General features: G+C 51.1%; 61 protein-coding genes, 1 tRNA gene and 1 pseudogene (2 of these 63 running past the window's edge). 26 read left to right on the top strand and 37 right to left on the bottom strand.

The window, feature by feature from the left end; all coding sequences use genetic code 11:
* From ectB to NHAL_RS13095, 7 genes are all read left to right on the top strand, one after another.
* Positions 1–452, top strand: partial view of a diaminobutyrate--2-oxoglutarate transaminase gene (ectB, locus tag NHAL_RS13125; protein ID WP_013033642.1) — the 3' end only. 883 nt of this gene lie to the left of the window's left edge; 452 of the gene's 1,335 nt are visible here — the last part of the coding sequence; the start codon falls outside the window, past its left edge; the stop codon is at positions 450–452.
* Positions 453–614: 162 nt separating this feature from the next.
* Positions 615–1,523, top strand: coding sequence for an ectoine hydroxylase (gene thpD, locus NHAL_RS13120; RefSeq protein ID WP_013033641.1), 909 nt, complete (start codon positions 615–617; stop codon positions 1,521–1,523).
* 28 nt (positions 1,524–1,551) lie between these two features.
* Positions 1,552–2,466, top strand: a complete 915-nt coding sequence (gene ehuB / locus NHAL_RS13115; RefSeq protein ID WP_013033640.1) for an ectoine/hydroxyectoine ABC transporter substrate-binding protein EhuB — start codon at positions 1,552–1,554, stop codon at positions 2,464–2,466.
* 38 nt (positions 2,467–2,504) lie between these two features.
* Positions 2,505–3,149: an ectoine/hydroxyectoine ABC transporter permease subunit EhuC gene (gene ehuC, locus NHAL_RS13110; RefSeq protein WP_013033639.1), complete on the top strand. Its 645-nt coding sequence runs from the start codon at positions 2,505–2,507 to the stop codon at positions 3,147–3,149.
* A gap of 3 nt (positions 3,150–3,152) precedes the next feature.
* On the top strand, positions 3,153–3,806 hold the full coding sequence (gene ehuD / locus NHAL_RS13105) for an ectoine/hydroxyectoine ABC transporter permease subunit EhuD (RefSeq protein WP_013033638.1): 654 nt from the start codon (positions 3,153–3,155) through the stop codon (positions 3,804–3,806).
* The gene (gene ehuA, locus NHAL_RS13100; RefSeq protein ID WP_041354959.1) at positions 3,793–4,590 is read left to right on the top strand and encodes an ectoine/hydroxyectoine ABC transporter ATP-binding protein EhuA; all 798 of its coding nucleotides are present in this window, start codon (positions 3,793–3,795) and stop codon (positions 4,588–4,590) included. The genes ehuD and ehuA overlap by 14 nt, the downstream gene beginning before the upstream one ends.
* 14 nt (positions 4,591–4,604) lie before the next feature.
* Complete coding sequence (locus NHAL_RS13095; protein WP_013033636.1) at positions 4,605–5,348, top strand: class I SAM-dependent methyltransferase; 744 nt, start codon at positions 4,605–4,607, stop codon at positions 5,346–5,348.
* Between the two features lie 60 nt (positions 5,349–5,408).
* Here the strand turns inward: NHAL_RS13095 and NHAL_RS13090 are convergent, their stop codons facing one another.
* Both NHAL_RS13090 and NHAL_RS13085 read right to left on the bottom strand, forming a co-directional pair.
* Positions 5,409–6,569: a pyridoxal phosphate-dependent aminotransferase gene (locus NHAL_RS13090; RefSeq protein ID WP_013033635.1), complete on the bottom strand. Its 1,161-nt coding sequence runs from the start codon at positions 6,567–6,569 to the stop codon at positions 5,409–5,411.
* Positions 6,566–7,336, bottom strand: a complete 771-nt coding sequence (locus tag NHAL_RS13085; protein WP_013033634.1) for an HAD family hydrolase — start codon at positions 7,334–7,336, stop codon at positions 6,566–6,568. The genes NHAL_RS13090 and NHAL_RS13085 overlap by 4 nt, the downstream gene beginning before the upstream one ends.
* A 377-nt stretch (positions 7,337–7,713) precedes the next feature.
* On the opposite strand from NHAL_RS13085, the gene dksA reads away from it, so the two are divergent.
* Positions 7,714–8,151 carry an RNA polymerase-binding protein DksA gene (gene dksA / locus NHAL_RS13080; protein ID WP_013033633.1) on the top strand — a complete coding sequence of 146 codons (438 nt, stop codon included), beginning with the start codon at positions 7,714–7,716 and terminating at the stop codon, positions 8,149–8,151.
* A 427-nt stretch (positions 8,152–8,578) separates the two neighbouring features.
* On the opposite strand, the gene NHAL_RS13075 is transcribed toward dksA, so the two are convergent.
* Positions 8,579–9,178, bottom strand: a complete 600-nt coding sequence (locus tag NHAL_RS13075) for a peroxiredoxin (RefSeq protein ID WP_013033631.1) — start codon at positions 9,176–9,178, stop codon at positions 8,579–8,581.
* 563 nt (positions 9,179–9,741) lie between these two features.
* On the opposite strand from NHAL_RS13075, the gene acs reads away from it, so the two are divergent.
* The 4 genes from acs to NHAL_RS13055 all read left to right on the top strand — a co-directional run bounded on the left by acs (position 9,742) and on the right by NHAL_RS13055 (position 13,670).
* Entirely contained in the window at positions 9,742–11,709 is a 1,968-nt protein-coding gene (gene acs / locus NHAL_RS13070; protein ID WP_013033630.1) for an acetate--CoA ligase, read from the top strand.
* Between the two features lie 7 nt (positions 11,710–11,716).
* Positions 11,717–12,715: a hydrolase gene (locus NHAL_RS13065; protein WP_013033629.1), complete on the top strand. Its 999-nt coding sequence runs from the start codon at positions 11,717–11,719 to the stop codon at positions 12,713–12,715.
* An 87-nt stretch (positions 12,716–12,802) separates the two neighbouring features.
* A complete protein-coding gene (locus NHAL_RS13060) occupies positions 12,803–13,198 on the top strand; it encodes an RNA-binding S4 domain-containing protein (RefSeq protein ID WP_013033628.1) in 396 nt (131 codons plus the stop codon).
* A gap of 139 nt (positions 13,199–13,337) precedes the next feature.
* Positions 13,338–13,670: a DUF3135 domain-containing protein gene (locus tag NHAL_RS13055; RefSeq protein ID WP_013033627.1), complete on the top strand. Its 333-nt coding sequence runs from the start codon at positions 13,338–13,340 to the stop codon at positions 13,668–13,670.
* Here NHAL_RS13055 and hspQ read toward each other — a convergent pair.
* Positions 13,663–13,980: a heat shock protein HspQ gene (gene hspQ / locus NHAL_RS13050; RefSeq protein WP_013033626.1), complete on the bottom strand. Its 318-nt coding sequence runs from the start codon at positions 13,978–13,980 to the stop codon at positions 13,663–13,665. The two genes, NHAL_RS13055 and hspQ, sit on opposite strands and share 8 nt — an antisense overlap.
* A 63-nt stretch (positions 13,981–14,043) precedes the next feature.
* Between hspQ and NHAL_RS13045 the strand changes: the two genes are divergently transcribed.
* A complete protein-coding gene (locus tag NHAL_RS13045; RefSeq protein WP_013033625.1) occupies positions 14,044–14,595 on the top strand; it encodes a cob(I)yrinic acid a,c-diamide adenosyltransferase in 552 nt (183 codons plus the stop codon).
* Positions 14,596–14,762: 167 nt separating this feature from the next.
* On the opposite strand, the pseudogene NHAL_RS13040 reads toward NHAL_RS13045, so the two are convergent.
* Both NHAL_RS13040 and ampD read right to left on the bottom strand, forming a co-directional pair.
* Positions 14,763–15,143, bottom strand: a pseudogene (locus tag NHAL_RS13040) (RNA-guided endonuclease InsQ/TnpB family protein); the annotation flags it as partial.
* An 8-nt stretch (positions 15,144–15,151) separates the two neighbouring features.
* A complete protein-coding gene (gene ampD, locus NHAL_RS13035; RefSeq protein ID WP_013033623.1) occupies positions 15,152–15,724 on the bottom strand; it encodes a 1,6-anhydro-N-acetylmuramyl-L-alanine amidase AmpD in 573 nt (190 codons plus the stop codon).
* A 96-nt stretch (positions 15,725–15,820) separates the two neighbouring features.
* Here ampD and nadC point away from each other — a divergent pair, with 96 nt between their 5' ends.
* On the top strand, positions 15,821–16,654 hold the full coding sequence (gene nadC, locus NHAL_RS13030) for a carboxylating nicotinate-nucleotide diphosphorylase (RefSeq protein WP_013033622.1): 834 nt from the start codon (positions 15,821–15,823) through the stop codon (positions 16,652–16,654).
* Here the strand turns inward: nadC and cysG are convergent.
* Complete coding sequence (gene cysG / locus NHAL_RS13025) at positions 16,638–18,023, bottom strand: siroheme synthase CysG (RefSeq protein WP_013033621.1); 1,386 nt, start codon at positions 18,021–18,023, stop codon at positions 16,638–16,640. The two genes, nadC and cysG, sit on opposite strands and share 17 nt — an antisense overlap.
* 108 nt (positions 18,024–18,131) lie before the next feature.
* Here cysG and NHAL_RS13020 point away from each other — a divergent pair, with 108 nt between their 5' ends.
* Positions 18,132–19,844, top strand: a complete 1,713-nt coding sequence (locus NHAL_RS13020; RefSeq protein WP_041354950.1) for a putative bifunctional diguanylate cyclase/phosphodiesterase — start codon at positions 18,132–18,134, stop codon at positions 19,842–19,844.
* Positions 19,845–19,854: 10 nt separating this feature from the next.
* Here the strand turns inward: NHAL_RS13020 and truD are convergent, their stop codons facing one another.
* From truD to NHAL_RS12960, 12 genes are all read right to left on the bottom strand, one after another.
* Positions 19,855–20,907: a tRNA pseudouridine(13) synthase TruD gene (gene truD / locus NHAL_RS13015; protein ID WP_013033619.1), complete on the bottom strand. Its 1,053-nt coding sequence runs from the start codon at positions 20,905–20,907 to the stop codon at positions 19,855–19,857.
* 9 nt (positions 20,908–20,916) lie between these two features.
* Positions 20,917–21,390 carry a 2-C-methyl-D-erythritol 2,4-cyclodiphosphate synthase gene (gene ispF / locus NHAL_RS13010; RefSeq protein WP_013033618.1) on the bottom strand — a complete coding sequence of 158 codons (474 nt, stop codon included), beginning with the start codon at positions 21,388–21,390 and terminating at the stop codon, positions 20,917–20,919.
* Positions 21,387–22,091 (bottom strand): 2-C-methyl-D-erythritol 4-phosphate cytidylyltransferase, encoded by a 705-nt coding sequence (ispD, locus tag NHAL_RS13005; protein WP_013033617.1) that lies wholly within the window; start codon positions 22,089–22,091, stop codon positions 21,387–21,389. Before ispD ends, ispF begins: the two co-directional genes overlap by 4 nt.
* Positions 22,088–22,363 (bottom strand): cell division protein FtsB, encoded by a 276-nt coding sequence (ftsB, locus tag NHAL_RS13000; protein WP_013033616.1) that lies wholly within the window; start codon positions 22,361–22,363, stop codon positions 22,088–22,090. Before ftsB ends, ispD begins: the two co-directional genes overlap by 4 nt.
* A 20-nt stretch (positions 22,364–22,383) precedes the next feature.
* Positions 22,384–23,664 carry a phosphopyruvate hydratase gene (eno, locus tag NHAL_RS12995; RefSeq protein ID WP_013033615.1) on the bottom strand — a complete coding sequence of 427 codons (1,281 nt, stop codon included), beginning with the start codon at positions 23,662–23,664 and terminating at the stop codon, positions 22,384–22,386.
* A gap of 28 nt (positions 23,665–23,692) precedes the next feature.
* Complete coding sequence (gene kdsA / locus NHAL_RS12990) at positions 23,693–24,529, bottom strand: 3-deoxy-8-phosphooctulonate synthase (protein WP_013033614.1); 837 nt, start codon at positions 24,527–24,529, stop codon at positions 23,693–23,695.
* A gap of 5 nt (positions 24,530–24,534) precedes the next feature.
* Positions 24,535–26,181, bottom strand: a complete 1,647-nt coding sequence (locus tag NHAL_RS12985) for a CTP synthase (RefSeq protein ID WP_013033613.1) — start codon at positions 26,179–26,181, stop codon at positions 24,535–24,537.
* 91 nt (positions 26,182–26,272) lie between these two features.
* Entirely contained in the window at positions 26,273–27,601 is a 1,329-nt protein-coding gene (gene tilS / locus NHAL_RS12980) for a tRNA lysidine(34) synthetase TilS (protein ID WP_013033612.1), read from the bottom strand.
* A gap of 9 nt (positions 27,602–27,610) precedes the next feature.
* Positions 27,611–28,567, bottom strand: coding sequence for an acetyl-CoA carboxylase carboxyltransferase subunit alpha (locus NHAL_RS12975; RefSeq protein WP_013033611.1), 957 nt, complete (start codon positions 28,565–28,567; stop codon positions 27,611–27,613).
* An 84-nt stretch (positions 28,568–28,651) separates the two neighbouring features.
* Positions 28,652–29,635, bottom strand: coding sequence for a diguanylate cyclase domain-containing protein (locus tag NHAL_RS12970; RefSeq protein WP_013033610.1), 984 nt, complete (start codon positions 29,633–29,635; stop codon positions 28,652–28,654).
* 104 nt (positions 29,636–29,739) lie between these two features.
* Positions 29,740–33,216: a DNA polymerase III subunit alpha gene (gene dnaE, locus NHAL_RS12965; RefSeq protein ID WP_013033609.1), complete on the bottom strand. Its 3,477-nt coding sequence runs from the start codon at positions 33,214–33,216 to the stop codon at positions 29,740–29,742.
* Positions 33,217–33,598: 382 nt separating this feature from the next.
* Positions 33,599–34,120 (bottom strand): hypothetical protein, encoded by a 522-nt coding sequence (locus NHAL_RS12960; protein WP_013033608.1) that lies wholly within the window; start codon positions 34,118–34,120, stop codon positions 33,599–33,601.
* A 431-nt stretch (positions 34,121–34,551) separates the two neighbouring features.
* On the opposite strand from NHAL_RS12960, the gene glcE reads away from it, so the two are divergent.
* Together glcE and sohB are read left to right on the top strand one after the other, a co-directional pair.
* A complete protein-coding gene (glcE, locus tag NHAL_RS12955) occupies positions 34,552–35,622 on the top strand; it encodes a glycolate oxidase subunit GlcE (protein ID WP_013033606.1) in 1,071 nt (356 codons plus the stop codon).
* A gap of 45 nt (positions 35,623–35,667) precedes the next feature.
* Entirely contained in the window at positions 35,668–36,645 is a 978-nt protein-coding gene (gene sohB / locus NHAL_RS12950; RefSeq protein WP_013033605.1) for a protease SohB, read from the top strand.
* A gap of 37 nt (positions 36,646–36,682) precedes the next feature.
* Here sohB and NHAL_RS12945 read toward each other — a convergent pair whose 3' ends face one another.
* A complete protein-coding gene (locus NHAL_RS12945; protein ID WP_013033604.1) occupies positions 36,683–37,879 on the bottom strand; it encodes a trans-sulfuration enzyme family protein in 1,197 nt (398 codons plus the stop codon).
* Between the two features lie 115 nt (positions 37,880–37,994).
* On the opposite strand from NHAL_RS12945, the gene glcF reads away from it, so the two are divergent.
* The 6 genes from glcF (at position 37,995) to NHAL_RS12915 (ending at position 43,178) form a co-directional block, all read left to right on the top strand.
* Positions 37,995–39,212 carry a glycolate oxidase subunit GlcF gene (glcF, locus tag NHAL_RS12940; protein WP_013033603.1) on the top strand — a complete coding sequence of 406 codons (1,218 nt, stop codon included), beginning with the start codon at positions 37,995–37,997 and terminating at the stop codon, positions 39,210–39,212.
* Between the two features lie 15 nt (positions 39,213–39,227).
* Positions 39,228–40,148 carry an ABC transporter substrate-binding protein gene (locus tag NHAL_RS12935; protein ID WP_013033602.1) on the top strand — a complete coding sequence of 307 codons (921 nt, stop codon included), beginning with the start codon at positions 39,228–39,230 and terminating at the stop codon, positions 40,146–40,148.
* Positions 40,145–40,924, top strand: coding sequence for an ABC transporter ATP-binding protein (locus tag NHAL_RS12930; protein WP_013033601.1), 780 nt, complete (start codon positions 40,145–40,147; stop codon positions 40,922–40,924). Before NHAL_RS12935 ends, NHAL_RS12930 begins: the two co-directional genes overlap by 4 nt.
* 3 nt (positions 40,925–40,927) lie before the next feature.
* On the top strand, positions 40,928–41,923 hold the full coding sequence (locus NHAL_RS12925; RefSeq protein ID WP_013033600.1) for a FecCD family ABC transporter permease: 996 nt from the start codon (positions 40,928–40,930) through the stop codon (positions 41,921–41,923).
* 32 nt (positions 41,924–41,955) lie between these two features.
* A complete protein-coding gene (locus NHAL_RS12920) occupies positions 41,956–42,237 on the top strand; it encodes a DUF427 domain-containing protein (protein WP_013033599.1) in 282 nt (93 codons plus the stop codon).
* Between the two features lie 149 nt (positions 42,238–42,386).
* Positions 42,387–43,178 (top strand): ferredoxin--NADP reductase, encoded by a 792-nt coding sequence (locus tag NHAL_RS12915; RefSeq protein ID WP_013033598.1) that lies wholly within the window; start codon positions 42,387–42,389, stop codon positions 43,176–43,178.
* A 90-nt stretch (positions 43,179–43,268) separates the two neighbouring features.
* On the opposite strand, the gene NHAL_RS12910 is transcribed toward NHAL_RS12915, so the two are convergent.
* Positions 43,269–43,460 (bottom strand): hypothetical protein, encoded by a 192-nt coding sequence (locus tag NHAL_RS12910; RefSeq protein WP_013033597.1) that lies wholly within the window; start codon positions 43,458–43,460, stop codon positions 43,269–43,271.
* Between the two features lie 45 nt (positions 43,461–43,505).
* A complete protein-coding gene (locus NHAL_RS12905) occupies positions 43,506–43,742 on the bottom strand; it encodes a CDGSH iron-sulfur domain-containing protein (RefSeq protein WP_013033596.1) in 237 nt (78 codons plus the stop codon).
* 110 nt (positions 43,743–43,852) lie between these two features.
* Between NHAL_RS12905 and NHAL_RS12900 the strand changes: the two genes are divergently transcribed.
* Entirely contained in the window at positions 43,853–44,953 is a 1,101-nt protein-coding gene (locus tag NHAL_RS12900) for a WD40/YVTN/BNR-like repeat-containing protein (RefSeq protein ID WP_013033595.1), read from the top strand.
* Positions 44,950–45,720, top strand: coding sequence for a selenium cofactor biosynthesis protein YqeC (gene yqeC, locus NHAL_RS12895; protein WP_013033594.1), 771 nt, complete (start codon positions 44,950–44,952; stop codon positions 45,718–45,720). Before NHAL_RS12900 ends, yqeC begins: the two co-directional genes overlap by 4 nt.
* A gap of 1 nt (position 45,721) precedes the next feature.
* On the opposite strand, the gene NHAL_RS12890 is transcribed toward yqeC, so the two are convergent.
* From NHAL_RS12890 to NHAL_RS12880, 3 genes are all read right to left on the bottom strand, one after another.
* On the bottom strand, positions 45,722–46,570 hold the full coding sequence (locus NHAL_RS12890) for a flagellar motor protein MotB (protein WP_013033593.1): 849 nt from the start codon (positions 46,568–46,570) through the stop codon (positions 45,722–45,724).
* A 16-nt stretch (positions 46,571–46,586) separates the two neighbouring features.
* Entirely contained in the window at positions 46,587–47,351 is a 765-nt protein-coding gene (gene pomA / locus NHAL_RS12885; protein ID WP_013033592.1) for a flagellar motor protein PomA, read from the bottom strand.
* A gap of 256 nt (positions 47,352–47,607) precedes the next feature.
* The gene (locus NHAL_RS12880) at positions 47,608–47,946 is read right to left on the bottom strand and encodes a hypothetical protein (protein ID WP_238985354.1); all 339 of its coding nucleotides are present in this window, start codon (positions 47,944–47,946) and stop codon (positions 47,608–47,610) included.
* Between the two features lie 249 nt (positions 47,947–48,195).
* Between NHAL_RS12880 and NHAL_RS12875 the strand changes: the two genes are divergently transcribed.
* Complete coding sequence (locus tag NHAL_RS12875; protein WP_013033590.1) at positions 48,196–48,939, top strand: PP2C family protein-serine/threonine phosphatase; 744 nt, start codon at positions 48,196–48,198, stop codon at positions 48,937–48,939.
* A 60-nt stretch (positions 48,940–48,999) separates the two neighbouring features.
* Here NHAL_RS12875 and NHAL_RS22500 read toward each other — a convergent pair whose 3' ends face one another.
* The 12 genes from NHAL_RS22500 to lapB form a co-directional block, all read right to left on the bottom strand.
* Positions 49,000–49,191: a DUF6969 family protein gene (locus NHAL_RS22500; RefSeq protein ID WP_013033589.1), complete on the bottom strand. Its 192-nt coding sequence runs from the start codon at positions 49,189–49,191 to the stop codon at positions 49,000–49,002.
* 12 nt (positions 49,192–49,203) lie between these two features.
* The gene (locus NHAL_RS12865) at positions 49,204–49,449 is read right to left on the bottom strand and encodes a DUF1244 domain-containing protein (protein ID WP_013033588.1); all 246 of its coding nucleotides are present in this window, start codon (positions 49,447–49,449) and stop codon (positions 49,204–49,206) included.
* Positions 49,450–49,501: 52 nt separating this feature from the next.
* Positions 49,502–49,915, bottom strand: coding sequence for an NUDIX domain-containing protein (locus NHAL_RS12860; RefSeq protein ID WP_013033587.1), 414 nt, complete (start codon positions 49,913–49,915; stop codon positions 49,502–49,504).
* Positions 49,916–50,021: 106 nt separating this feature from the next.
* On the bottom strand, positions 50,022–50,834 hold the full coding sequence (gene cpdA, locus NHAL_RS12855) for a 3',5'-cyclic-AMP phosphodiesterase (RefSeq protein ID WP_013033586.1): 813 nt from the start codon (positions 50,832–50,834) through the stop codon (positions 50,022–50,024).
* Positions 50,835–50,842: 8 nt separating this feature from the next.
* Positions 50,843–51,655 (bottom strand): sulfurtransferase, encoded by an 813-nt coding sequence (locus tag NHAL_RS12850; protein ID WP_013033585.1) that lies wholly within the window; start codon positions 51,653–51,655, stop codon positions 50,843–50,845.
* 132 nt (positions 51,656–51,787) lie between these two features.
* Entirely contained in the window at positions 51,788–52,900 is a 1,113-nt protein-coding gene (locus NHAL_RS12845) for an AI-2E family transporter (protein WP_013033584.1), read from the bottom strand.
* Positions 52,901–52,947: 47 nt separating this feature from the next.
* Positions 52,948–53,019, bottom strand: a tRNA-Thr gene (locus NHAL_RS12840).
* A 66-nt stretch (positions 53,020–53,085) separates the two neighbouring features.
* Positions 53,086–53,886: a type III pantothenate kinase gene (locus tag NHAL_RS12835; RefSeq protein WP_013033583.1), complete on the bottom strand. Its 801-nt coding sequence runs from the start codon at positions 53,884–53,886 to the stop codon at positions 53,086–53,088.
* Positions 53,883–54,692 (bottom strand): biotin--[acetyl-CoA-carboxylase] ligase, encoded by an 810-nt coding sequence (locus NHAL_RS12830; RefSeq protein WP_041355720.1) that lies wholly within the window; start codon positions 54,690–54,692, stop codon positions 53,883–53,885. The genes NHAL_RS12835 and NHAL_RS12830 overlap by 4 nt, the downstream gene beginning before the upstream one ends.
* A gap of 87 nt (positions 54,693–54,779) precedes the next feature.
* On the bottom strand, positions 54,780–55,376 hold the full coding sequence (wrbA, locus tag NHAL_RS12825; RefSeq protein WP_013033581.1) for an NAD(P)H:quinone oxidoreductase: 597 nt from the start codon (positions 55,374–55,376) through the stop codon (positions 54,780–54,782).
* Between the two features lie 13 nt (positions 55,377–55,389).
* The gene (arsC, locus tag NHAL_RS12820; protein ID WP_420804795.1) at positions 55,390–55,743 is read right to left on the bottom strand and encodes an arsenate reductase (glutaredoxin); all 354 of its coding nucleotides are present in this window, start codon (positions 55,741–55,743) and stop codon (positions 55,390–55,392) included.
* A gap of 121 nt (positions 55,744–55,864) precedes the next feature.
* A protein-coding gene (gene lapB, locus NHAL_RS12815) for a lipopolysaccharide assembly protein LapB (RefSeq protein ID WP_013033579.1) crosses the window boundary here: on the bottom strand, positions 55,865–56,316 show its 3' end. The gene runs 712 nt beyond the window's last position; 452 of the gene's 1,164 nt are visible here — the last part of the coding sequence; its start codon lies beyond the right edge, outside the window; its stop codon occupies positions 55,865–55,867.

Here is a 56,316-nt window from a genome sequence, read left to right as displayed (position 1 = left end):
GTAATAATTTGGCGTTTGTTGCCGCCGCCGAATCTCTTGCTTATTGGGATAACGATGATCTGGCCGAAGCAGTAAAGTATAAGGGCGAGATCATGGAAACAGAGCTAAACTCAATTGCTGAAAAATACCCTGAACTTAATGCGAAGGTGCGCGGTGTAGGCATGATCTGGGGTTTAGAATTGCCTCGTAATGGATTTTCCAGTGAGGTTTCAAAAAAAGCTTTTGAAAACGGACTAGTCATTGAACTTGCTGGCGCCGAAGATCAAGTAGTGAAATTTTTGCCTTCGCTGACTATTGACGAAAAGATGTTACGTCAAGGACTAGCCATTATCGATAAATCAATAGGAGATCTTCTTGCTCACAAGCGGGAGATGCGCACTGGAGATACCCAGGGAAGTACGCAGGGAGGTGCACAGGATAATGAAACTTTGGTTCGCTTTAAATCAGCATAACCATCTCTCCCTTCTCACCAAGGCCAAGATGAATTTCATCTGGAGTTTAATTCTGGACTAACTAATAGGCGAAGAAATTCATGATGACAAAGGATGTCCCCTATTACAGAGTTTAAAAATTTTAAGACGCGTTGAACTGATAAAGCATAAGGAGGTTATTGCGTGGGCCACAATCAAGCTTTAAGTGATTCCCATGAGGATCTTTATCCGTCCCGCGTCAGTGATACGCCGCGTCTCATTGAACGCTGCGATCCTGTATTCTACGGACAACATTCAGATTCGGGTCCTCTGAATCAAGAACAAATAAATTTTTATGAAGAAAATGGGTACCTCTTCTTTGAGAGCTTATTTTCTCAAGAACAAGTACAGCGCTACCGCCGTGAGTTGGATGCGCTTTCCAGTGCGCCTCTTGTCAAAGAGGCGCCGCAAACCATCTTAGAACCCGAAAGCCAGGAGGTACGATCGATATTCGATATTCATCGCACCAATGAGTTATTCAAACAGCTCTCCCAGGATGAGCGTATTGTTAGTATGATCACTCAGTTACTGAATAGTCGGGTTTACATTCACCAATCCCGGATTAATTACAAACCCGGCTTCCAGGGTAAAGAATTTTACTGGCACTCTGATTTCGAAACTTGGCACGAGGAAGACGGAATGCCTCGTATGCGTGCGATCAGCTGTTCTATAACCTTGACTGAGAACAACATTTATAATGGTCCTTTGATGCTGATCCCTAAATCACACAAGTATTTCCTCTGTTGTGCAGGAAAGACGCCCAAGGATCACTATAAATCTTCGCTGAAAAAACAAGAATATGGAGTGCCTGATAATAAAAATCTTGAGAGACTCGTTGAAATGGGTGGAATAGTGGCCCCCCATGGCCCCGCAGGCTCAGTCATATTTTTTGAATGTAACCTGATGCACGGTTCCAACTCAAATATTTCACCTTGGCCGCGGAGCAATATATTTTTTGTCTATAACAGCGTAGAAAATACCCTAGTACAGCCCTATTGTGGACTATCACCGCGTCCAACATATATTGCAAATCGCGAGTTCATACCTATTTAAATTACGAACTTTAGTGTAAAAAGGGTCGATGAAAAAAAATAAACCTCAGTGTATTTTAGTACAGCTGTTTAGCGCCCTAGCAATGTTTGCCGGGATTATTCTTATCATGGGGTGTGAGGGCACTCAAGATACTTCCGGGGCAGATAAACCCCGGTCTACTTTAGAACGCATCCACCAAGAGAAAGTGGTTCGTCTCGGCTATGCTAACGAAGCCCCCTATGCCTATATGGATAATGAAACAGGCCAATTGACCGGCGAGTCCCCAGAAATTGCGAAAAAGATACTCAAACAAATGGGGATCAAGCACATTGAAGGCGTTCTCACAGAATTTGGATCGTTAATTCCAGGCCTTAAGGCAAAGCGATTCGATATCATCGCTGCGGGCATGTACATTACCCCTCAGCGCTGCCGGGAAATTGCATTTTCAAAACCCACCTATGGGATTGGAGAAGCTTTTATTGTCCAAGCAGGTAATCCACTCAATTTACATAGCTACGAGGATGTGGCAAGCCATCCCTCAGCACGTATAGGGGTTACGGCCGGCGCAGTGGAGCTTCAATATGCCCGCTCAACGGGGATACCTAATGACCGGATTGTTATTCTCCCCGATCCACCTAGCGCCGTAGCCGCTGTTCAGGCAAAACGAGTAGATGCCTTTGCAGCCACTAGCCTAACCGTCCATAACTTGCTTGCAAAAACCGACACCCGCATTGAGCGGGCTCGACCTTTTCACGATCCCGTTATCAACGGGAAAACAGTGGTAGGCTATGGGGCATTTGGATTTCGTAAAGAAGATAAGAAATTGCTAGCAGAGTTCAATAAACACTTAGAAAAATTCATTGGAACTACACAACATCTCTCCCTGATAGAACCGTTTGGATTTACAGAAGCGGACTTACCAGGAGAGATCACTGTTGCTCAATTATGCCAGCCAAATGATTAGAACTTATTTCATTCTCTGACGAAGAGAGCTGCCCTGCCGTGCCGCCTCCCTTGGACCTCTTACCTCCCCTACTATCAGGGCTTGCAGTGACTGCAGGCCTTACGGTAGGCGGGACAATAGTTGCCGCAGTCGCTGCTTTCACAGCCGGTTTAGCGCAGCTTTCTCGCCGCTGGTATTTACGGATTATCTCAATTGTATACATTGATCTTTTCCGCGGCACCTCAGCACTGGTACAACTATTTTGGGCCTACTTTGCCCTCCCCATGTTAGGCGTTGAGCTCAGTGCCATGGCGACCGGCATTTGGGTGCTGGGCTTAAATATTGGCGCTTATGGGGCCGAGGTGGTTCGAGGGGCAATCCAAGCCGTACCGCAAGAGCAAAGGGAGGCCGCTATCGCCCTTAATTTTACCCCTCGGCAGACCCTTTGGCGTATCATTATTCCGCAGGCAATTCCTGCCATGCTTCCTCCTTTTGGAAACCTATTAATCGAGCTTTTGAAAAGCACAGCACTGGTATCCATGATCACCCTTAGCGAGCTTACCTTTCAAGGCCAAATGCTACGTGCTTCGACTCTCCGCTCGGCGGAGATCTTTGCACTCGTTTTAGTCTTATATTTCCTTCTCGCGCAAATTATCGCTTTTATTATCCGGCGCCTTGAGCGCAAGTTTGCCGTAGGACGATAGAAAATGGTGTTCGACTGGCAGTATGCATTGGATATTTTACCCGATCTATTAAGGGGTTTCTGGGTAACCATTCAAGCTACTTTTTGGGGAATGACAGCTGCCTTGATTCTTGGACTGGCCTGGGCTATATTGCGACGTTCTGCCATTCGGATTATGGCCACCATAACTGCTTGGGTAGTGGAGTTCATACGCAGCACCCCCCTTCTAGTCCAACTTTATTTTCTTTTTTTTGTCCTGCCTGAATTTGGTGTCACGCTTTCGCCGTTTTTAACTGGAGTAGTCGGTCTTGGCTTGCACTATAGTACGTACACTTCAGAGGTCTACCGGGCAGGGATTGAAGGTGTACCTGAAGGACAATGGGAAGCTGCTATAGCTTTAAATATGAGCCGATTCCACATCTGGAAAGCCATTATTCTTCCCCAAGCAATTCCACCGGTCATTCCAGCGCTAGGGAATTATCTTATCGCCATGTTTAAAGATACGCCCTTATTGGCAGCTATCACGGTCATGGAATTACTCCAGACTGCTAAGCTTAGTGGTGCTGAAACATTTCGCTATTTGGAACCACTGACCCTAGTGGGCCTGCTTTTTTTAGTCATTAGTTTGTTATCTTCCCGACTCATACGAAAATTGGAAGCTCGTTTTGCTCAAACCTAGACTTGACAAAGAAGATCCAGCACATTCCATTATCCGGATGCGGGAGGTATGGAAGTCCTTTGATGGACTTACTGTATTAAAGGGGATCGATTTAGATATTCCCCCTTCCCAGAAGATTGCCCTGATTGGTCCTAGTGGCTCAGGAAAATCCACTATTTTACGCATTCTGATGACCCTAGAAGGCATTGATTCAGGCCGGGTTGAAATCGACGGCGAATCGATTTGGACGATGCAGCGTGATAGTCGAGAAGTGCCTGCTGATCGGCACCATATCCGCAAGATACGGGGAAAGGTGGGGATGGTCTTTCAACACTTTAATTTATTTCCCCATATGAGCGTATTACGAAATGTGACCGAAGCGATGGTGCATGTACTGCACCTGCCTCAGGAAGAAGCAGAAAAGGGAGCCGTTGATCTTTTAAAATTAGTCGGTTTAGAGGATAAAATTGAAAACTATCCGGCCCAACTTTCTGGAGGCCAGAAGCAACGAGTAGCCATTGCCCGCGCCCTTGCCCTGCGACCCCAAATCATGCTCTTTGATGAAGTCACCTCGGCTTTAGACCCTGAGTTAGTGGGGGAAGTACTCAGTGTCCTCCGGCAAATTGCAATAGAAAGCGAAATGACCATGTTAATTGTCACCCATGAAATGAGTTTCGCACAAGAAATTGCAGACCGGGTTATTTTCATGGCAGAGGGAAAAATCATTGAAGACAATACCCCCGAGATTATCTTTTCCCGGCCAACACAGAAAAGAACACAAGAGTTTTTACGAACCATTCTCTAAGAGGAGAAATGATTATGAGCGATGTTATTCAAACCCATTATCAACGTCTAGCTGAACGCTACGATAACTTTCTTTACTATTCGCCAGATTTTGTTCGTCAGCTAACCTCGAAAATGATTGAGAAATTAGCGCTCAACCAAGATGATGTTTTGGTCGATCTAGGCTGTGGAACAGGAATCTATTCTTTGGATATCTTAGAACAAGTTCCTCTGAAAAACCCCGTCATCGGCGTTGATCCATTTCCTGAAATGCTGGCTCAAATCCCCGAAGAAGCACCCATTGAGCGAGTTGCGGAGGATGCCTTGGACTTCTCGGCCCGTCCGGGAACCTATAACAAAATATTAATCAAGGAAACTATTCATCATATTGATGATAGGAAAGCCCTGTTTAAAAACTTTTACCAGCGCCTGGCCCCAGAAGGTATTTTATTGTTGGTGCACGTCCCCCCCAACGTGGAATATCCCTTATTCAGTAAAGCACTTGAACGTTGTCTGAATTGGCATGCCAATCCCGATGAGCTTGTCAGCCTGCTTGAAGATGAAACATTCCAGGTGGAGCGGGATACCTTGGTGTACCGGCATTCTCTTCCCAAAGAAAAATACTTTGAAATGGTTGCAAGCTGTTACATGTCTGTGCTGTCCTCATTTGAGGAGGAGGAACTTAAAGCAGGACTCCAAGAAATGGAATCCACTTACGCGGATCGAGAAATTTTAGAATTTAATGATCGCTTCGATTTCATTACTGCGAAAAAAGTTTAGGGGATTTTAAGATTTTTTAGGAAGAAACTTTAACCTGAGATCTCAAAGACGGGGCTGAATCTAATTCAGATAAGCCTGAAGGCGTCCGAGCCCCTCCTGCAATTGCTCCATTGAAGTGGTATAAGCAAAGCGCAGGTGCTGCTGAGGGGCATTACAACCAAAATCTATGCCTGGAGTTACCGCAACACCAATGTTCTCCAGCAAATCTCGGGCAAAAGCGAAACTATCCGCCGAGAATCGGGAGCAGTCCGCATAGATGTAAAATGCACCTTGAGGGATGATCGGGATATGGAAACCGAGATCCCTCAACTCAGGTAGAAGGAAATCTCGTCGCCGTTGAAATTCCACTCGACGAGTTTCAAGAATCTGAAGAGCTTCAGGCTTAAAAGCCGCAAGAGCGGCATGTTGAGCTGGCGTGGAGGCAGCAAGGAAGAGATTTTGAGCTAACCTATCAGCAGCTCGAATAAAACTTTTGGGCACAACGAGCCAGCCTAATCGCCACCCCGTCATACCAAAATATTTTGAGAAACTATTGATAACAAATGTTTGGTCTGAAAGCGCCAAAGCAGTGGTGGCTTTATCCCCATACACTAAGCCATGGTAAATTTCATCGACAACAAGAGTTCCTCCTCGGGACTCAACACTGTCCATCAATGCCGCAAGGGTATTTTGGGAAAGGAGAACACCCGTTGGATTAGCAGGTGAGGCAACCAATACCGCTCGAGTCTCAGGAGTCCAGTGGGACTCAATATGCCTTGAGGTAAACTGGTAGGCACTTTCCTCCGTTACTGGAATACAGATGGCTTTTCCCTCTAACAGCCGGACGAAGTAGCGATAGCAGGGATAACCGGGATCCGCCATAAGCACTGTGTCTCCCGGATTGAGTAGAAGTGCCAAAGCAAGCAACAAAGCTCCAGAGGCACCTGGCGTCACGATGATGCGTTCAGGCGATACGGTGATCCCGGAACTACTGCTATACCAGTTTGCAATAGCCTCACGCAGGGCCGGTAACCCTGCTGCCGGGGTATAATGAACCTGTCCAGAACGCAATGCCGCTATCCCAGCCTCCACAATGGGCTGAGGCGTAACGAAATCGGGCTCACCAATTTCCATATGGACAATCGTTTGTCCCTGGGCTTCCAGTTCCTTTGCTCGCGCCAATAACTCCATCACTTGAAAGGGCTTAATATCTTCCATACGTCGCGCTATTCGATCATTCACGCTGTATTCTCCCCGTGCAACCGCTGCAAGAGCGCAATGTCCACATACTCGAAATCATCTAAATCCCCACTCAATACCCTACAGGGTTGTCCTGGCTCCCCGAGATGATCCAACACCAACGCTGCCCCTGTGAAATCCTCTTCACGGGTATAATCATTCACCGTCACCACCACCTTAATCCCCGCATCTACAGCTGCACGAACACCATTAGCCGAGTCTTCAAAAGCAAGGCATTGGGCAGGTTCTCTTTGCAACTTCTGTAAACAGTAGTCATAAATATCCGGTGCTGGTTTCTTAGCCCTAACCACGTCCCCCGCAGCAATACAATCAAACCAATCTAGGGCATGACTACCAATGCTGGTGCGCAGCAAAGCCATTACATTTTCTGGCGTCGTTGTAGTGGCAATAGCCAATTGCAACCCCTGCTCGCGGGCTAAATTGAAAAGACGCAATACTCCCGGACGGAGTGGTATTCCCTGCTCTTCCAACAGTTCTACGTAATATCGAGTTTTAGTCTGATGCAGCTCAGCAATAAATTTATCCAACGCTATTGGAGGGCGAAAATCCTGTTGGTAAAGATCTAAGTAGTAACGGATACGCTCTTTGCCACCGGTTATGGCTAACAATTTGCCGTAAAGGGCAACATCCCAATGCCAATTGACTCCAACTTCGGCAAAAGCCCGATTAAACGCCACCCGATGCCCATCCCGTTCCGTCTCAGCAAGAGTCCCGTCTAGATCAAAAATCAATGTTTTAAGTTTCACCACTGTATTCCCAATAAATAAGCATCTCAGTAAAAGTTTTGAAATATTCCTGGAGTGAGCCGGTGGCGTGGAGCCAGGGGGCAGGGAAGTCCCCGCAAACCCTTTTTTCAGGGAGGAAAAACGGGTTTGCGGAACACCTCCGGCTCGCTCCTAAAACACCTCATATTTTATTCATAGGTACTTATGTTAGCTTGTTTCTATAGTATGTTAGCTTGTTTCTATAGAGATAGGGTTAAAGGGCGCGAGCACCCCAATTATTGATGATTTTTTTGTTCCGAAATATTTTAGGCTGTTGTCAATAAGGAGTTATAATTATTGCGCTTCTTAAAAGGTTCTGGTATATATCCGCGACTGTTTTTTAGTACTTGAGGAGCCAAGACATGGCCGTTAATGACAAGGATCTGGTGCAATCTCCCCAAGAATTTACCCCCTATCAGCAAAAAGAGGGGGAAGAATACATGAGTGAGCCACAGGTTGAACATTTTCGAAGGATCCTGCTGGGTTGGAGGCAACGCCTCATGGAAGAAGTCGATCGGACCGTTCACCATATGCAGGATGAGGCTGCAAACTTCCCAGATCCCAGCGACCGTGCATCACAGGAAGAAGAATTTACCTTGGAGCTACGCACCAGAGATCGAGAACGTAAACTTATCAGGAAAATCTCTGAACGCCTGCGGAGCCTTGATAAAGGGGACTATGGCTACTGTGAGGCCTGTGGAGCCGAAATTGGCGTCCGGCGCCTAGAGGCCCGTCCCACCGCTACCCTATGCATCGATTGCAAGACTTTAGAGGAAATCAGAGAGAGACAACGGGCTTAACCGGATATTATAACTCAAAGGGCCAAGATAATTTGCAAAAAAACGCCTGGAGAGGACCAAAGGTTTTAATGGGAGGCATTGAATGAGTGCAGGACGCACGACGCCCCCCCAGCAAAATCGCGAAGTGAAACGGCGCCCCACACGCGAGGGGCGATAAGGTGTTGTTTCAGCGTTAAATTCGCGCTATGATTTCCTCGCTCACGGAGCCTAGGGTCGGGAGGACCCGAAGTCAAAGCGCGTGGAGCGGTAAAGACCTCAAGGCCAAGGGGAACCCTTCGCCGAGGACTGCTGAGAAACGCGAATTTTTCGGGCTGATGAGATTTTGTAGGAACAAAATTGAAATCAGTCACGATGAAACTCCAAATGAAACAAAACGCCCCCGCATAAAACGGGGGCGTTTATTGATAGGGGCCTCAATTATCCTGAATTACAAAGTAGTGGCATGCTTGGCTAAATATTGGGCTACCCCCTCTGCATCGGGGCGAATAGCCTCTTCACCCTTGCGCCACCCCGCCGGGCAGACCTCACCATGTTCTTCCGTAAATTGCAAAGCATCCACCATCCGTAACATTTCCTCTACGGCCCGACCGAGGGGAAGATTATTGACTACCTGATGCTGAACCACGCCATTTTTGTCAATCAAAAAGGAAGCACGGAGGGCGACCCCATCAGGATGTTCGACCCCATAAGCCCGGGTAATATCATGGTTTAAATCGGCTACCAGCGGAAAACCGATGGCGCCAATCCCGCCATTTGCTACGGGAGTATTACGCCAGGCATAGTGACTATACTGGGAGTCAATGGAAACACCCACGATTTCCACATTATGCTCTTTGAACTCCTTGAGGCGATTGTTATGGGCCAGAATCTCCGAGGGACAAACAAAAGTAAAATCCAGAGGATAGAAAAACAGTACGACATATTTACCGCGCAAATCAGAAAGGCGGAAATTTTCCTGAATGGTACCGTCCGGCATTACAGTCGGAGCAGTAAAATCAGGGGCAACTTGCGTAACCAGTACACTCACAGGATATTCTCCTTTTGATAGGTTGTGAACGCAGAATTTAGCAAAGCAGAATGTATGGGACTTTAGCAATTTCTATCTTAAAATCAATAGATAATAATCATAGACTTTGTTGGGTTTCCTGCTAGAAACTTGGAAATCAAGACGATAGCGCCCTTCTCTTTGACGATAAACGGCCAGAACGAGTTCACCAATAGCTAGGGTAATTTCGTAGTCAAGCGGCCAGATGGCCCCTTTACAATCGTCATCGACGATACTGCCCAACCCATCATCGAAGTATAGCGGTTATACCAATACCAAGGCAGAGTGAACGAGGCCTGCCATTGGGCTATACTTCCTGGCATATTGAGCGAATACCCCGGCAGCGCTATCCCCCCATTCTTCCGCTTCTAACCTCCCCTAGGCCTGAGCAATCAGGCATATTTACTAGGCCGACGAGTTGGCTTAGAGTGTCTAAATAGTAAGCGCATTAATCGAGCAATACGCAAGCCGTCTGTCGGTTACCTGATGTTTAAAAGCCCCCAATAAGTCAACTCCCTGCGGGGTGAAAAAGGAAGGAAGAAATCATGAATGAAGAAAGTATCGAATCCACTTTACATGAAGAACGCCTTTTCCCCCCACCAGCTGAATTTTCGGCCAAAGCCCGCATCCCCGACCGTGCCACCTTGGATTCCTTAGTCCAAGCCGCCAACGAAGACTTCGAAGGTTTTTGGGCCGCGCAGGCACGTGCAGAAATTACCTGGCATAAACCCTTCAAAACAGTTCTAGACAGCACTAATCCCCCACACTATCAGTGGTTTACCGACGGCGAACTGAATGTCTCTTACAACTGCCTAGACCGCCACCTGCAGGACAAAGCCGACAAAATAGCCATTATTTTTGAAGGAGAGCCGGGGGATATTACCACCTTCACTTATCATCAATTACACCAGCGAGTTTGCCGCTTTGCTAATGTTCTTAAAGCTCAAGGTGTTACCGAAGGCGATCGGGTTGTCATCTACCTACCCATGGTCCCCGAAGCCGTCATTGCAATGTTGGCCTGCGCCCGCATCGGGGCCATCCATTCGGTCGTATTTGGAGGTTTCTCCGCCGAATCCCTTAAAGATCGGATTGAGGATGCAGAAGCCAAACTTCTTATCACTGCCGATGGGGGTCACCGGGGCGGACGCATCGTCGAACTCAAAGCAGCGGCTAACCGGGCATTAAAAGAAGGATGCAACAGTATCCAGCATGTCATTGTCCTGCAACGTACGGGTCATGATATCGACATGACCGAGGGGCGCGACCTATGGTGGCATGAAGCAGAAACCAGAATCGATGGAAACTGTGAGCCGGTATGGCTAAACGCTGAGCATCCTTTATTCCTGCTTTACACCTCTGGTTCCACTGGCAAACCCAAGGGCATCCAGCATGCCAGTGGCGGCTACCTGCTCGGTGCCCTCACTACCATGAAATGGGTCTTTGATATTCGTGATGAGGACATCTTTTGGTGCACGGCCGATGTGGGCTGGGTCACAGGCCATAGTTATATCGCCTACGGACCGCTGGCAGCAGGAGCCACTATTGTCATGTATGAGGGAACTCCCACTTTTCCTGATCCGGGCCGTTTTTGGAAAATCTGCCAGGATCATGGAGTCACCATTTTTTACACGGCCCCCACTGCTATCCGGGCTCTAATGAAGTACGGGGATGATCTTCCCGCCGGCTATAATTTATCTCAATTAAGGCTGCTGGGAACGGTGGGCGAACCCATCAACCCCGAGGCTTGGATGTGGTATCACTGCATTATCGGAGGCGAGCGCTGCCCTATTGTCGATACTTGGTGGCAAACGGAGACGGGAGTTCATATGATTGCCCCAATTCCTGGCGCTGTTCCCACCAAACCCGGCTCCTGCACCCTCCCTCTGCCTGGCATTAGCGCTGCAGTGGTTGATGAAAAGGGGCACCCTATTACCACCCCTGATCGGGGCGGTTATTTAGTCATTACCAAACCCTGGCCCTCCATGCTCCGCACCATTTGGGGCGATGATCAGCGTTACTATGATACCTATTGGAGCAAATTCGGCAGCCAATATTATCTTACGGGTGACAGTGCCCGCCGCGATAAGGATGGCTATTTTTGGATCATGGGGCGCACTGATGATGTATTGAATGTGTCCGGTCATCGGCTCGGCACCATGGAGATCGAATCCGCCTTAGTGGCTTATCCGAAGGTAGCAGAAGCAGCCGTGGTGGGCCGTCCTGACGACATCAAGGGTGAGGCCATCCTCGCCTATGTCATCCTAAAAGGAAGCCGCCCAACAGGAGGGGTTGGTAAAACTTTGACCGAGGAACTTCGAGCCTGGGTCGCCGATCAAATTGGGCCTATCGCCAAACCGGATGAGATTCGTTTTGTGGACAGCCTCCCCAAAACCCGCTCCGGGAAAATCATGCGCCGCTTACTTCGGACCATCGCCCGGGGTGAACCCATCACTCAAGACACCTCTACCCTAGAGAGTGAAGCTATCCTCTCCCAACTTCAGGGCAAAGAGTAATTCGACCATGATTGTTACTAGTCATTTCCGACCCGCTTGGTGGCTACCGGGCCCCCATGCCCAAACGGTATGGGGATCGCGCTTTCGCCCCCCCTTCCGGATAGAACTCCTATGGGAGCGGTTAGAATTGCCAGATGGAGATTTTGTGGATCTTGCTTGGAGCGGTCAAGGCAAGGGGCCTATTGTAGTAGTCCTTCATGGCCTTGAAGGGTCCTATCGTTCCCGCTATGCTGCTGGGCTCCTCAGGGCCATTGCGCAACGGGGCTGGCGCGGGGTGTTGTTGCATTTCCGAGGTTGTAGCGGTGAACCTAACCGGCTAGCCCGCAGCTACCATTCCGGTGACACGGGCGATCTCCATGCACTGCTTTCAACCCTGCGCCAGAGGGAACCCGATACCCCCCTCGCAGCAGTAGGCTATTCGCTAGGCGGTAATGTCCTCCTCAAATGGCTTGGAGAGAACGGTCAGCAAGCAGACCTCATTGCCGCCATTGGGGTTTCCGTTCCCTTTGAGCTTGGCCGGGCCGCATGGCAATTAGAGCAAGCCCTATCCCAAGCCTACCAATGGTCTCTAGTTAAGGCTCTGAAACGCTCTGTCCGGTATAAATTTCGCTATCGCGATTGCCCCTTTGATCTCCAAGCCTTGGAAAACGTCCGGACATTTAAGGAATTTGATGACCTCATCACCGCCCCCCTACATGGATTCATAGATGCCAATGACTATTGGCAGCGCTCCAACTGTCGGCCATTTTTGCGCAACATCCATGTCCCAACGCTGATTCTACATAGCACGGATGACCCCTTTTTACCTCAAGATGCTATTCCCTCGGCTTCTGATCTCTCCCCCACAGTCCAGTTAGAACTCAGCGCGGAGGGAGGGCATGTGGGGTTCATTGGCGGTCAATGGCCCTGGCAACCCCAGTATTGGTTAGAGGAAAGGGTTCCAGAATTCCTCAGTCTCTATTTAGAATCGGAAATTTCAGGGGAAATTGCTCTAGCCAGCAGCTAAGTAATCAGTTTATTCCATGCCTTGAAGTGTTTAACGGGTTCGATATCCTTAGCCTTTCCAGGACAAACCTGCGGTGAGAAATGAACCATGACAGCCTCCGAAACTGAAAAGATTCGCCTTGATAAATGGCTGTGGGCTGCCCGTTTTTTCAAGACACGTAGCCTTGCGGTGGAAGCAGTCAATGGAGGCAAAGTCCACCTCAATGGCCGGCGAGTTAAACCTAGCCAGAGGGTCGCTATCGGCGATCATTTAACCATTCGCCGGGGCCAGTTCGAGTACGAAATTACCATTGAGGGGCTGTCTCAACAACGCCGCCCAGCCCCAGAAGCGTCGTTACTTTACCAAGAGAGTGAGAAAAGCAAGGCAAAGCGGCAAACCCTAGCTATGCAATTAAGGGAGGAACGGGAACAGCGACCCACCACCCGGGGTCGTCCCTCTAAACGGGACCGCCGCCAGATCATCCGCTTTACCCGAAAAAGCTGACGAGTTTTCCTCTACAATTGAAGACATTCTCTCCGAGCGTGATTCTTCCCCAGCAGAGGCAAGCCTTGAGGAAATGGACGCGCTCTGGGAAGAAGCAAAATCGAAAGAATGAGAGATGGCGACCCAAAGTACTTAAAGCATGACACCCGAATCCAATTTCGACTTCGACTACTGGATGCTCCTGGCAAAAGAGGATCCTGAAGAATTCGAACACCAGCGTAGAGCCATTATAGAACAGACTTTGACCCAGGCGCCGGAACACCTACAGACACGACTGAAACGTCTACAATGGCGTATCGATATGGAACGACAACAATGCCGAAATCCTTTGGTCTCCGCCGCCAGGCTCTACGCCATGATGTGGGAACGGATCTATGCTGAGTATGGGTTACTCGATGCACCCCATAAGCTCGGATACGCCTTGGCGGAGATGAGGCGTACCGGTCAAACCTTTAGGGAAAAATTTAATTGATGCTACCCTGGCGACGATACACGCCTTCCTGGAGATCATCAAAAAATAATTCGATTGCAGGATGATTAATAGGCTCCCTGGAAGTATCCAGATCCAGGTTTCGCTCCGCCACATAGGTCTGGTAATCCGCATTGTCAACCAAAACATGATACCAAGGCCGATCTTTTGGCGGTTGGGACTGAGCCATCTGCTCATACCACTCGGGACTACCCTGAAAGACCGGATCTGCATCCACCACTACCCCCCGATAATGAAACAGCTTATGACGCACCAACTGTCCAATCCCAAATTTAGCTCTTGATTGTTGCATAGGGTTTCTCCACTTTAGTTTATGCTCGCATAAAGCGACGACAATTTAGGTTAATCATTCACCATGGGACATCGCTTATCCAAGATCTACACCCGCACAGGTGATCAAGGAACGACTGGGCTAGGTAACCAACAGCGGGTGCCAAAAGACCACCCCCGGGTTGAAGCCATCGGCGCTATCGATGAACTCAATGCCCTCCTGGGCCTGCTTCTTGCTCACCCCCTCCCAGATCCCCTCCACCAGGCCTTAACGCCTGTCCAGCACCAACTCTTTGACCTGGGAGGGGAACTGAGTATTCCCCCTGCCCATATTATCGAAGCTGGTCAAGTTCAGGCCCTAGAACGGCAACTCGATAGCCTAAATGAAAAATTGCCGCCACTTAAGGAATTTATCTTACCGGGGGGCACCATCGCCGCCAGTCTTTGCCACCTCGCTCGCACGACCTGCCGGCGGGCAGAGCGACGGCTCGTAACTCTTGCCAAGGAAGAGGCCACCAATCCAGAGAGTTTGAAATACCTCAATCGCCTCTCAGACCTCTTGTTTGTCATGGCACGGGAACTTAACCGCACAGAGGGGGCCCCTGAAATATTTTGGGAAAAAACCAAACGAGGATAAAATTCCAATCCCCCAGTAGCTTTTCTAGATAACACTATAACACCCAGCGGCGCCTACTATTCAATGATCACGGAAATTGGAGTTTCGCCATGACTGACTGCGGTTCGGTCCCTCCTCCCCTTGTCAGCCTGGAGAATTCGCGTTTCTCAGCAGTCCTCGGGCGGTGGCTAGGCCACGGCCCTTGGGGTCTTCACCGCTCCGCGGGCTTTATCGGTTCCGGCGCTCCCCGCCGTACCCAACATCAAAACATTCTTGGCCGCGTTAATATCCCGGTCGTGCTCCGTTCCACAGTCCGGGCATTCCCACTCGCGAACTTTGAGCGGCATGGACTCTTGAATAGTCCCGCACTCAGAGCACGTCTTGCTGGTGGGCGCCCAGCGGTCCACGATAAACACTTCCCGGCCATACATTGCTGCTTTGTACTCCATTTGCCGCTTGAGCTCATACAGCCCGCAATCCGCAACAGCTTTGCTCAAGCGGCGGTTTCTCAACATCCCTGTGATATTCAAATCCTCCAGACAAATCACTGGGTTCTCGTTGACTATCTTGAATGCAGCTAAACCAATAAAGATTTGAGGCGCTCCCAATTAAAGGCGGGACCAGGATCTGTCTTACGGCCTGGTGCGATATCGCTATGACCCACAATCTGCTCCTTAGACAGGGTAGGATAGGCAACGATCAAGGCACTGATAAGACTCGCTAAGGTTTGATATTGTATCTCTTCATAGGGGGCAACATCAGTACCCTCAAGTTCTATCCCAATAGTAAAGTCATTACATTGAGTACGCCCATTAAGGTTCGACCTCCCTGCATGCCAAGCACGCCTGTGAAAAGGCACGTACTGGGTTAAAGAACCATCCCGGGCGATAAAAACATGGGCGGAAACACGGAGGCAGTGGATTTCATGGAAATAAGGGTGTGCTGTAGGATCAAGGCAGTTGGTAAATAGGGCATCAATCCATGGCCCTCCGTACTCTCCCGGCGGTAGGCTGATACCGTGCACCACTAACCATTCTGGCACCATCCCTGGTGGTCGTTCATCCTGATTGGGCGAGATAACCTGACGGGCATGGGTCAGCCAGCCGCTATCCCTGTTCACCCAGAGGCCCCAAGGAACAAGGACCGTCATGGTTTATCACTACTTGACCTGGAAAACATCGAAGCATCCGAAGAGTCATTGCTATAATGGAGAATTAAACCTAAGCGGTTAGCAACAGGATATTGCATGCCCACTGCCCCAATTGAAGAAGAAGTTCGCCGAGCACTTGCTGAAGATATCGGGAGCGGTGATGTCACCGCAGCGTTAATTCCAGCAGCTTCGAGAACAACTGCTACTGTAGTTTGTCGCGAAACGGCCGTACTCTGCGGAACTGACTGGTTTAATAGGGTATTTCAACAATTGGATGCGGAAATCGTCATCAATTGGGCCCGGGCAGATGGGGACCCTCTCTCGGCTAATGAGAGGATTTGCACTTTGCACGGCCCCTCGCGCCCTCTTTTGAGCGGCGAACGCACCGCCTTGAATTTCCTCCAGACTCTATCCGGGACCGCCACCATAGCCCACCATTATGCTTCAGCCGTGGCTGGGTTGCCAGTTAAAATATTAGATACCCGCAAGACCCTGCCAGGCTTGCGCCAAGCGCAGAAATATGCCGTTCGCTGCGGCGGCTGCCACAATCATCGCCATGGCCTCTACGATGGCGTGCTCATTAAAGAAAACCATATTCTGGCAGCCGGCTCAATTACCGTAGCGGTTGAACGTGCCCGCACCTATAGTCCCAACCTCCCTATAGAAATAGAAGTGGAAAACCTGGACGAATTGCAACAAGCGCTCACTGCGGGGGCCGACATTCTCCTGCTTGATAATTTCGATCTCCCTGCTCTCTCCGAAGCCGTCCGCCTTAACCAACAGCGGGTCAAGCTGGAAGCCTCGGGCGGCATTACCCTGGAGAACGTCCGCCAGGTGGCCGAAACGGGAGTCGATTATATCTCAGTAGGGACTTTGACCAAGGATGTCCATGCCGTGGATATGTCGATACGCTTTAATCAGGGGCATTAAACCAGACCAGCTGTGGATAAAGAGAGACCACCTCACCGATGATGATCAAAGTGGGCGCATGGATTTCTTCCCCTTTGACAATACCTGGCAATGTTGCCAGAGTGCCCGTCAATACCCGTTGCTGGGAAGTTGTCCCTTGCTGGACCAAGGCTGCTGGCATGGTAGAAGGCATACCATGGGCAATCAATTCCTGGCAAAGAATCTCAAGCCCTACCAACCCCATATAAACGACAATGGTTTGCTTAGGCTGGACCAAGGACTGCCAATTCAAGCTCAAACGCCCTTCTTTGAGTTGCCCGGTGACAAAGATACAGGCATGGGCATGGTCACGGTGGGTGAGCGGGATGCCCGCATAGCAAGCACAGCCTGAAGCGGCGGTAATCCCAGGCACGACTTGGAAAGGAATGCCTTCCGCCGCCAATGTGGCAATCTCTTCCCCTCCCCGACCAAAGATAAAAGGATCGCCTCCCTTAAGGCGCAATACCCGCTGACCTTCCCGGGCAAATTGGACCAGCATCCCATTGATTTCCTCTTGCCGTACCGTATGCCAGGCGCGCTTTTTACCCACATAGATTCGTTCCGCCTCGCGCCGAACTAAATCTAGAATTTCCGGACTGACCAAACGATCATAGAAGACCACATCCGCTTGCTGCATAAGGCGCAAAGCGCGAAAGGTCAAAAGATCAGGATCTCCCGGTCCCGCGCCAACCAAATAAACCTCCCCCTGGCTAGGGGCTGCACTCTCCTCCAAAGCAGCTTCCAGAGCCCGCTCAGCTTCACCTTCCTGACCCGCGAAAATCTTTTCGGCGATACTGCCTTGTAAGACCTTTTCCCAGAAGATACGCCGCGCCCTTGCGCCGGCAATACGCTGCTTAACCTGGCTGCGATAGCGAGCCGCAAATTGGCCCAGGCGGGCATAAGCGTAAGGAATAAGGGTCTCCAGACGGGCGCGGAGCAAACGCGCTAATACCGGAGAGCTCCCCCCGCTTGAGACCGCGACCACTACCGGCGATCTATCCACAATGGAGGGCAGAATAAAATCACAAAGACGAGGGCAATCAGCCACATTAACGAGTATCCCCTGAGCCTTGGCGAGATGGTAGACTTGCTCGTTGAGGGAGTGATCATCCGTTGCCGCAATCACCAAACGACAATCCTTCATTTCAGCTTCGCTGAAAGGGGCTTGCTGTAACCCAATTTCCCCCTTTTTAGCCCACTCCTGAAGCTGCTCATGCGCTTCCAAGGCCACCACTTTAACGACCGCACCCACCCGGCGGAGCAAGGCCACTTTTCGGGTCGCCACAGCGCCCCCACCCACCACCAAACACCGCTGCCCGCGTACATTTAAAAATATTGGAAGATATTGCATCTTTATATGGTATAGGGTTGTCTGTAATGAGTTTGTGGCTATCAATCAAATATTTTATATGGTTTTGGCATCCCGCAATGGTATAGACTACCTCCAGCAATGCTATCCATGCTCCATAAACTACGGCATGCTCACCTGAGCCCCTTGCCCCCATGGCCCAGTGCGGGAGGACTGGCGCTGCTGGCATTGTTTATCATTTTATTTTGGTTTCTCACCTTTCCCCTAAAGCAGGGTTTCGATCTCAACAACATCATCCTTGAAACCGTGGTGCTGGTCGTCGCCTTAGTCGCTCACGCTTTTATCTTGCGACTAGGCATCACTCTTTTGACTGGGGGTTGGGGCCTACTCCTGGGCAGTCTCTTGTTAGGCTTGCTAGGGGAGTTCACCCAAGAATCCAGGCAATGGAGTACTCTGGTGGAGAGAATACTAGAGATTCTGGGACTTGCTCTCATTGCCTTTGGTTTTTACCGTTCCCAGCGACTACTCCAAACCCAGTTAAAAAAGACCCAAGCTAAGGAGACTCGGTCCCGCCACCTCGCTCAGTACGATGCTCTCACCGGACTGCCCAATCGAATCCTACTTCAAGACCGCTTAGCGCAATCTATGGCGGAAACCCTCCACAGTAGGCAACAATTGGCACTTTTATTCTTGGACCTTGACCGCTTTAAGGACATCAATGACAGTTTTGGCCATGAGATCGGTGATGCGGAATTAATCCGAGTCGCCGGGGTACTCCATGGCTGCGTAGGGCCCACAGATACGGTGCTGCGAATTGGCGGTGACGAATTTGCAATTATTCAAACCCATATTCTGGATGCCGATGAAGCTGCCCTCCTGGCCCAACGGATTCTTGGCGCCATTGCCGAACCCCATAGGCTTCAGGGGCATAAGATACATAACAATGTCAGTATTGGGATTACCCTCTTTCCTAGCGATGCTCCTACCGCCAAACAGCTGCTCAAGAACGCCGACATCGCCCTGTACCATGCTAAACATGAGGGTCGTAATAACTACCAATTATATATGCCCGACATCAATGCTCGGGCCCATTCCCGGGTAGCACTGGCCAAAGACCTGCAAAGCGCCCTTGAAAGCGGGGACCTCCACTTGCAATTCCAGCCACAGTTGGATCTCACCAGCGGCAGAACGGTCAGTTTTGAGGCCCTACTTCGCTGGCGCCATCCCCAACATGGGATGCTTGCCCGTCAAACTTTTATTCGTCTGGCGGAAGAAACTGGTCTCATCATCCCTATTGGCGCTTGGGTTTTAGAAATTGCCTGCCAAACCTGTTTTAGCTGGCAGCAATTTCACTCAGGGCCTTTACAAGTGGCGGTCAATCTCTCTCCGCGTCAATTTCGTCAGCCGGATTTAGCGGGCGGTATCGCAGCTATCCTGGAGCGTACAGGCCTCTCGCCGCCCTCCCTAGAGGTGGAAATTACCGAAGGGCTCCTTATCGAAGATATGGATTCAGCCCTCAAGACCCTACAGTCTCTAAGCACCCTGGGCGTGCGTATTTCCGTAGACGACTTTGGTACAGGGCATTCCTCCTTAACCTACCTTAAACACCTTCCCCTGGACAGCATCAAAATTGACCGCTCTTTCATCCACGACATCCCCGAAGAAATTGAAAGCCGGGCAATTACTAAAGCCATTATTGCCCTGGGCCATAGCCTCAATCTCGAAGTGGTGGCAGAAGGCGTAGAAACCCAGGAGCAATTTCTTTATCTCCAAGAGTACGGCTGCGATAGGGTCCAGGGTTATTTCATCAGCAAACCCTTAAACGCGCCTAGAGCGCAAAAGTGGTGGCAAGAAAAAGGCTGAAATACGCGCTTTAGGGGGAGGATAACCCTATGGCCTCCTGGGCCCCCACCACTTCACGCAGCATGGTGGTCGCATAGGCCCCTGCAGGTAAACGAAAACAAAGTCTCAGGCTATCGTCAGCAGGAAAGGACCATTCCAAATCAGCAGCCATCAGCCTTAAACTCCGGCGCTCTTGCTTTAAGCCCCCCTCCTCTAGACCCTTCCGCCATAATCCAAAGTCCGCCAACACCTTCTCCTCAAAAGCACGGGTTATCCCCAAGGTGGGGAGGCTTCCCCGTCCCCATAAAGGGCCACTAGGATGGCAGTCGAAGCACCGCACCCGGGCTTGCAAGGTTTCATCTATAGTCTCCGCTAAAAAGAACCCGCGACTCCCATCGAGAATAAGCGCTTCTCCAGGAAGCGGTTGATTCCAATGGGCCGCCCGTACTCGCTCAGCTAAGACCTGATTAAACAAAAAAGCGCGGGCCGCTGAAAGTAACAGTCCCCGCAGATAGCGATCCTTCGGTGGCCTGCCCCCCGCAAACCATTGGTCGGCTTGTTCCAGATTTTGGCCCTCCCGACCAAATCTCTGGGGTCCGAAATAGTTAGGAACACCCTCGGCCTTAATTTGCACAAGGCGCCTAAGAACCACCTCCCGATCCCCTTGGAGCCGCCGTAAAGTCAACCGGAAACGATTTTCTTTAAGCGCGCCCCGCCGTAATTTTCGGGGGTGACGAATAATCTTAACCACTTGAACCGCTTCAGTTTCTAACTCTGCGGCCCAGTTAGGCTCTTTTTTCCGGCCCAAATGAACACTGAACCATTGGGTGGTTAGAGCATGGCGGTCCTTTAAACCCGCATAGCCCACATCTACCGACCGCACACCGGCAATACGGGCAAGCCGACGCGCCAACCACACGGTGTTGGTATTACGCTTACAGAGCAAAAGCCAAACATGCTCGCCCTCCCCTGAGAGGGAAAATGGAAGTTCCTCAACCACCTGGAAGTCCTCGGGGCAACATCGAATCAGGGCCGTTGCGGGAGGCGCTTCTGCCCCGTAGGCAAAAGGGGGTTCTTCACTCACCGACCCTGCTTATTCCTCTTCCAGCAATACCACAGCATGGGCCGCGATGCCTTCGCCTCGGCCAATATAGCCCATGCCTTCCGTGGTGGTCGCCTTAATATTCAAGCGCTGATAGGGCAATTTGAGTTCCTGGGCCAAAACTTCACGCATGGAAGGAATATAAGGGGCCAACTTAGGGACCTGGGCCACAATGGTCAGGTCGCCATTGTGTACCTTCAGCCGATGCTCGTTCAGCAAAACCATCACCTGGCGAAGAAGCTTTCGGCTATCAGCATCTTTAAATTCGGCACTGGTATCGGGGAAATGGCGGCCAATGTCACCTAAGGCGGCAGCCCCAAGTAAAGCATCACAGAGGGCGTGAATCACCACATCGCCATCAGAATGGGCAATTAAGCCCTGTTCATGGGGAACGTCCACCCCTCCAAGGATTAACTTTCCCGTCGAGCCAAAGCGGTGAACATCAAAACCATGGCCAATTCTCATCCTTCCCGCCCCTGTCGTTTCAAAAAATCCTCCGCTTGCATCAGATCCTGGGGATGGGTGATCTTGATATTGTCAGGATATCCTTCCACCAAGTGGGGTGAAAACCCGGCCCATTCCATCGCGCTGGCCTCATCGGTCACCTGCACTCCTGCAGCAATTGCTTCTCTCAAGGCCCGATAGAGCTTCTCAAGCCGAAACATCTGGGGCGTCATGGCCCGCCACAGGCCTTCCCGGTTAACCGTTTCCAATACCACGCCCTCGGCATTGGCGCGCTTGACGGTATCGCTAATAGGTAAAGCCAGCAAGCCCCCTATGGGATGGCCATGGAGGGTCTCCATCAGCCGGTCAATATCTTCTCTCCGCAGGCAAGGTCGAGCCGCATCGTGCACCAGAACCCAATCTTCGGGCGCGGCTAAACTCAGCAGACACTCCAAGCCATTGCTGACGGAATGGCAACGCTCTGCCCCCCCTGGCGCTCGGATAATTCGTTCCTTATCCTGGGGGAGGCACTCGGGCCACCACCTGTCTTCGGAAGAGACGGCCACCACAATCGCCTGAATCCGGGGATGCTGTAGAAGACTATCCAAAGTATGTTCAATGACCGTCTTGCCGGCGAGGGGAAGATACTGCTTGGGGATATTGGTCCCCATGCGTTTCCCCACTCCGGCGGCCGGCACTACGGCCCAATAGTTGGGACTCATGGCTCTTCGATAATTTGAAAAAAGGTCTCGCCTTGCTTAACCATGCCCAACTCGCTTCGAGCTCGCTCCTCCAAAGCATCAAGACCACTTTTTAGATCTCGAACTTCCGCATCTAGAACCTGATTACGCTCGACCAATGCAGCATTCTCCTGCCTCTGCTGTTGGATACTCCGGCTCAGGCGCCGCAACTCACCCAAACCATCTTCACTGACCCACAGCTGGTATTGAAGCGCTAAAAATAATACTAACAGCAACCCGACAACGAACCTCATCACACCGAGGGGCTTCTTCGCTAACGGTGGGCAAAAGCCTGACGCCCTGGATAATGGGCCTTATCTCCTAGCTCTGCCTCAATTCGCAGCAACTGATTGTATTTGGCTACTCGATCAGTCCGGGATAGGGAACCTGTCTTAATCTGACCACTTTGGGTAGCCACGGCCAAATCGGCAATCGTAGTATCCTCAGTTTCCCCAGAGCGGTGGGAAATAACCGCCGTATAACCTGCATCCTTGGCCATGCGGATAGCTGCCAGGGTCTCCGTTAAGGTTCCAATTTGGTTAACCTTGATCAAGATGGAATTGGCCACTCCTTTGTCAATGCCTTCCTTGAGAATGGCGGTATTGGTCACAAATAAATCATCGCCGACCAGTTGCACCCGTTGGCCAAGACGCTGCGTCAACAGGGCCCACCCCTCCCAATCCTCTTCCGCCATACCGTCTTCAATGGAAAGGATGGGGTATTGTTCCACCCAAGAAGCCAGGACTCCGATGAATTCTTCCCCTGTGAGCCGCTTACCCTCGGAAGCCAATCCATAGCAACCCTCTTGATAAAACTCAGAACTTGCCACATCCAGGGCCAAACTCACATCACGACCCGGTTCAAAACCGGCCTGGGTTATGGCCTCAAGAATCACCTCAATGGCCGCCTCGTTAGAGGAAAGGTCGGGCGCAAAGCCCCCCTCATCACCGACGCCCGTGCCCAGGCCACGCCCGCGTAACACCTTTTTCAGGACATGAAATACTTCGGCTCCATAGCGGATGGCCTCAGCCATGCTTCCCGCCCCCACCGGGACGATCATAAACTCCTGCAGATCCACATTATTGTCCGCATGGGCGCCGCCATTGATAATATTCATCATAGGTACCGGCATTGGGAAAGGCCCGTCCCCCCCCAGGTAACGGTACAGGGGTTTTTGTGCCTCCAGTGCCGCCGCCCGCGCCACCGCCAAAGAGACGGCTAAAATAGCATTGGCCCCGAGGCGATCCTTGTTGGGCGTACCATCGAGTTCAATGAGGGCCTGATCGATACTTTCCTGGGCGCTTGCTTCTTGCCCCAACAGCTGCTGGCGAATTTCACCGTTAACATGGCCCACGGCTTTGAGTACGCCCTTGCCCCCATAGCGCTGGGGATCCTGGTCACGCAATTCCACGGCTTCGCGGGTACCGGTCGAAGCACCCGAAGGCACCGCAGCCCGCCCCAGCACCCCTGCTTCAAGAACAACATCCGCTTCCACAGTGGGATTGCCGCGGGAATCCAGAATCTCTCGCCCCCTAACATCAATGATCTTACTCATCGGATAAACTTCCCTACTCCCTTTAATCTTAGCGGTATCCTGTTTCGGGGAAACCGCGCCTTTTTACCGTCTCATCAATGGCTATTAAGGTCTCTAATAGTTTTTCCATCGCCCCTAGAGGCCAGGCATTGGGACCATCACTTAAAGCCCGTTCGGGCTCTGGATGGGTTTCCATAAATACCCCCGCCACCCCTGCCGCTACGGCCGCACGGGCAAGCACCGGCACCCACTCCCGCTGTCCTCCAGAACATCCCCCTTTTCCTCCTGGCTGCTGGACAGAATGAGTCGCATCAAAAACCACGGGACAACCGGTATCGCGCATTACCGCCAAACTGCGCATGTCTGAAACTAAAGTATTATAGCCAAACGAGACCCCTCGTTCGCAGACCAGCACTTGTTGATTGCCGACTGCCCTGGCTTTGTCTACCACATGGCTCATATCCCAAGGCGCCAAGAACTGCCCTTTTTTAATGTTGATAGGCCGACCCTGGCGGGCCACTTTTTGAATAAAATTGGTTTGGCGGCAGAGAAAAGCTGGAGTCTGCAACACATCAACTACCGCTGCGACCTCCGACAGGGGCGTATCCTCATGAACATCGGTCAGCACCGGAATGCCAAAGGTGTGTTTGACCTTCTCCAAGATACCTAGACCCACTTCAATGCCATGACCTCGAAAACTTTCCACAGAAGTCCGATTGGCTTTGTCAAAAGAAGATTTATAGATAAAGGGAATTCCAAGGCGCGTCGTGATTTCCTTCAGCCTACCTGCCGTATCTAAAGCTAACTGTTCGCTTTCAATCACACAGGGGCCGGCAATCAGAAACAGGGGCCGCTCCAAACCGACCTCAAACCCGCATAGCTCCATGAACTTTACTCTACCTGGGATTTAACTTTACTTTGACAATACTCAACAGCAGCCCGAATAAAACCGTTGAAAAGCGGATGACCATCCCGGGGCGTCGAAGTAAATTCAGGGTGGAATTGACAGGCCACAAACCAGGGATGATCAGGAATTTCCACCATCTCCACTAAATTTCCATCGAGGGAAATCCCCGACATGACTAGACCAGCAGCTTCTAGCGCCTTTCGATAATAGTTATTGAATTCATAGCGGTGCCGGTGGCGTTCGGTAATCACCTTCTTGCCATATAAAGCCGCCGCCCGGCTTCCCGGCAACAATTGACATTGGTAACTCCCTAGGCGCATTGTTCCACCCAGGTCCATATACTCATCACGTTTTTCAATGAGCCCATCCGCCCGCTGCCATTCGGTGATTAAGGCAATTACCGGGTCCGGCGCGCTCTTGTCAAACTCGGTACTGTGAGCTTCTTTCATCCCAGCCTGGTGGCGGGCAAACTCAATCACCGCTACCTGCATTCCAAGACAAATCCCCAGGTAGGGAATACCATTCTCTCTAGCATACTGAACTGCCGCTATCATGCCTTCAACGCCCCGTTCACCAAATCCTCCAGGCACTAAAATGGCATCGGCCACCTCCAAACCCTCGACACCTTCAGCTTCAATCTCCTCCGAATCCAAGTAAATAATATTGACCTGGGTGTGGGTATGCATTCCCGCATGAATTAAGGCCTCGGAAAGTGATTTATAAGCTTCCGTATGGTCGACATACTTACCCACCAAGGCCACGGTCACTTCATCATCAGGATATTTTAAGTTATCAATAACTTGCTGCCATTCCGTCAGTTTAGCCGGGCCTACCTTGAGGTGGAGGTGCTCCACCACAATTTCATCCAGTCCCTGGGCGTGTAGCTCTAGCGGAATCTTATAGATACTGTCTACATCCACCGCTGAGATCACCGCTCTGTCGGATACACTGGTGAATAAAGCGATCTTGCGCCGCTCAGACTCGGGCAAGGGATGCTCCAAGCGACACACCAATACATCCGGTTGTATGCCAATGGATCTCAATTCTTTTACTGAGTGCTGGGTTGGCTTGGTTTTAAGTTCCCCTGCAGAGCGGACAAAAGGAACTAAAGTCAGATGCATAAAAAGGGTTTGCTCCCGCCCCAACTCCATTCCCATCTGGCGAATGGCCTCTAGAAAAGGCAAGGACTCGATATCTCCTACCGTCCCTCCGATCTCCACTAGGGTGACATCGGCATCATCCGCGCCTTCATAGATACAACGCTTAATTTCATCGGTAATATGGGGGATCACCTGAACGGTATTGCCTAGGTACTCTCCTCGACGTTCCTTGGCAATGACATTTTCGTAAATTCGGCCGGTAGTATAGTTGTTGCGCTGGGACATGGTCGTACGTACAAAGCGTTCGTAATGCCCTAAGTCGAGATCAGTCTCCGCCCCATCCTCGGTGACGAATACCTCACCATGCTGGTAAGGACTCATCGTACCAGGGTCCACATTAATATAGGGATCGAGCTTAACGAGAGTGACGCCAAGACCGCGCGCTTCGAGAAGGGCGCCCAGGGAAGCGGAGGTGATGCCTTTCCCTAAAGAAGACACAACACCGCCAGTGACAAAAATAAATTTAGTCATCAAGATCTGGAGGAAATAAATATGATGGGAATAACCGCAGAACAATTACATAAGCTAACAGAATCGGTGTCTTTCCTCAATGCCAAGCCTCTTAGAAAACCCATTCGATCATCACTCCCTCCCTCCCCGGTTCGGCGGCAAAGTCTCGAGCAATGCCTATTTCCGCCACCCAGGCAAGTTTCTCCCCCACATAGATCATTGGAATACGCGTCCGTTGCCAAGGGGGAATACCCCGCTCTTGGAAGAGTTTTTTTAGGGTACAACTAGAACTCCGATCCGCTAAGTGAATACGCTCTCCACCCTGGCGAAAGCGAACCGTTATCGGGCTCCGCCGCCATTGCTCTGCATCCAAGCCAAACCCCTGAGTCATTTTTGGAACCAATACTCCCCCCACCTGGGGGGGCAATATCAAGGGTTCAACACCCTCCCAGGCAAGCACCATCGTCGCCTCATGGGGAGAAAGGGGCTTTTGGGTATACAGTCGGTTACGGTAACGCCGGACCTCCGCTCCCGGCCAAGCAACTAGAGGTTGGGCATCCTCTGAGGCAGGCAGCACTTCCTCCAAGATACGCTGTAAGTGAGCGCTATCAGGGAGAGGCAATCCCTCCCGCTTAAACCAATGGCGCAAAAGATTGCGACGCTGAGGGGGGGCTAACCCTTGTAGCCCCTGCACCGAAAGCCCCGGTTCACCGTCGCTCACGGTAATCAATTCCTGCTGGGCCTGGTGGTCGAGTATCCAGGCGGCATCTGCTTGATGGCCTGCGGCCCGAGATAAAGTCCGGCCTAGGCCTGGCCAGCGCTGCCGCAGTAAGGGCAAAACGTGATGGCGCAGGTAATTGCGGTCAAACCCAACGTCAAAATTACTGGGATCTTCAATCCAAACCAGGCCTTCCTGCTCCGCATAGGCCTTCAACTCAGCTCGGGAAAAAGGGAGCAAGGGCCGTAGCAACAAACCCTCGCCAAAGGGCATGACTCTCGCCATCGCGGCTAAACCATGGGGTCCCGCTCCCCGCAAAAGTTGCAGCAATACTGTTTCCGCCTGATCGTCTTGATGTTGCCCAGTCAGCAGACATTCTCCTTTTTCCACCCGGGTCCGAAGAGCGGCATAACGAGCCTCACGGGCAGCCGCTTCGGGGCTTTCTCCCTTAGCTGGACGGGCATTCACCTTGATCACCTCGCAGCCAACCCCAAGTTCGGAGCAGGTTTCTCGGCAATGCTGTGACCATTGCCCAGATCGAGAACTCAACCCATGGTCCACATGAAAGGCACTCAATGCGATACCCGGTAATTGAGGACGAAGTTGCACCAAGCTATAAAGGAGCACCTGGGAATCCAATCCGCCGCTGTAAGCTACTCGGTAGCCGTGACAAAAATGAAGTTGCCGCAAAAACTCAAGCAGGCGGTCGGCTGAAAAGCCCATACCCAGGGTTTATTCTTGGAATTGGCCATAACTTCTAAGCCGCTGTTGGCGGTGCTCTAGTAACTTGTCCAGGGGCAATTCGATTAAATAATCGAGTTGCTCACTTAACACCCCCTTGAGCTTCTCCGCCATGGCCTCCACATTCCGGTGGGCCCCCCCTAAGGGCTCGCTGACGACACGATCAACAAGTCCTAGTTCTTTCAATCGCTTGGAAGTGACTCCTAAGGTCTCCGCCGCATCAGAAGCTTTATCGGCACTTTTCCATAGAATGGAGGCACACCCTTCGGGGGAAATCACGGAATAGATGCTGTATTCGAGCATGAACATTCGATCCCCCACACCAATAGCCAACGCTCCGCCGGAGCCCCCCTCACCAATCACCGTCGCGATAATGGGGGTTTTCAACCCGGCCATCACGTACAGATTGCGGGCAATGGCCTCACTTTGGCCACGCTCCTCCGCATCAATACCAGGGTAGGCACCCGGCGTATCGATGAAAGTCAGTACTGGCAATTTAAATCGCTCTGCCAATCGCATTAGCCGCAACGCCTTACGGTAGCCCTCGGGACGCGGCATCCCAAAATTACGGGCCACTTTTTCCTTGGTATCACGTCCTTTCTGATGCCCAATAACGACAACCGGCCTTCCTTCCAAGCGAGCAACACCACCGACGATGGCCTTGTCATCCGCAAAAGCTCGATCACCATGGAGTTCTTCAAAGCCGCTAAAAATCCGATTGACATAATCCAAAGTGTAGGGACGTTGCGGATGTCGAGCCAATTGCACGATCTGCCAATCGGTGAGAGAACCGAAGATGGATTCGGTCAGCGTCTTGCTTTTAGCCTTGAGGCGCTGAATTTCCTCGGAAATATTTAACTTGGCATCATCGCCAACAAAGCGTAACTCCTCGATTTTGGCCTCAAGTTCTGCGATAGGCTGTTCAAAGTCTAGAAAATTCATTTTCATGGTACTGAGGCACCTAAAAATTGAAAAAGCAGCCACATTATCTGCTTTACATTAATAATTTGAGCTATTGATTTAGTTATCTTTTCAGATACCGGCCCCAGTCACCCGGTTACGTCCGGCGCGCTTAGATTGATACAACGCTTGATCGGCTGCAGCGATAAGCTTTGTCGGATCCTCATCACGCTGAGGTACAAGCGTAGACACGCCTAGACTGATGGTGACCTGCAAACCACTCTGGGAAGCATAACGATGAGGAATTTTCAGGATTTCCACGGCCCGGCGCAAGCTCTCCGCCAAACTTCTCGCACCTTTACTTCCAGTCTCGGGAAGAATAACGACAAATTCCTCTCCCCCATAACGAGCAAGCAAGTCATTGGGTCTTTTTAGCACCGAGCTAAGGGCCTTTGCTACCTGACGTAGGCAATCATCTCCAGCCTGATGGCCGTAAATATCGTTATAAGCCTTAAAGTTATCAATATCGATCATAATCACTGAGAGCGAGCTCTTATTACGCATCGCGCGCCGAAATTCTTGACGAATAGTCATCTCGAATTGCCGCCGGTTAGCCACTCCCGTCAACTCATCAAGGGAAGACAACTGGCGTAGTTGCTCATTAGCCGCTTCCAGTTGGTGAGTCAACTCCAGCAGTTCTTGTTCCCTCTGCCTACGGGTATCGATCTCCCGCTTTAAACGTAAGGCAGAGCGGACCCTCGCCATGAGACTTACGTTATCAAAGGGCTTAGTGACGTAATCCATGGCACCCGCATCAAACGCTGCCTCCAGATTCTCTTGGTCATCGTGGCCGGTAATAATAATAACAGGGATGTCTTGTCCAAGGGGATGACTCTTTAACTGACGGCAGGCTTCGATGCCATCGATTCCCGGCAGCTTCACATCCATTAGCACAAGATCGATGTTTGCTGAGGTCTCCGTAGCCAGCAGGCCAAGCCGTTCAAAAGCCTCCTGAGCAGAATGGGCCAGGCATACTTCATACCCCCCTACCCCCTGAAGGCGGAGCGCCAGCAACCGGGCAAGATCTTTGTCATCATCAACCACCAGTATAGGCATATTCGACAATTTTCCATGTTCATGGAGCACTGTTCCCAGAAGACGCCATTTATTCTACCTTCGGGCACGAGGAAGGCTTTGAACTTTGTTTCAAAAGGGATGCATCAATACATTATCTGCACATGCTCCGCCCCCGGCAGTAACCGCAAGCGGGCAAGTAGTGCCTCATTGGGTTGAATTTGCCATTCCTCACCCAGCATCAACCGGGCGCTGGCAACTCCATTGCGGTAGCAAATGGCGACGTGGCAACGGCCTTGCCGGAAAGGCGCCAAAATCTTCGCTAATTCAGCAACGGCTTCTTGCCCGACACAAGTACCGTCAAATCCGATTTCTAAGATTTTCGCGAACGCCCCTCGGGCCTCCGCAATACTGTAGACTTTTTCCGCCGTAACGGTGGCGGTATCTGCGTACGAATCCCACCCTAAAGTTCCGTCAATCACCACGATATGATCCGGCTGCAACAGCTCCCGGTATTTGTCAAAAACTTCGGCAAAGGTCTTCACCTCCAGGCGGGCACTACGATCATCCAAAGTCACAAAGGCATTACGTCCCCCCTGACGAGCTTTACTAGTGCGCACGGAGCCTATCAAACCGGCGATAATAACCCGCTGGTTATAATTTAGGCGGTTACTCGCTTGGCTAACGAGTTCGGCTAACCGGCGGGGAGCTATCTGCCTCAGCTCCTGCTCATAACGGTCGATGGGATGCCCACTAAGATACAACCCCAAGGTCTCCTTTTCCAATGCCAACCGCTGTTCCTCATCCCATTCCTGGGTTTCGGTATAATTTCCTGCTTGACTACCCTCCAACACACAGTCAAGGCCGAATAAATCATTCTGCCCTAGAGAGGTGTTACGGGAATGTTGTTCCGCCAAAGCCAAAGCGGTTTCCAAAGAAGCTTCTAGAGTCGCTCGATTAGCCCCCAAAGGATCTAAAGCCCCTGAGCGGTTTAAGGCTTCTAGCACGCGCCGGTTAATCTTGCGCAAATCGATACGACGACAAAATTCAAAAAGATCTTGATAAGGTCCGTGCTGTTCTCGCTCCTTGATGATCCCCTCCAAGGCTGCTGCACCAACGCCTTTAATCGCTCCCAAACCGTAACGAATAGCGTTCTTGCCCTGGGCTGAAAAACGATAATCGCTGACATTCACATCAGGGGGAAGCACCTCCAAATTCATGACCTGACATTCCTGAATAAAAGCCGCTACTTTCTCCGTATTGTCCATGTCGGAAGAAAGCACTGCCGCCATATAGGGGGCAGGATAATGGGCCTTGAGATAAGCGGTCTGATAAGCGATCAAGGCATAGGCTGCGGAATGGGATTTGTTAAACCCGTACTCGGCAAATTTCTCCATGAGGTCGAAAATGGCCGTTGCCCGCTCTTCCTCAACCCCTCGTGCTTTCGCCCCCTCCGTAAAGATAGCGCGCTGCTTGGCCATTTCTTCGGGCTTTTTCTTGCCCATGGCCCGGCGCAGCAGATCAGCCCCCCCCAAGGTATATCCCGCCAGAACTTGGGCGATTTGCATTACCTGTTCCTGATAAACAATGACACCGTAGGTCGGTTTGAGAATGGGCTCAAGGGCGGGATGGGGATAATCCACCTTGGCACGACCGTGTTTCCGATTGATATAATCATCCACCATTCCCGACTGAAGAGGCCCAGGCCGGAACAAGGCCACCAAGGCGATAATATCCTCAAAGCAATCCGGCTGGAGCCGCTTTATGAGGTCTTTCATGCCCCGGGATTCCAATTGAAACACAGCGGTAGTCGCACAGCGTTTAAGGAGCGCGTAGCTTTCCGGATCATTCATTGGCAAAAGAGCCAAATCAAGCGGGGCCGTACCCTGCTGGGCCCGTTGTTGGTTGATGGCCTGCAAGGCCCAGTCGATAATGGTTAAGGTACGCAGACCCAAGAAATCGAATTTGACCAGGCCAATGGCCTCGATATCATCCTTGTCAAATTGGGTCACGACTCCACTCGCCCCTTGCTCACAGTAGTAAGGGACATATTCGGTCAATTTCTTCGGCGCGATCACCACACCACCAGCATGCTTACCGGCGTTTCGTGTTAGCCCCTCAAGCTTCCTAGCCAAATCAATGAGAAATCGAACTTCCTCTTCTTCTTCGTAACGGGCCCTTAACCCTTCGGACTCCTCTAGGGCCTTGTCCAGAGTCATCTTGAGATCAAAAGGGATAAGCTTGGCAATTTGGTCCACGAAACCGTAAGGATGCCCTAATACCCGACCCACGTCCCGCACGACCGCTTTGGCGGCCATGCTACCGTAGGTAATAATCTGGGAAACATGATCCCGGCCGTAGTAGTGGCTCACATACTCGATCACCCGGTCGCGGCGTTCCATACAGAAATCGATATCGAAATCGGGCAGGGATACACGCTCGGGGTTCAAAAAACGTTCAAAAAGAAGATCAAAGGCTAATGGATCCAGGTCGGTTATTTGCAGGGCATAGGCAACCAGGGATCCTGCCCCTGAGCCCCGCCCTGGCCCTACCGGAATTCCGTTTTTTTTAGCCCAGCGGATAAAATCGGCGACAATGAGGAAATACCCTGGAAACCCCATTTGGTTAATCACCGCCAATTCCTCTGCGAGGCGCGTTTCGTAAGTGGGCTGCTTGATTTCCCGGTCTGTTTCAGAAGGATAAAGTTTTGCTAACCGCTGCTCCAACCCTCGACGGGCCTCGACCTCAAGAAATGCTTCGATGCTTAGCCCCTCTGGCACCGGAAAATTTGGAAGATAGTGGCTCCCTAGGGTAAGTTCGAGGTTACAACGCCGGGCGATCTCTACCGTGTTCTCCAGGGCTTCGGGCAAGTCCGCAAATAATTCCGCCATTTCCGACGAGGTTCGCAAATATTGCTGCTCACTATAGTGACGGGGTCGGCGAGGATCATCTAAAGTCCGCCCTTCATGAATACAGACCCGGGCCTCGTGAGCTTCGAAATCCTGGGTTCTAAGGAAGCGAACATCATTGGTTGCCACTACCGGGGTATCACATGCTAAAGCAAGTGCTACGGCCCCATGGAGATAATCTTCCTCACCCTCTCTGCCAGTGCGATGCAGCTCCAAATAATAGCGGCCCGGGAAAAGGGCTTGCCACCGCTCCAGTAGCTTCTTGGCTTGAATATTGTTGCCCGCCAACAGAGCCTGACCCACATCACCCTCTCGACCTCCAGAAAGGACAATCAGACCATCGCTTTGACTCTGCAACCAATTCCATTGCAAGCGGGGAACGCCATGATATTGGCCTTCGCTATAAGCGCGCGATAACAGACGGGATAGATTGCAATAACCTCCTTCATTCTGGCAAAGCAAAGTAACCCGGCTGGCTCGGCTACTTTCGGTTGAATCCACTAAAAAAACGTCAGCCCCAATAATGGGCTTCACTCCCTCTGCCTGGGCAGCACGATAGAACTTGACCATGGCAAATATATTATTCTGGTCAGTCACCGCTACCGCTGGCATCCCCGCTTCCCGGGCGGCTCGAACCAGGGGCCGGATACGCACCAGGCCATCCACCATTGAGTATTCGGTATGCAGATGCAGATGAACGAAGGATAGGTCCATAAATAGTTCAATGAGATGATGGGGTAGCGCCTTTTAGCCTACCATAAGTAACCACCACTCTAGCTAAATTGTAGACATCTCTAGTGGGTTACTGCCGAATATTTAACAGCACAGAACAAAACTCTAGCTTTGCAACGGTGGGCGAGGTATTAGAAAGGGGAGGCACCTGAATGGTCTTCTAGCTTACAAAGCTTAATAACTTGACGGGGTGAGCCGGGTAAAGAACAGAGGCTCACCCCATCTCATTCCAAAGATATCAGTTCCATACCAATTTCATAGGATTTCGCATTCTAAAATAATAAACTGGCTACAGAATATAATGCATCTATTTATGAAATCGGTACTCTTTCATCAGTGGAAACTGCTTCCTATTTTGCGATCCTCAATGCCCCCCCTGATAGGGCATACCTCCTGAGCCACCGCTGCCTTGATTGAGGATAGCCAACGATGCGGACTTAAAATTCTCAGGAGTAAGGCCGCCACGAGCCATGGCAATATCAACAATGGAGGTTGATTTCGGGCTAAGTTCGACCGTTGAGCTGCTGGCTTTCATAATAGCAGCCTTTATCTCTCCTTGACCCGACTCAACCACCTTTGTGGAACGGGGATAGAGCGCCGAAATAATAACCGGGTAAGCCACCCCCGCAGGCAACTCTATTCTGTAGCGTGGGCCGCTGTTGACCTCTACAGTGGCGATAACTTCACCGTTACGATCCGTAGCCGTTAGCTTGGCCTCTTTTACTGGCCCGTCTTCCCCAGTCATGGAACCCGATATTGACACTGGAACAGCAGGCTTGCTCGCCGGTTTCTCAGCTTCACTGCAAGCCGTACTCAAAACAAGTAACGCGAAGACTACAGTCGCCATCCGCAACCGCGACATAGAACAATAAACCAAATCTTTCATGGGTATTTAACTCGTAGCTATAAATCTATGATAATGAAAGCATATAACCAATCCTGATAAATTGATTTCGGCGCCCACCCGAACTTGTCAGGCCTTCTATCCTTTACGATGACACACAGCCGTCTCGGTGGCGCAATTTAAGCAGCTTCCCCCCCCCTTAGCAAGGCATAACTCATTAATAAGTGCCCCAACGAAAATTTTGAAGGATGGTTTTTCTGGACTCTCATCCCTCCTCTTGGTGCGCTTGTCGGCGTGTAGGAACGGTTAAACAGCGTGAAAACGACCATATTGCTCCCAAAACTTCTGCCGAGATACTTAAAACCAACGAGTCAGTGATCATCACTGCCCTTGATAAACTACACCGGTTTGAACCTGACACGGGAGCAAGATACTATTTTCATTCTCGTTGATGGATAAGACAGGTGGCGTTGATGGCATGGACTCATGATGACAGTGAGGCGATTCAAGAAGCGATTCGTGCTGCAGCAGCGGCGCAAACCCCCTTATGCATCAAAGGAGGTAACACCAAAGCCTTTTATGGCCGCCAACCGCACGGTGAACCCTTAGAGGTGGGTAAGCACCGAGGAATTACCAGCTATGAACCCACGGAACTTGTCATCACTGCCCGTGCCGGAACGCCCCTGGCAGAAATTGAAGCCCTACTCGCTGAACAAGGCCAAATGTTTGCTTTTGAGCCCCCTTATTTTGGTCCCCAGGCCACCTTGGGGGGCGTCGTCGCCTGTGGTCTTTCCGGCCCACGCCGCCCCTATGGGGGAGCAGTCCGGGATATGGTGCTAGGGGTGCAAATTATCAATGGTAAGGGTCAAATACTACGCTTCGGGGGGCAGGTGATGAAAAATGTGGCAGGCTATGATATCCCCCGCCTCATGGTAGGAAGCCTAGGCACCTTAGGGGTGTTATTGGAGATTTCACTCAAAGTCTCACCCCGCCCAACAGGGGAAATTACGCTCTCCCAAGAGCGGGATGCCCATAACGCCATTCGTCTATTCAATGTCTGGGCAAACCAACCCCTCCCCCTTTCAGCCTGCGCCTTTGATGGAGAACGGCTCTACGTCCGTCTATCCGGTTCTGAAGAAACCCTTCGAGCCGCACGCAACAAGATAGGTGGCGACCCCCTCAGGAACGACACCCACTTCTGGGAAAGAGTTCGAGAACACACCCATATCTTCTTCCAGCGCAGCACCCAACCCCTTTGGCGGTGGTCAGTGCCCGCCACCACTGCTCCCATCGATCTGCCTGGGGAATGGAAGATTGGCTGGGGCGGCGCCCAGCGTTGGTTTCGCTCCGAATTAACCGCGGAAGCCATCCGTGCCGCTGCTGAGAACGTCGGCGGCTATGCGACCTTATTTCGCGGCGGGGATCATACAGGTGAGGTCTTTCATCCTTTGCCCTCAGCCCTCATGGCATTGCATCACCGCCTCAAACAAGCCTTCGATCCCCACCGCATTTTGAATCCAGGACGGATGTACCGGGAACTCTAGCTAACCCAATGTTTTTCCTTATCCCCAGCACGGAAACCAAAAAATATGGGCGAATTTCTCTCTGAATACGGGCTATTCCTAGCAAAAACACTCACCTTAGTGATTTTGATAGCGCTGCTAATGAGGTTATCGGCCTCCTCGAAAAGCCGGATGCATGCCACTGAGAAGTTGGAAATCAAACATCTTAATAGCCATTATGAACGCATGACTCACATGCTCACCATGCACATCATGCCCAAAAAAGAGTTCATCAAAAAGCTCAAGGCGGAAAAAGCTCACAAAAAGCAAAAAAAACACGCCAGGCGCATTTTTGTGCTTGATTTTCATGGCGATATTAGAGCCACAGCAGTAGCCTCGTTACGAGAAGAAATTACCGCAGTACTTAGTGTAGCAACGCCTGAGGATGAGGTCTTACTCCGGTTGGAAAATGGGGGAGGGCTCGTTCATGAGCATGGACTGGCAGCCTCCCAATTGGAGAGAATTAGAAAAAAACAGATTCCCTTGACCATCGCTGTGGATAAAATGGCCGCCAGTGGCGGCTATATGATGGCCTGCGTGGGCAATCGCATTATTGCCGCACCATTTGCTGTCATCGGCTCCATTGGCGCTTTGATGCAATTACCCAATTTCCATCGTCTACTGGATAAACATGGAATAGACTTTGAGCAAATCAAAGCAGGTGAATTGAAGCGAACAGTGACACTGTTTGGCATTAACACCGACCGGGATCGTGAACTGGCTAAAAAACAGGTAGAAGACATCCACCAGTTATTCAAAGAATTCATTACCCACTACCGCCCCCAGGTGGATCTCTCCCAAACCGCGACGGGCCAGCATTGGCATGCCATTCAAGCCCAGGAACTCAACCTTATAGACGATCTCGAAACCAGCGATGACTACCTGCTGGAGGCCAGTAAAACTGCCGACCTCTATGAAGTCAGCTATGCCGTCAAAAAGACCTTCGCCGAAAGATTCTTATCACGGGTTCAAGCGGCAAGTGACAAGGCCCTGGGTCTTTTCTAGCATGATTTAAATCAAGACTTCATCATGGGGGCTTGCCCTAGACCTTCTCCAATCCCTGCTCCAGATCTGCAATCAGGTCTGGAGCTTCTTCTAACCCCACGCTGATACGAACCAGAGCCGTATCCAATCCCGCCGCGCGGCATTCTTCCTCCGAGTAACTGGCATGGGTCATGGATGCAGGGTGTTCAATCAGGGTGGCCACATGCCCCAAGCTGACCGCCAATAAGCACCACCTTAAGTGATTCAACAAGCGGGGGCCTGCTTCTCGACTAGGGAGAGTAAAAGCGACCATCCCGCTAAAGCCTGCCATCTGTTTCTGTGCGAGCGCATGCTGGGGGTGGGAAGGAAGCCCAGGATAATGCACTTGCTGTACCTTGGGATGTTCTTCCAGAAAGCGGGCCACTGCTAGCGCTGTTTCCGAATGCCGGGCCATCCGCAGCGAAAGGGTCTGCAACCCGCGCAGGGTCAACCAGGCGTTAAAGGGGGAAAGAATATTACCAAAATGCCATTGCATCTCTTGGCGTAGAGCCTGAATAGCGGGCTCGGCACCCACAACAGCCCCCCCGACACAATCCCCGTGACCATTGAGGTATTTGGTAGTGCTGTACACGACCCAATCAATTCCAAAATCCAGTGGCCGTTGCAAGTAGGGAGTACAAAAGGTGTTATCAACCACGGTGACCAATCCCCGCTTGCGCGCCCAACGACTACAAGCTTCCAAATCCACCAACACCAGGGAAGGATTAGAAGGTGTTTCCAAATAGACAACCCGACTATAGGGAGTACACTTGGCATCTAGTTCAGCTTCCAAATCCGGCGCAGTAGGATCAAAATAGGTAATGTCGTATCCCCTGGGCTTCAGATGATCTTCAAAAAGCCCATAGGTGCCCCCATAGACCTCACGCACTGAAAGAATATGTTCACCTGGCTGCACCAAATGGAGCAACAGACTTGAAATAGCCCCCATACCGGAAGCAAAAGCCGCTGCCGCCTCACCATTTTCAAGGAGCGCAAGCCGTTTTTCGAGCATATCCACAGAAGGGTTCCCCATCCGGGTGTAAATATATCCTCCCTCCTCTCCTGCAAAACGCCTCGCTCCTTGAGCCGCATCCTCAAAAAGAAAGGCAGTGTTCAGGTATAAAGGCGGAACAATCGAGCCATAAGCCGGGTCTATTTTTTCATCGAGGCCATGAACAGCTCGGGTGCTAAAACCCGGTACTTGGTTCTTTTTCATCAACGCATTCTCCTCGGACCGTATTCCACGCTAATCTCACCCTTTTCAATCATCACCTATCCCAGGGATAATAGTTATAAACTTAGACCAGGAAAGCAGTTAAGATACTGATAACGTGCAAACTCACCTAGCAGATTTTATTAAAAACACGCCCCAAGGGCGGGAAGCCGACGCTATTTTGCGCTCTTGCGTGCATTGCGGTTTCTGCACTGCCACCTGTCCTACCTACCAACTATTGGGGGACGAGTTGGATAGTCCTAGGGGCCGCATCTACCTGATAAAGCAAGCACTTGAAGGACAGGCAGTCAGTAGGAAAACACAGCAACATTTGGACCGTTGCCTGACCTGCCGCGCCTGTGAGACCACTTGCCCTTCCGGAGTCCGTTACGGGCGCTTGGTGGATATTGGCCGTGAGGTCGTGGAAACCAAGGTCTCCAGGTCACTTTGGGAGCAGCTAACCCGAGCAGCATTACGAATGCTATTACCCTACCCTCGACGCTTTACCCCTTTGTTACGATTGGGCCAAATATTTTCTCCTTTTTTGCCTTCCTCCCTAAAGCGCAGCATCCCCCCCCAGGCCAAAACAAGATCCTGGCCAACGGCAAGTCATTCCCGCAAGATGTTGATTTTGGAAGGATGTGTCCAACCGGCACTGGCACCTGAAATCAACGCCAGTACTGCCTGGGTGTTGGATCGGCTAGGTATCAGCTTAGTGCGGGCGCCCCAGGGGGGTTGCTGTGGTGCTATTTCCCACCACCTCTCGGCGCCCCAATCGGCTTTAGATTTTATGCGTCAAAATATTGATGCCTGGTGGCCTCAGGTAGAGGCGGGTGCTGAGGCCATTGTGGTGACTGCCAGCGGCTGCGGCGCCATGATCAAAGAATATGGAATCTTATTAGCCGAAGATCCGGCCTATGCCGCTAAAGCAGCCCGGATCGCTGAGATCACCCGGGATATTGGTGAAATTCTCGCCCAGGAAGACCGCTCCGCACTCACCCCTTCCCCCCATGTCCCCCGTCGCATTGCCTTCCAATCGCCTTGTACCCTGCAACACGGCCAACAGTTGGATGGTCTAGTGGAAAGGTTGCTGCGAGAGGCGGGCTTTGAACTCACTGAAGTGCCTGATGCCCACCTCTGCTGCGGCTCGGCGGGGACTTATTCTCTTTTGCAAAGGGATCTTTCCCAGCGCTTACTGGCAAATAAACTTGCTGCACTAGAACATGGCCATCCACAACTCATTGCCACCGCCAACATCGGTTGCCTAACTCATCTTCAGACTCAATCCTCCTTGCCCGTCAAACACTGGATCACCCTCTTTGACCCTACCCACTGAGCTGTCCTCTTTAAAATGAAGAAGATAGGCTTATTCGTATTATTCACTCTGGTGTTTACTGCGGGCTACTACGGCTTTAACCTGAGAGAAGGGAAAGAAGCCCAGCCCGCCCTGGAACAACCCCAGGAGTATCAGCGCATCATCTCCCTTGCTCCTAGCATTACGGAAACCCTATTTGCTTTGGGGCTCGAAGCGCAAATAGTGGGGGTGACCCGTTACTGTGACTATCCACCAAAGGCCCTGGCAAAACCGAAAGTCGGCGGCTATCTAGACCCTAATATGGAGGCCATGGTGGCCCTCAGGCCGGACTTGGTGATTACTTTTCCCGGCCATCAAACACTCACACCAAGGTTGGAACAACTGGGGGTGGCGACCCTGCAAGTCCAACACCAAAAGCTAACGGATATCCTAGATTCCATCCGCATTATTGGGACAGCAACGGATAAAGAGGCGGAAGCAAAGGCCTTGCTTTCCAGTCTTAGATCGCGGATGGAAGAGATAAAAGCCAAAATGGCCGGTTTGTCCCGCCCCCGGGTCCTGGTGGTCATGGGTCGCCCTATTGGGAGTCCATTAAAGAAAATCTTTGTCGCCGGGACCGGAGATCCCTATGACGAGATGATTCGCATCGCCGGGGGAACAAACGCCTATCAAGGAGATTTCATTCGGGTTCCTCCCCTCTCCGCCGAGGGCATTATGCACCTTAACCCTGAAGTGATTATTGAACTGGTATCCAACCAAGAAGTACAAAAAAAGGGCTGGAACGACACTACCCTCCTCCAGGACTGGGCTGGGCTCCCCATGGTTAGCGCTGTAAAAACGGGTCGCATCCATCTCTTTGCCGATGACTTTGATACGGTCCCCGGACCCCGCTTTATCCTGACCCTAGAAAAAATGGCCCAGGTCATTCACCCCGAGGTCAACTGGACGATGCCATGACCAGGGCCGTGATCGAAATCGAAAATCTCTCCCTGCTCCTGGAGGGGCAAACCATTCTCCATGATATCTCACTGACCGTGCCCCAAGGAGCACGCCTGGCTATTGTCGGTCCCAATGGCGCAGGCAAAACCACCCTGCTCAAGTGCCTGGTCCGCCTCCTCCACGGCAGGGGAACCATCAAGCTTCTGGCTCGAAAGATCGGAGACTACAGTCAAAAAGAATTGGCCCGAACCCTGGCTTATGTCCCGCAACTCGATGGCCAAAGTCTCCCTTTTACGGTGAAGGAGTTTGTGCTGATGGGCCGCTACCCTCACCTCAGCCCCTTTTCATTTTTGGGCCCTGAAGACCACCGAATTGCCGACCAAGCGCTGGTGCTCACTGGGACTCACGCTTTTATCAATCGCCCCCTAGATACCCTAAGCGCCGGTGAACGGCAAAAAGTCCTCATTGCGGCCAGCCTCGTTCAAGGAGCCAGCATCCTACTCCTCGATGAACCCATGGCATTCCTTGATCCCCAACATCAAGTAGAAATTCAGCGCCTGCTAGAGCGGCTCAACCGGGAACATGGAATCACGCTCCTGACCGTTACCCATGATCTCAATGCCGCTATCGCCTACAGCACCCAGATCATTGCCCTTAAGCAAGGGACCCTGGCCTTTACCGGCACTCCCGAGGCTTTTGCGGATAACCGGGTCCTGGAAGCTATCTACCGGCAGCGCTTCCTGTTTACCCGTCACCCCCGGACAGGACATCCTATTGCCCTGGCCGAGGTCTGAGAGATGAGACCTGCCATCACCCTAGGTCTGATGTCTTTATTAGCTGTGGGGGTGCTCAGCGGCGCCCCTTTTTTAGGGATGTACCCCATCCCCATGGAAGCTATTTTTGCCCCCCTAGAGGGAAATATAGAAGCGGAAATTTTTTGGAATCTGCGGGTGCCTCGAGTGATGGCGGCCTTTCTCGCGGGAGCGGGCCTGGCTATCAGCGGGATGGCCTTTCAAGCCCTATTCCGCAATCCCCTGGCCACCCCCTTTACCCTAGGAGTCGCCAGCGGAGCCGCCTTGGGCGCCGCCCTCTATGTGCGCTCGGGCCTAAGCTTTGCCCTCCTGAGTATCTCCGGCCTGTCACTCTCTGCATTCGTCGGTGCGCTAGGATCAATCCTGCTCGTCTATGGTTTAACTCAGATAAGGCAGGGTTTCTCTGTGGCCAGCATGCTCCTTGCGGGCGTGGCCATTAGCTTCTTTTTCTCCAGCCTTATTTTGTTTATCCAGTACATGAGTGATTTTGCCCAGTCTTTCCATATCCTCCACTGGTTAATGGGAAATCTGGGGGTTACTGGCATGGAGACCGTGTTTGAAATTCTACCTTTTGTCGCCGGCGGCGCTCTCGTTATTTTATTGCTTAGCCAGGAATTAAATCTTTTAGCCACCGGAGAACTGCTCGCTGTTAGCCGGGGCTTAAATCTCAGAAGAATACGCAGCTTGCTGTTTTTCGTGACTTCCCTGACCGTGGGAGGCATCGTCGCCACCTGTGGCCCCATTGGGTTTGTGGGGATGATGGTCCCCCATATCTGCCGCCTCCTTGTAGGCGCTGATCACCGTTTTCTAACCCCAGCCACTTTGCTTTTTGGGGGAAGTTTCCTCACTTTATGCGATACTCTAGCACGTAACCTAATAGCCCCGGCAGAAATCCCCGTGGGAGTTATCACCGCCCTCCTAGGCGGACCTTTCTTTATCTGGTTGCTACTAAGGCGAGCCTCGGAAAAGAGGCTAGTCTAAGAACCCATAGGAATATATCGTGAGGGCACCCTATGAAAGCTATCTGGAACGGCGCCGTGTTAGCCGAAAGCGATAAAACTAAGGTGGTAGAGGGTAACCATTATTTTCCACCCGATTCCATCCACAAGGAGTATTTTCGGAGCAGCGATATGCACACCACTTGCCCCTGGAAGGGAGAAGCCAGCTACTACCACATTGTGGTCGGTGATCAAACTCATGCCGATGCGGCCTGGTATTATCCGGCACCGAAGCAAAAAGCAGCCCCCATCAAAAATTACGTTGCTTTCTGGCGCGGCGTAAAAATCACCGAGTAATCAAAAGACGTTAATCAGTAGTTCCCTGCCCCAAACCTTGTTGCGGCGGATAAAGGGCACTCTTGGAAAGCGGCCCCTAAAACTCCTAATTTGGGGTAGTAAGCGCCAAGAGATTGAACTTGATAACATTTCGGGTAATAATAGAAATTATGGCTACATCAACGACGGAAACTCCAAAAACAAAGGCCTCGATAGATCCCCGGAGGTGGGTTGAAGGGCGCGTGATTGCTAATCACCACTGGACTGAGCAGCTCTATTCACTCCGAGTGGAAGCTCCAGTGGAGCCCTTCGAGGCAGGACAATTCGGCCGCCTGGGTTTGATTATCAATGACGAATTTGTAGCTCGTTCCTATTCTTTTGTGAACTCCCCCCAGGAAAGCTACCTGGAATTTTACTCCATTACGGTTCCGGATGGTCCACTCTCGAATCGCCTTGTTAAATTAGAACCCAATGATGCTGTTTGGGTCTCCCGTAAGGCCGCGGGTTTTCTTACCCTTTCGCAAATTCAAACCACCGACAACCTCTGGATGCTATCCACGGGAACGGCCATTGGGCCATTCCTCTCTATCCTCCAAACCGAAGAACCCTGGCAACGCTTTTCTCGTATTGTCTTAGCCCATTCAGTACGCACTGCGGAGGAACTCGCCTATCAGGATCTCATTGAGACCCTTCGCCAACGGCACCCCCAGCAATTTACTATGGTCCCCTTAGTCAGCCGGGAAGATCATGAGGGGGCTATTCGCGGGCGCATTACTACCGCCATTGCCGATGGCCTTATGGCCCAATACACGGGACTTACCATCGACGCGGAATCATCCCAGGTGATGCTCTGCGGAAATCCAGATATGGTCCGCGACACCACGGCCCTCCTTAAGGAACGGGGTCTTAAGGAAAACCGCCGGCGGGACCCTGGGCAGATTTCCGTAGAAAGATATTGGTAAGATTTTTAGAGGGCAGTTTAGGCTTATCGTTGCGCCGGCAATGGTTTGCAAGCCTACCCGCGGAGTCACATCCACCCTACCAGGTACCAGCTAAGCAATAGCAAGCAGGAGTATCACAAATAGGGCGACTAGCGCAATGGGGATCAGGAACCCTTTCCAATCCTTCTCTTTTACCTGCTCCCCATGCTGGAACGCACCCCTAATCCCGGGCCGAAACCACAGGATAACCAAGATCGCTACCAGGCCAAGCAAAAGCACTTCCCAGGTACTCGCCGCTTCCATCTAGATTTATTCTCCCCATTTCCTACAATTCAAAACTTAACTTCTTTAAAGCTTTGAGTGGGTACCATCGCAATAGGGCTTGTTGCCGGTATGCTTACAACCGCACAAAGCAACCTTTTTCTGTTCGGATAAACTAAACTTTACCGGCGTAAATCCAGTCCCTTTATGAGAGCCATCACAAAAAGGCTGGTTTTTAGATTGCCCACAGGCGCACCACCAATAATCACCGGCATCAAGGGTCACAACAAATGGTTTTTTCTGGACGATAAAAGGCTCTGCCATGGAAATTCTCCTGTTGCTCCGGCAATATGAGATTGAGAATCTTGGTATCCACTCCAGTGTAAAGGACTCAGGATGATAGATCCATAGTCATCATGAATAAGACTAGTTCAATGAGCAGCCCTAACCAGCTAGTGCTTCTGGTGGGCACCCAAAAAGGCCTTTTTCGTATTAGCACGGAGCTAAACCGCAATGCTTGGAACCTTGAGGGACCCCTTATTGCAGGCTATGAGATCCTACATGCCTGGATGGATCCAAGAATGCCTCAGCATGCCTATGCAACCGCTAACCACCCCATTTGGGGCTGCCATATTTATCGAAGTCACGATGCTGGCCATAGCTGGGAGGTGCTCCCCCACGTTCCCCACCATCGCCAAGGGCTTTATGCCCAAAGTCTGAAAGCCATCTGGTACTTGGCTCCAGGTCATCCCACACAGGAGAAGGTGCTTTATGCCGGCATCGATCCCCCGGGACTATTTATAAGCCAGGACGACGGTCACCACTGGACACCCTTGCCGGGTCTCAATGAACATCCTAGCCGAGATCGTTGGGAACCCGCCCGGGGGGGATTTGCAGTTCACTCTATCTATATTGATCCCCGCACCCCTCACCGCCTCTATTGTGCCGTCTCAGCAGGCGGAGTCTTTCGCTCCGAAGATGCCGGTACCAGCTGGATCCCCATTAATCGGGGTGTTCGTGCCGAAAACCTCCCTCAACGCTATCCCGATGTAGGCCATAATGTGCATCGAATGGTATTACATCCCAAACAACCCGATCGCCTTTATCGACAGTGCTACAACGGAACCTACCGCAGCGATGATCGGGGAAACCATTGGATTGAGATAAGCCAGGGACTTCCTAGTGATTTCGGCTATGTTATCGTGGTGAATCCTCAAGATCCTGATATGGTGTATGTCATCCCCGAACAGAGTAGCCACTTACGCACCACGGTCGATGGCAAGCTCCGCGTTTACCGCAGCAGTAATGGCGGTGCCGACTGGGAACCCTTGACCCATGGCCTTCCCCAAGAACATGCCTATGTCACTGTATTGCGTGAGGCTATGGATTGTGACGGTCTCTCCCCCAATGGGGTTTACTTCGGGACCTCTAGCGGCCACCTGTTTGGGAGCCATGATAACGGCGAGCATTGGGAACTGATTGCAGGCTTCTTACCCCGTATACTGTCGGTGAAAACCGCAGTAGTGGAAACATGATAATTAGCAAACCCAACTCATTGTTAGATGCCTTGGAAGCCTGGCGTGGTATCGTCTGTTTGGTGGGCGCGGGAGGTAAAAAAACCACCCTTTATCGCTTAGCAATGCTCCACCCCGGTCGGATAGGAATTACCTCAACCGCCCATATTCCGCCTTTTCCTAATAAAGTCTCTGCCTATCAAATCATTACCGACGAAAAGCTGCTCCTTACCCTGGTCAGCGCAGCAGCCCAAACCCACCGCCTGATTGCCTACGCTCAACCTTCCATAAAAAAAGGTCGTCTAGCCGGTATCTCCCCTTCTTTAGTCGAAATGATCCACCGACAAGCTGGCTTTGATGTCAGTCTAGTCAAGGCCGATGGGGCCCGTAGTCGTTGGCTCAAGGCACCAGGAGCACAGGAACCGGTGATCCCCGAAAAGGCGACTCATGTGATCCCAGTGATTTCCGCACTTGCTATCGGCCAACCTTTATCGGAGAAAATTGCCCACCGCGTAGAAAATATTGAAGCCATCATCGGAATTAAAGCCGGCGAAATCCTGAAGCCAATCCATTTAGCCAGGTTATTAGCGAGCCCCCAAGGGGGATTAAAAGGGGTAGGCAGAGCTAAGATAGTCCCTCTCATCAATATGATAGATGGGCCAGCCTGGGAAAATCAGGCAATAGCCGTGGCAGAGCTAGCATTATCCCTTACTGATCGCTTCGACCGGGTGGTACTGGCCTGTATGAACCTGCCTAACCCCTTAATAGGGGTGATCCGCCGGCACTAAATCATGGCTTATCCATCAGTTCCTTCACCGAGAACTGCCCACTATCCGAGCTTGTGCTTGGCATGATAGTAATTTCTATGCGCCGATTGTGGACCCGGTTCTCTGCAGTATCATTGGGCGCTAGCGGCTGGGTATCGGCATGGCCTTCAATGACGAAACGCTGGGGGGCAATTTCATCGGTAGCAAAGAGATGGTGAATCACCGAAACTGCTCGGGCTGTAGATAATTCCCAATTAGAGCGAAAGCGAGAAGTATGAATAGGCAAATCATCCGTATGCCCCGCGACCACAATCTTACCCTCAATTCTGTTTAGGACAGTGCGGAGTTTATCTAAAACAGGCTTAAAGTCCTGGTTAAAGGAGGCACTGCCCGAGGGAAAAGAGCCTTTCTCCTGAATACGAATAATAATTTGCTCACCTATTCTCTCTAAGACAATCAACCCCTGGTCGATTTCATTCTGGAGCATGTTTTGAAGCTCGGCCACTTTTGCTTCCGTATCCCGGATACGTGCCTCAGAAAAATCCAGGGTTTGTTTAGTCTCATCAATAGTATCCTGGCGAATCTCATCCCAGGGGGTGGGACGAGGACGGCCTGGGCTGAATTCCTGGGCAATAATACTCGTACCCTTGGGGGGTTCCTTAACTTTAATCTCCCGCTGCACCCCAAAGGCAAACTTCATGGAGCCAGCGACTTGTTTGTATTTTTGCAAATCCAACTCTGAGAAGGACAAAAGCAGCACAAAAAAACTCATTAACAGGGACATGAGATCGGCCAACGTAATGACCCATGCTGGAGCACCTGATTTTTCCTCCTGCGGTTCGTTCTCGGCCGCAAACAAGTCCTGTTCCATCTTCGCTGCTCACCCCTTACTTTTCTCCATTATTATTATGGCGCTTAGAACCTGGCATAAAGGTTAGCAACAGCTCTTCCAATACCCGCGGGTTGTGGCCCTGTTGAATCGACAGGATGCTTTCGATGATTATGAAGCGGTTAAGCCGTTCTTCATTACTGCGCAGGGCGAGTTTGTCGGCAAACGGCAGTGCCACCATATTGGCAATCATGGCACCATAGAGCGTGGTCAGCAGGGCAACGGCCATAGCCGGGCCAATTTTTTTCGGGTCATCCATAGAAGAAAGCATCTGTACGAGACCAATCAAAGTGCCAATCATCCCCATAGCGGGTGCCACATCGCCGATGGCCCTAAAGATTTTTTGCCCCAGATCATGGCGTTCTAGGGTCTGCCGCAGCTCAGTCATCAACACCCGGCGCACCATTTCGGGTTCGTGACCGTCCACTAGCAAGGTTACCCCTTTTTTCATGAATTCATTCTTGATGTCCCAACTTTCTAACGCTAACAACCCATCCTTTCGGGCTGTATTCGCCATCTCTAAGGCCTGTTTAATAATTTCTTCCGGCTTCTCGGCCTTATACACAAAAGCCTTCATGGCCACCTTGAAGGAACCTAAAAACTGGCTAAGGGAGAACTTCATGAGCACTACGGCTATGGTTCCCCCTAAGACGATTAAAATAGAAGGTGGATTGAAAAAAACGAGCACGCTAGAGCCTAATAAAATGGCCCCAGCCACAACCCCAAAGCTACTAATTAAGCCAATCAGGGTGGCCAAATCCACGCCGATATACCTCCATCATCATTTAAGCTAGCGCAGTGAGAAAATGCCCCACGACTCACGAGGTCTATCGGTCAAGATTGGGAAAATTTTAATTCTGTCTCAGTCAATTAAGATTTCCTGGGAATAAAATAAGCGGTTGGAACCGTCCCCTGGATGGAGCTAGAAGGCGAATATGAAAACGGGCCCTCCAAGGGGCCCGTTTTTAGTTACCGCATTGACTCGCCGGATAGGTAGCACAACCACTACCTGAGCTACTTTACATATTCCCCCCACATTTGCCTTCGCCGCATTTGCCTTCTTGTCCCTGCTTGCGCCCTTGGCCCTGTTCTTTCTTGCCGCCACAACTTCCTTCGCCTTCAGCCTTCTTTTTACCGCCGCAGTTTCCTTCACCTTCAGCCTTCCTCTTGCCGCCGCAACTCCCTTCACCCTCGCCTTTTGCGCCCTCTCCAGCGGCAACCATATAACCACTTGATAAGTCAGCGTAACCAAAAGGGTTGCTTTCAGCGCTGGCAGCCCCACTCGTCAGCATCCCAGCCGTAAATACAGTCCCCACTGCTACAGACAAGGAAGAAAGTTTATGTTTCTTAGGCATCATTATTCTCCTCAATTATCAGCTTCTTATATTAGTGAATGTGAGTGCCCCCGGGACAGTCATTATAATCCATTAAGTATCCAATGACATAAGGTTTCATCACTCTGGGGTATAACAGAGTCCGCTGATCACAGGCTATGCCACTGTAACGTGCCCCATGGCACGTAGACAAAAAATAATTTGGCAGTAGAGGCAAGGCTCATTTTAAATAAGCTAGGCCTCAATCAGGACCTAGCTAGCAAGGAGATAAATATGCATCGCATTCATTGTGCGGAGATCTGGGGCGGAATCCAAGCTGCGGACCAGGATTTATGCACCAATGCGCTGACCGCCAGTCTCTACTCAAGCGCAGCTGATGGAGACCAGGGCGGCGACATCTATTACTTCAGCGTCTGTGGAGCCGATATCCTTACCCGTATCGTTGTAGCCGATGTGGTTGGACATGGCGAAGCCGTCAGTCGCATAAGCCGGTGGCTTTACGAGGGGCTGGCAAAGCGGATGGATAGTCTCGATAGTAACAGTCTCCTTGTCGAGCTGAATCAGCGGGTGGTCACCGAATGTGGGCTTAAGGCGATGACGACAGCGGCGATTGCCAGCTTCTATCTCGCCGACACCAACCTCTATATTTCCTATGCTGGACATCCACCGCTATTGCTTCGACGGCGAGAAGATAAGACGTGGCGACCCGTAAGACTAAAGCCACGTCCGGAACCAGCCAACTTACCCTTGGGCGTGATGGACGGCATACCCTATGACCAGGAGCAGCTCCTACTTGCCTCAGGTGATCGCCTGCTTCTGTATACTGATGGCCTCATTGAAGCCCCGGGCACGGACGGCCAACCCTTTGGTGAGGAGCGACTGCAGGCCATATTAGGACAGGTTGGCGATGAGAATTTACCCCAACTGAAACAAGCCGTTCTCACCGCCGTCCGTCGGCATACGGGCGGGTCTATGGCACATGACGATATTACCCTGATAGCGATAGAAATCAGATAAAATAGACTTAGGTAGCCCCCTGAACCGACTAAAATACTCAGCCAGAGTGAAAAAGACTTATCATATTAGTCTCGCCAACTGAGCACGTAACGTTTCGAGCCAGCAATCCACATTGATCGGTAAATAACCGGTGATCTCCAGGTCACGATCTTCAAGCACATCGTCATCGGGCCTTTCGATGTGAGCCTTGTTAATTATCTCATCGCGATGGCGCAATAGTTGCTCGATCTGGGGCCTGAACAGCCGGATCATGGCCAGAATGAGCTATTTTTGATACTTCGCCTTCCATTCCTCGTAAGGCATGCCGTAGATAATTTCCCTCGCTTCATCATAAGATAGCTGCCCACCCTGCTCCTCGACAGCCGCTTGATACCACTTTGCAAGGCAATTTCGGCAAAAACCAGCCAAATTCATCACATCGATATTCTGAACCTCGGTATGTTCTTGAAAATGCTTCACTAAGCGGCGAAATACAGCCGCCTCAACTTCTAACCGGCTATTTTCATCCATCCTGTTCTCTCCTCAAGCATTTCCATACCGCCCATGCACCCAACTTCAGATCTTACCAAGGCAGCTTAACTGCCTGCCGGGCTGCATCCACAAGCTCCCCATAGGAGCATAACTGAGCAAATTCATCCTCGGTTACCCAAGCCTTAGCTTGATGCTCACTAGAAAGACGGAGTTCCCCATCCAACCCTTTTCCACGATAGACCAATACTATCATCGGGTCCCCTCCATAATCAGCCTGATAGGCAGTAACGGGCCGATTATCCAAAGCCACCGTCATTCCTGATTCCTCATAGGTTTCCCGCTGGGCAGCTTCCTGGGGTAGCTCACCCCCCTCCACTTTGCCAGAAATTGCTTCCCACTCCCCAGGGGCTACGGCTTTGGAAGTACTACGACGCAGCGCTAGAAAACGGTTACCTCGGAACAGGAACACGGCCACTGCCACTACGAAATATGTGGTCTCAGACATCCCTCCGCAGGACCTCTCTCCACTTGCTTTGAGTCAATATCCAAGTTTACTGTCTGCGCTCGATTAAGAAAAATCCGGGATCCAATCGCAACGGTAGCGACTTGGCTTATCCAATAAAGTGCTCCACATCCACATAATAAGCCTGAGTCTCAATTTGGCCGTTAGGGGACAAAACTAGCTGGCGATAGCCTGGCCCCAGCTGGGCCAGCTGAAAATGCTCACTACCAGGGACGAATTGGACACAGGTAGACGGGCTGCCTAATAATTGGACCCCCCGGCGCTCAGTATGAAACTCCTGATGGATATGGCCCCAAACGATACCCTGCACCTGGGGATACTGGTCCAACAAGGCAAAAAAATCCACCGCATTATCCAATCCCATGGCATCCATCCAGGAACTGCCTATAGCTACCGGGGGATGGTGAAGGAAAACCAGCGTATTCAAATCCGGACGACTCGCTAGGCTGCGGTTAAGAAAATCCAATTGCCCCCTGTCCAAGTGCCCATTAGGCTGACGAGGCACTATAGAATTGAGGAGAATAAGTTGCCAATTTTTGAGCGTGATTAAGGGCTTAGTGCTAACGTTAGCATAATTTAGGATTTCTCCCATAAGCATCGGATCGTCATGATTCCCAGGAAGGCAATACACGGGCAACCCTAAGTCTTGGCAATATTCCAACAGCCATTGATAAGCTTCTGGTTCGGCCTTTTCCGCAATATCGCCGCTAATCACCACCAGATCCCCTGGATGACGCTGTTGTTGAATATGCTCAAAAACAGCAACCATCGAGCTGCGGGTATTTAAATTGTTCCATAATAGTGCACCCGGATCAGCCAGCAAATGGGAATCCGTGAGCTGCACCACCCTGACAAACTCGCTAGGGTTATCCGTGACCTCCCGATCCCTTGGAGCGACCATTGCTTGCTCTACACCTCGATGGGAGTATCCGGATCATTACCCCACTCTGACCAGGAACCCGGGTAACCTTTGACTCGGGGGTACCCGAGATATTTCAACACCATGCAGGTGTGGGCCGAGCGATGATGAGTCTGGCAGTGGCAAATAACTTCCTTATCAGGGGTAACGCCTAGGGCTTCCAAACTCGACCGCAATTCATTTATCGGCTTAAAACGCAAATTACGCTCCTGAGCAATGGCCCGCGTCCATTCAAAATTCACCGCTCCTGGAATATGACCACCACGCTGGGCACGGATATATTCACCATGGTATTCCGCCGGAGAACGGGCATCCAGGATCACCACATCAGGATCCAATAAATGGGCCAAAAGGTATTCCTTGTCCGCTACCCTATTACCTTGGTAATGCCCATGAAAATGGCTGGACGGCCGACTTTCCCGCCCCTCCTTGAACGGGTGTCCTTCGATTAGCCATGCCTTTAAACCTCCATCAAGCAGAGAAAATCGCTCATGCCCCAACTCCTCTAGGGTCCAAAGTAAACGAGAAGCACGGCCATTTCCCTCCCCATCATAAGCGATGACATGGCTCTCTGGAGTAAACCCCAGGTGGGAGAGCACTCGACTTAAACGGTGCTCATCAGGCAAAAGCCCCATTACTGGAGGACGGGCTGTTACAATATGGGCATAATCCAGATGCACCGCACCAGGGACGTGGCGCGAGAGATAAGACTCTTCACTGCAAAGGTCAATTATCAGCAAGTTTCGGTCATCTAACCGCCCTTCTAACTCATCAGGCTGCAAAAGCAGGGGGAACATTGCCATCTATACCTCCAGGAACCTATTCAATCGATTGAATCCCATTATAGAGCCCTTTCTGGATACCCAACCCACTCTATCTCCCCAATATCAGGGGAAGAAACCTCTAGGAGATTACTCTTCAAAGCGAGGAAGAACCTAGATCATCTTCTCGGAAGAAGACTTCCCTGGACAATCAACTGCTAGGGGAGCGGGTTCCTCTGAAGGTGGAAGGTCGGGCCAGGCCTTGAGCACTGCCTGGACAAGAGTAGCCAGCGGAATCGCAAAGAAAATTCCCCAGAAACCCCAAAATCCTCCAAAAACCAAGATAGCCACAATAATTGCCACCGGATGCAAATCCACCACCTCAGCAAACAGCAAGGGCACTAAGACATTGCCATCTAAGGCTTGAATAATTGCATAGGCACCGAGCAGGTAAGCAAACTCAGCGCTAAACCCCCACTGGAAATAAGCGACGAAAGCTATTGGCATGGTGGCGGTTACTGCGCCGATATAAGGAATAATCACTGACAACCCCACCAATACACTCAACAGCATAGAAAACTGCAAACCCATGAGGGAGAAGGTAATGAAACTCACCATCCAGACAATCAGGATCTCAAGAAATTTACCACGAACATAATTTCCGATCTGAAAATCCACGTCATGCCAAACTTGGGCCGCTAGTTTCCGCTCCCGTGGGAGATATTGCTTGAACCAACCGATAAGTCGAACCTTGTCCTTGAGGAAGAAAAAGACCAGTAGTGGCATAATGACGAGATACACGCCAAGAGTCATTATGCCCATCACTGAAGCTAAGGACAAAGAAAGGACTTTTTGGCCTAATTGGGCGAGTTCGGAGCGAATGGCGCTCATCAGATCATAAACCTGTTCTTCGGAAAACAGATTTGGATAATGTTCCGGCAAACTTAGCAAAAGCTCCTGCCCCCGGGCTATCATCGTCGGTAGCTGTTGGAAAAACTGGGTTAGCTGCTGTGAAAGCAAGGGGAGCAAACCGAATATTACGGAAAACAAAGCGGCCATGAAGGTAACAAATACCAGGGTCACCGCCAACCAGCGAGGACAGCGCCACCGCTCCATATACCCCACAATCCCCTCCAGCAGGTAGGCGATCACCAGGCTAGCAAGCACCGGCGCCAGCATGCGTCCCATCAGGACCACAGTGACAAAACCGACAACAAGCAAAATAGCCAGACCCGCTACTTGAGGATCGGCAAAGTGACGCTGAAACCAGTCACGAACAAGGCGCATATCAAAAATAAAAAATTATATAAAGATCAAGAATAGGGCAGTACCGGTGCCGGGTGAGGGATTTGAACCCCCGACCTTCGGTTTACAAAACCGCTGCACTACCACTGTGCTAACCCGGCTATGATTACTAAAGAGGCGTTGGTTAGTTCAAAGGAAGGTAAAATAGGGTACCATTTTAAAAAAACTTACTGAGCTGCGCAATCAACATCTGCTTCCCGCCTTACTTTCGAGGTATCCCTAGCCACTCGCGCAAGGCCCCATAACACAAGATCTGGAAGGTGCTCATACTTATCCCGCAATAATGGCAACATCCGAGGAGCATCCCCGCCGGTGATAACCCGCTTGAGATCCCCTCTCACTTCGGCTGCCACATCGGCGCTCACTCGGTCGATAAAGGCAATAGCCGCATACAAGGCGCCTCCATTCACCGCAGCACTGGTCGTACTGGCAAGGAGCGAGTACTCCCATGTTTCGGCAGTTTCATCGATCCCTGCGGTATTATCTGCCAGCAATTTAGGCATCATGGTCAGACCGGGGACAATCAACCCGCCTAGATGCTTACCATCAGTAGCAAGCACATCAATAGTAATTGCGGTGCCACAATCAACAATATATATGGCTCCCTTATGAGCGCTGCCCCGATAACGCTGACGCACAGCCACTAGCTCTAACCAACGGTCTATTCCCAAGGTCTCAGGCTTTGAATAGGCATTGCGTATCCCATAACCATTGCTACGGGAGGTCAAAAATTCAGGCACTATTTGCCAGTGCTTTTGCGACCATTCTTGCAGTTGTTCCGCAACTTTTGGTCCTCCAGCATTGGCGACAACAACCCGACTGACACCCTCCAGATCTTTCCAAGCTTTGGTAAGAACCCGCTTGATACCGGTTTTACCCCGCACCATAGCCTTAACATCAGCAGGCTTACCGCCATCTAGCCGAGCCCACTTAATTCGGCTATTACCAATATCCACCAATAAAATCACTTGACTGGCCTCAAGCTCACTTCACCACAGAGGTAGCATGACATCCCCTCTTCTCCCTGCAATAGTAACGCCCCCTTCTCATCAATACCCCATGCGGTACCGCTGATCACCCTATTGTCCATGTATAAATAGACCTCACGTTGATAACACGCGTCCCATTTACGCCAGTCATCGAGACAATCACCTAGCCCCTGGCTCTCGAAATTATGCATCACTAACAAGAGATGATGGATCAGGCGCCCGGCCAGTTGGTTACGATCTATAGGTTGGTCTCGAGTGGCTTCCCGTAAATCTGCACAAGGTTGATCTAACCGCTCTCGATAGGAAACAGGCATGTCCACATTGATACCTACCCCTATCACTGCACCTGTGATCTCCCCCTTGGGCAACAACTCCACCAGAATACCACCCAATTTCCGATCATCCCAGACCACATCATTAGGCCATTTAAGGCCAGCATTAGTGACGCCTTGATTTTGCAAAGCACGCAACACAGCCACACCCGCAGCCACACTCAAACCGGATAAAAACCGCGGGCCTTTAAAAAAGTGCCATAGCAACGAAAGATAAATATTACCACTTAGAGGCGATATCCAGGGACGTTCATGTCGTCCTTTGCCCGCTGATTGGGTCTCGGCCAAACAGATCACCCCCCTATGAGTGCCCGCTTTCGCTCGAGCTAGCAGATAACGATTAGTCGAATCCAATTCTGTATGAATCTCTAACCGGGACAACCATTTTAGGCTATCCTCCTCCATGGCTGCCCAGATGAGTTTCGGTTTAAGAGGGATAATATCCGTCTGCAAAAGATTTCCTTGACTAGTTAGCAGTAAAGCACAGAGCACATTTTGACATCGCCTACACCCAGGCTAAAATACACGGTCACCCCTTCACTAGGTTAGCGCCAATGCGGTCGCTGTTTCCGCTAGCCGCCGCCCCAACGCTCGACATAAAATAGCCTCGTTCTCACTCAACGGCAACTCATTATCTGCACCGGCAACATGGCTAGCACCATAGGGCGTGCCCCCCTCCTTAGTGTTCATCAACGCTGGCTCGGTATAGGGCAGTCCTAATAACACCATGCCGTGATGAAGCAAAGGAATCATCATGGATAACAAGGTGGACTCTTGTCCACCATGAAAACTAGAAGTTGAGGTAAAGACGGCAGCAGGCTTGCCCGCCAAAGCACCTGAAAGCCATAACGAACTCGTACTGTCGAGAAAATATTTAAGAGGAGCCGCCATATTCCCAAAGCGGGTTGGGCTCCCTAAAACCAACCCTGCACACTCGCGTAAGTCATCTAGAGTCGCATAAGGGTGACCGCTCGAGGGTATCGTATCTTCCACCGCCTCACAGACGGTAGAGACCGCCGGCACCGTTCGCAATCGCGGCTCCATACCCTCAACTTCCTCCACGCCCCGAGCCACCCGTTCGGCCATTGCAGCCACATTGCCATAGCGGCTGTAATAAAGGATAAGAATTTCTGGCATGTGCGATATCACCTTAAAGGATTTCGAGTACTTTCTCTGGCGGCCGTCCAATTGCCGCCTTACCATTGGCTAACACGATAGGCCGTTCAATAAGAATGGGATGGGCATACATGGCCGCAATAAGTTGCTCTTGGGAAAGATTCGGAGCATCAAGCCCATTATCTTGGTATTCAGGCTCCTTTTGGCGCATTAAGTCTCTTGGATTTTTATCTAATAATTGGAGAATTTCCGACAACTGTTCTGGCGTTGGAGGTGTTTTAAGATATTCAATCACCACCGGTTCTACGCCTTGCTCACGAAGCAATTGCAGCGTCTGTCGGGACTTACTGCACCGAGGATTATGATAGATAGTGACCTGAGACATCATCATTCTCCCTACTTTCTAATTAATTGTAAGCTAAACTCGGTCATGGCTCTGGGTTAAACCGCAAATATTTTAGTTAACCCTAGAGCGGCCATCGTCACCAATAATGGCTACTTTGCTCAGATTAAGTGTTTCCAGCAAAAGGTTTGACGGTCCCCCAACGCTTGCAGCCTGGGCACTGCCAATAGCAATATTTGCCACTAAACCCGCAAAAACAACAAGCATAGCTTGATTTGGCTTTTAACAAATGGCGGGTTACTTCTTCTATCAAAGACCAGGGCTCTGAAGCAGCCTCAATATCTTTTGGCACCCCCAAGGCCAACAGCTGCTGGAGGCCTTCAACAGAAGGGTACTGCCTAAGCTGCTCAAGCAAGAAACGGCGGGACTTTTCGGGCTCCCCCTGCCGTCGAAGGGATGCCGCCTGGGCCAAAATTAATGGCGTACACCCTGGATGACGCTCTAATGCCTCTGCTAACCAAGAAAAAAATTCATCTTGGCGGTCAAGGCCTTGGTAGCACTCCGAAAGAGGTTTCAATATTTCTGGCAAATAGTCTGGATCTTGCCCCTCGACCCGCC

It is taken from the genome of Nitrosococcus halophilus Nc 4 (assembly GCF_000024725.1).
In the GTDB taxonomy this organism is placed as follows: domain Bacteria; phylum Pseudomonadota; class Gammaproteobacteria; order Nitrosococcales; family Nitrosococcaceae; genus Nitrosococcus; species Nitrosococcus halophilus.
The sequence above is the reverse complement of the archived record's forward strand: the minus strand, read 5'-3'. Positions and strand labels throughout refer to the sequence as shown.

Excerpts from the sequence above, each read along its gene's own strand:
- ehuB (WP_013033640.1), top strand. The coding sequence starts at position 1,552 with ATGAAAAAAAATAAACCTCAGTGTATTTTAGTACAGCTGTTTAGCGCC.
- ehuD (WP_013033638.1), top strand. The coding sequence starts at position 3,153 with ATGGTGTTCGACTGGCAGTATGCATTGGATATTTTACCCGATCTATTA.
- NHAL_RS13095 (WP_013033636.1), top strand. The coding sequence starts at position 4,605 with ATGAGCGATGTTATTCAAACCCATTATCAACGTCTAGCTGAACGCTAC.
- dksA (WP_013033633.1), top strand. The coding sequence starts at position 7,714 with ATGGCCGTTAATGACAAGGATCTGGTGCAATCTCCCCAAGAATTTACC.
- acs (WP_013033630.1), top strand. The coding sequence starts at position 9,742 with ATGAATGAAGAAAGTATCGAATCCACTTTACATGAAGAACGCCTTTTC.
- NHAL_RS13065 (WP_013033629.1), top strand. The coding sequence starts at position 11,717 with ATGATTGTTACTAGTCATTTCCGACCCGCTTGGTGGCTACCGGGCCCC.
- NHAL_RS13060 (WP_013033628.1), top strand. The coding sequence starts at position 12,803 with ATGACAGCCTCCGAAACTGAAAAGATTCGCCTTGATAAATGGCTGTGG.
- NHAL_RS13055 (WP_013033627.1), top strand. The coding sequence starts at position 13,338 with ATGACACCCGAATCCAATTTCGACTTCGACTACTGGATGCTCCTGGCA.
- hspQ (WP_013033626.1), bottom strand. The coding sequence starts at position 13,980 with ATGCAACAATCAAGAGCTAAATTTGGGATTGGACAGTTGGTGCGTCAT.
- NHAL_RS13045 (WP_013033625.1), top strand. The coding sequence starts at position 14,044 with ATGGGACATCGCTTATCCAAGATCTACACCCGCACAGGTGATCAAGGA.
- ampD (WP_013033623.1), bottom strand. The coding sequence starts at position 15,724 with ATGACGGTCCTTGTTCCTTGGGGCCTCTGGGTGAACAGGGATAGCGGC.
- nadC (WP_013033622.1), top strand. The coding sequence starts at position 15,821 with ATGCCCACTGCCCCAATTGAAGAAGAAGTTCGCCGAGCACTTGCTGAA.
- cysG (WP_013033621.1), bottom strand. The coding sequence starts at position 18,023 with ATGCAATATCTTCCAATATTTTTAAATGTACGCGGGCAGCGGTGTTTG.
- NHAL_RS13020 (WP_041354950.1), top strand. The coding sequence starts at position 18,132 with ATGCTCCATAAACTACGGCATGCTCACCTGAGCCCCTTGCCCCCATGG.
- ispF (WP_013033618.1), bottom strand. The coding sequence starts at position 21,390 with ATGAGAATTGGCCATGGTTTTGATGTTCACCGCTTTGGCTCGACGGGA.
- ispD (WP_013033617.1), bottom strand. The coding sequence starts at position 22,091 with ATGAGTCCCAACTATTGGGCCGTAGTGCCGGCCGCCGGAGTGGGGAAA.
- ftsB (WP_013033616.1), bottom strand. The coding sequence starts at position 22,363 with ATGAGGTTCGTTGTCGGGTTGCTGTTAGTATTATTTTTAGCGCTTCAA.
- eno (WP_013033615.1), bottom strand. The coding sequence starts at position 23,664 with ATGAGTAAGATCATTGATGTTAGGGGGCGAGAGATTCTGGATTCCCGC.
- kdsA (WP_013033614.1), bottom strand. The coding sequence starts at position 24,529 with ATGGAGCTATGCGGGTTTGAGGTCGGTTTGGAGCGGCCCCTGTTTCTG.
- NHAL_RS12985 (WP_013033613.1), bottom strand. The coding sequence starts at position 26,181 with ATGACTAAATTTATTTTTGTCACTGGCGGTGTTGTGTCTTCTTTAGGG.
- tilS (WP_013033612.1), bottom strand. The coding sequence starts at position 27,601 with ATGGGCTTTTCAGCCGACCGCCTGCTTGAGTTTTTGCGGCAACTTCAT.
- NHAL_RS12975 (WP_013033611.1), bottom strand. The coding sequence starts at position 28,567 with ATGAAAATGAATTTTCTAGACTTTGAACAGCCTATCGCAGAACTTGAG.
- NHAL_RS12970 (WP_013033610.1), bottom strand. The coding sequence starts at position 29,635 with ATGCCTATACTGGTGGTTGATGATGACAAAGATCTTGCCCGGTTGCTG.
- dnaE (WP_013033609.1), bottom strand. The coding sequence starts at position 33,216 with ATGGACCTATCCTTCGTTCATCTGCATCTGCATACCGAATACTCAATG.
- NHAL_RS12960 (WP_013033608.1), bottom strand. The coding sequence starts at position 34,120 with ATGAAAGATTTGGTTTATTGTTCTATGTCGCGGTTGCGGATGGCGACT.
- glcE (WP_013033606.1), top strand. The coding sequence starts at position 34,552 with ATGGCATGGACTCATGATGACAGTGAGGCGATTCAAGAAGCGATTCGT.
- sohB (WP_013033605.1), top strand. The coding sequence starts at position 35,668 with ATGGGCGAATTTCTCTCTGAATACGGGCTATTCCTAGCAAAAACACTC.
- NHAL_RS12945 (WP_013033604.1), bottom strand. The coding sequence starts at position 37,879 with ATGAAAAAGAACCAAGTACCGGGTTTTAGCACCCGAGCTGTTCATGGC.
- NHAL_RS12935 (WP_013033602.1), top strand. The coding sequence starts at position 39,228 with ATGAAGAAGATAGGCTTATTCGTATTATTCACTCTGGTGTTTACTGCG.
- NHAL_RS12930 (WP_013033601.1), top strand. The coding sequence starts at position 40,145 with ATGACCAGGGCCGTGATCGAAATCGAAAATCTCTCCCTGCTCCTGGAG.
- NHAL_RS12925 (WP_013033600.1), top strand. The coding sequence starts at position 40,928 with ATGAGACCTGCCATCACCCTAGGTCTGATGTCTTTATTAGCTGTGGGG.
- NHAL_RS12920 (WP_013033599.1), top strand. The coding sequence starts at position 41,956 with ATGAAAGCTATCTGGAACGGCGCCGTGTTAGCCGAAAGCGATAAAACT.
- NHAL_RS12915 (WP_013033598.1), top strand. The coding sequence starts at position 42,387 with ATGGCTACATCAACGACGGAAACTCCAAAAACAAAGGCCTCGATAGAT.
- NHAL_RS12910 (WP_013033597.1), bottom strand. The coding sequence starts at position 43,460 with ATGGAAGCGGCGAGTACCTGGGAAGTGCTTTTGCTTGGCCTGGTAGCG.
- NHAL_RS12905 (WP_013033596.1), bottom strand. The coding sequence starts at position 43,742 with ATGGCAGAGCCTTTTATCGTCCAGAAAAAACCATTTGTTGTGACCCTT.
- NHAL_RS12900 (WP_013033595.1), top strand. The coding sequence starts at position 43,853 with ATGAGCAGCCCTAACCAGCTAGTGCTTCTGGTGGGCACCCAAAAAGGC.
- yqeC (WP_013033594.1), top strand. The coding sequence starts at position 44,950 with ATGATAATTAGCAAACCCAACTCATTGTTAGATGCCTTGGAAGCCTGG.
- NHAL_RS12890 (WP_013033593.1), bottom strand. The coding sequence starts at position 46,570 with ATGGAACAGGACTTGTTTGCGGCCGAGAACGAACCGCAGGAGGAAAAA.
- NHAL_RS12880 (WP_238985354.1), bottom strand. The coding sequence starts at position 47,946 with ATGATGCCTAAGAAACATAAACTTTCTTCCTTGTCTGTAGCAGTGGGG.
- NHAL_RS12875 (WP_013033590.1), top strand. The coding sequence starts at position 48,196 with ATGCATCGCATTCATTGTGCGGAGATCTGGGGCGGAATCCAAGCTGCG.
- NHAL_RS22500 (WP_013033589.1), bottom strand. The coding sequence starts at position 49,191 with ATGATCCGGCTGTTCAGGCCCCAGATCGAGCAACTATTGCGCCATCGC.
- NHAL_RS12865 (WP_013033588.1), bottom strand. The coding sequence starts at position 49,449 with ATGGATGAAAATAGCCGGTTAGAAGTTGAGGCGGCTGTATTTCGCCGC.
- NHAL_RS12860 (WP_013033587.1), bottom strand. The coding sequence starts at position 49,915 with ATGTCTGAGACCACATATTTCGTAGTGGCAGTGGCCGTGTTCCTGTTC.
- cpdA (WP_013033586.1), bottom strand. The coding sequence starts at position 50,834 with ATGGTCGCTCCAAGGGATCGGGAGGTCACGGATAACCCTAGCGAGTTT.
- NHAL_RS12850 (WP_013033585.1), bottom strand. The coding sequence starts at position 51,655 with ATGGCAATGTTCCCCCTGCTTTTGCAGCCTGATGAGTTAGAAGGGCGG.
- NHAL_RS12845 (WP_013033584.1), bottom strand. The coding sequence starts at position 52,900 with ATGCGCCTTGTTCGTGACTGGTTTCAGCGTCACTTTGCCGATCCTCAA.
- wrbA (WP_013033581.1), bottom strand. The coding sequence starts at position 55,376 with ATGCCAGAAATTCTTATCCTTTATTACAGCCGCTATGGCAATGTGGCT.
- arsC (WP_420804795.1), bottom strand. The coding sequence starts at position 55,743 with ATGATGTCTCAGGTCACTATCTATCATAATCCTCGGTGCAGTAAGTCC.